We start from the raw sequence: 48,931 nt of genomic DNA, 5'->3' as shown, positions 1-48,931 counted from the left end.
CCGCTCTCCCGACGGCACCATCACCGCATGCGCCCGGTCAACCGATGCCACCACCACCGTCTGCGCCACCACCGCCTGCGCCACCTCGCGCGACCACACCACAGTCGCCGACGCCGCCGTCGGTGATGCCACCGTCCGCGACGCCACCACCGTCAGCGACACCACCTCAGCGCGCGACCGCACCACCCTTGGCGACGCCAGCACCGTCAGCGGCGCCACCTCAGCGCGCGACCACACGACCGTCGCCGACACCAGCACCGCCAGCGGCGACGTCCTCACCTCCTCCCCTGACACCGATGGCGGCGGTGGCACGGCCGTCCGGCGCGGCACCACCACAGGGATCGCCGACACCACGGGCACAGCCGCCACCACCACCGGTGACGCCACTTCGGCGCGCAACGCCACCACTGCCAGCGGCGACGTGCTCACTTCCCCCGCCGGTGACGCCACTTCGGCGCACGACGCCACCACTATCGCCGGCACCAGCGCCGCCAGCGGCGACGTCCTCACCTCCTCCGCTGACACCGGCGGCGGCGGTGGCACCGCCGCCCGGCGTGGCGTCACGGCGGGCGCAGCCGCCACCGAGGCCGCCGGCGCCGGTACCGATGTCAGCGCCGCTTGTCCAGCCGTTACCGCCCGGCCCGGCGCGGCCGGGTGCGCAGCCGGCGTGTGAGTCCTTTGTGCCCAGGGAGGCGTCTTGATCTCTGTCCTGCTCGCCGACGACCAGGATCTGGTGCGGCTCGGGCTGCGGGCGCTGTTCGAGAGCTCCGAGGGCTTCGCCGTCGCCGGCGAGGCGGCCGACGGGCTGGCCGCGGTGGAGCAGGCGCGCCTCACGCGACCCGACGTCGTGCTGATGGACATCCGCATGCCCGGCATCGACGGCCTCGATGCCACCCGCCGCATCGTCGCCGACCCGGCCCTGTCGACCACCCGGGTCATCGTGCTGACCACCTTCGAGCGCGACGAATACGTCTTCGACGCGCTCCGCCACGGCGCCAGCGGCTTCCTGCTCAAGAACACCAAACCGGCCGCCCTGCTCGACGCCATCCGTACGGTCGTCGACGGCGGCGCCCTCCTGGCCCCGTCGGTCACCAAGACCCTGATCCGCGAGTTCACCGGCCGCGCGATCCGCCCCGTGGCCCCGCACCCCCAGCTCGACCGCCTCACCGACCGCGAACGCGAGATCGTCGCCCTAGTCGCCCGCGGCCTCACCAACCACGAGATAGCCGACCACCTGGTGGTCAGCCCCGCCACCGCCCGCACCCACGTCAGCCGCGCCATGACCAAGCTGGGCGCCCGCGACCGTGCCCAGCTCGTCGTCTTCGCCTACCAGTCCGGCCTGGCCTGAGATGCCTGGGATGCGTTCGAGGCTCGATGCCGGCGTGGACATCGACGGGTTCCGGGCGACCCTCGACGGTTCGGTGCGGCGCACGATCCCGTCGAGCGAGGCGAGCGGATCGGGCGGCCACTGGCCCGGCGAGAACTGCCCCAGCGGCGGGTTGTCACTTGCCGGCGGAGCTGATCCACCCGCCCTCGGCATTCGCCGTGATCTCGTAGGAGGCGCGGGCGCCGTCCTCGAAGCGGACCACACACTGGTAGGTGCCCGCGCCGCGCGAGTCCACCGCGACCGCCACGCAGTTCGCGTCCGTCGCCGTGACGAGGTCGCCGTCCTCGTTGGTGACCTCGGCCTGCGCGACGATCGACTTCTCCAGTGACTCCGGCGTCACCTGGGGACCGCGGGCCGCGATGACGAGCAGCACCCCGGTGAGCACGATCCCGAGGATCCAGCCGACGCCCAGCGTCACACCGAAGGCGATCCAGTACTTCCGGCCGGAAACGCCGACGGCGGCCGCCTTCTTGGCCTGCGAGGCAGCGATGAACGCACCAAGCACGCCGATCAGCGCGGTCCCGGCAATCACCCAGCCGACGCCGGGCGCCTCACCCGCGGACATCACCGAGCGGTAGGAGTACGGCGGCGAGTCCTTGTAGCCCGCCCATTCCCCTGGCTGCCTGTGGCCCGCCCACTCCCCCGGCTGCGGAGCGCCCGCCCACTCCCCCGGCCGCGAATAGCTCTGCGAGGGCTGACCGGGATAAACCGGCGACGCATAGGCGGGCTGTGGGAGGGCCGTCTGCGCGTAGCCGTGCCCCGGCGGACCCGACTGCGCGTAGCCGTGCCCCGACACGCCCGACTGCCCGAACTCAGCCCCCGGCACGCCCGGCGGGCCATACCCGGGCTCAGGCACGCTCGACTGACCCGACCCAACCCCCGACAGGCCCGGCTGCCCATACCCCGGCTCAGGCACGTAGGGCGGTGCATACCCCTGCCCAGGAGTGGATGGCTGCGCATATCCGTAGTCGGGCGCGGACGGGTGCACGGACGCCGGCGTGGGTCCGTGAGCGGCCTCGGGCGGGACGTACCCGTAAGTGGGCAGACCGGACGGCGCCTGGTCGTACGGCATGGGCTGGCCCCACGCGTTGCCGGTCGGTGGCTCGGCTGTCATGGTCTCCGTCCCCGGGGGCGAGGTGCTGGGTCGTGCCCCAGATCGGCGGCGGAGGTTCCGGCTTGAGGCTTCGGGGAGGAATCGGCCACGACAGGCGGATTGGCTTGGCCGGGGTCGGCGGTGACGCTCAGGACAGGCGAATCGGCTGAACCAGGTCGGCCGCGATCCTCAGGACACGTGATCGGCTGAACCAAGCCGGCCGCGACGCCCAAGAAAGGCGAATCGGCCGGACCACGTCGGCCGTGACGGTCAGGACAGGTGGATCGGGTTTACCAGGTCGGCGGTGACGGTCAGCAGCATGACGGCGCCGCCGATGAGCACGGCGGCCACCGTCACGGGGAAGAGCCGGGTGTAGTCGACGGGGCCGGCGGCGGCGCGGCCGCGCAGGCGGCGGAGGGTGTTGCGGAGCCGTTCGTACCAGGCGACGGCGATGTGGCCGCCGTCGAGTGGGAGCAGCGGGAGCAGGTTGAAGACGGCCATGAAGAGGTTGAGGCTCGCCATCAGGAAGAGGAAGACCTCCCACAGGCCGCGCTCGACCGCCTCGCCGCCCAGGCGGCTGGCGCCGACCATGCTGATCGGGGTGTCGGGGTGGCGTTCTCCGCCGGCGATCGCCTCGATCACCGACGGGAGGCGCTGGGGGAAGGCGGCGAGCTGACCGGCGGTACGGGCGATCAGGTCGCCGGTGAACGAGAGCGTCGCGCCGGTGGCGGCGAGCGGGTCGTGGCGCAGGTACGCCGGCGGCTGCTGGGCGGTCGCGCCGATCATGCCGGCCTCGCCGGAAGCCGTCGTCACGCGGGCCACGTCGACCGAGAGGGTCACCGTCTCCGAGCCCCGGCGGACGGTCATCGCCGTCGGCCCCTCGGCGGCGCGCACGGCCGTGAGCACGTCGCTCCACGTGGGAGTCGGCGATCCGGCGATCGCCACGATCCGGTCACCGGCCCGCAGCCCGGCGGCCGCCGCGGGACAAAGGGGCGAACCCGCGCCACCCGGGCCAGCGGCGCCGCCGGGAGCAGCCGGCCCGCCCGGAGCAGCTGAACCGCCGGGAGCTGAACCGCCCGGAGAGGCCGGGCCGCCCGGAACCGTCGGGGCGGTGACGCAACTTGTCGAGGCCACGATCGGATCGTCGGTGGGGTGCAGGTTGGGCAGGCCGGTGCTGACGGCCATCACATAAAGGACAGTCAGAGCGAGCAGCACATGCACGACCGAGCCGGAGCCGAGGACGACCGTGCGCTTCCAAGTGGGGAAGCGCCACATCGCCCGGGGACGCTCGTCGCGGGTCAGCTCGTCGAGGGCCGTCAGGCCGGCGATGTCGCAGAAGCCGCCGATCGGCAGGGCCTTCAGGCCGTATTCGACGCCGCCGCGCCGGAAGGAGAAGACCGTGGGGCCGCGGCCCACGAAGAAGCGGCGCACCTTCATGCCGAAGGCGCGGGCCGTCAGCATGTGGCCGGCTTCATGCAGGGCAACCGAAACCGTCAGTGCGAGCAGGAAGAGCGCCACTCCGGCGAGATAAGCCGTCACCCGGCGGATCCTACCGGCGAAGACCAAGCCACCCGACCACCGCAAAGGTCGCAAAAAGCGGCGAGGGACGGGCCGAGGCGCGCCCGACGGGGGGCGAGGCGCGCCTCGGCGGAGAAAGGTCTCAGCCCCCCGCCCGGGCCGTGCTGCCACGCACGACCAACCGCGGCGTCTCCGTGCGCACGCTCTCGCGCCAGGCCGGGTCGGCGATCGCCTGCAGCAGCGTGGTGGCGACCTGGGCGCCCAGCGCGTGGGTGTCGCGGGACAGGCAGGTCAGGGCGGGGTGGACGATGCGGGTCAGCACCGAGTCGTCGAAGGAGACGATCGACAGGGTTCTCGGCACCTCGATGCCCATCTCGAGCGCCACCCCCAGGCCCGCCGCGGCCATCAGGTCGCTGTCGTAGACGATCGCGGTCGGGCGGTCCGCCCGGGACAGCAGGGCGCGGGTGGCGGCCGCGCCCTGGGCGTCACTGAAATCTGTGGGCACGGACTCGCCGGCGTGCAGGCCGCGGGCGGAGACCTGGGAGCGCAGGGCCGCCGCCCGGCGGGCCGTGTGCAGGTAGACGGGCGGGCCGGCCACGTGGGCGATGCGCCGGTGGTCGAGGGCCGCCAGGTAGTCGACGATCGTGGTCATCGCCTCGGCGTCGTCGGCCCAGACGCTGGGCAGCTGGTCGGGTTCGGCGGGCAGGCCCAGGGTGACGGCGGGCAGGCCGAGCTCGCGGACGAGCGCGATGCGCGGGTCGTCGCGCTGGAGGTCGACCAGGACCAGGCCGTCGACGCGGTGTTCCGACGCCCAGTGCCGGTAGAGGTCGATCTCGGCGGCGGTGTCGCGCACCAGCTGCATCTGCACCGCCGACGAACGCGCCGACAGGGTGTCCTGCATGCCGTACAGGATCTGGGTGTAGAACTGCTCGGAGCCGAGCGTGCGCGGGTCGCGGGCCAGCACCAGGCCGACGACGCCGGCCTGCGCGCCGCCCAGGGCCCGCGCGGCCCGGTGGGGGCGCCAGTTCATCTCGCGGGCGACCTCGAGGATGCGCGCGCGGGTCTGCTCGCTGACGCCGGGGCGGCCGTTGAGCGCGAACGAGACCGCGCCCGGCGACACGCCCACGCGCTTGGCGATGTCCGCGATGGTCGGCCTGTTACCCACGTCGCGCACGCTACCGCAGCTATAGCGGTTTAGCCAGTGGCCGGGCAAGAAAACAAAACGAAGACGAAGCGTTGACTATAGCGCTTTAGTTACCCACGATGTTGTTTCGCCGACGTTTCCTGCGACGCCGACCGGCGCAGTGCTGTGTTCGACGCCGAACTATGGGCTCAGGAGCTTCACACCATGCGATTCACCAAAGCAGCCGTCGCCACCGTGGCGGCTCTGTCCCTCGGACTGACCGCCGCCTGCGGTGGCGGCGGCGACGACAGCGCCACGAGCGACGAGATCACCGGCAGCATCACGCTGCAGACCTGGGCCCTGACGCCCAAGTTCACCGACTACCTCAACGAGGTCATCGCCGGCTTCCAGGCGAAGTACCCCGGCACCAGCGTCAAGCTGCTCGACCAGCCCGGCGACGGCTACTCCGAGAAGGTGCTGGCGCAGGCCTCCTCCAACACCCTGCCGGACGTGGTCAACCTGCCGCCGGACTTCGCGCTGCCCCTGGCGCGGCAGGACCTGCTGGTCGACGTCAGCAAGGACAACGACCTCACCAAGACGTACGTGCAGGGCGCCGTCGACGCCTACAAGTTCAAGGGCCTGGACGGCGTCTACGGCTACCCGTGGTACCTCAACACCGACCTGAACTACTGGAACACCAAGCAGTTCAAGGAGTGCGGGCTCGACCCGGCCAAGCCGCCGGCCACCACGCAGGAGCTGTTCACCCAGGCCGCGACCATGAAGGCCAAGTGCGCCGACGACTACCTGATGAGCCGCAAGCCGGACGTCTCCGACTTCGTCCGGGCGGGCGTCCCGATCGTCAGCGACGACGGCAAGAGCTTCGTCTTCAACACCGACCAGGCCGCCGCGCTGGTCGACCAGTACCGCGACGCGTACGCGAAGGGCTACCTGCCGCCGAGCGTGCTCAACAGCGACTACCAGGGCAACTCCAAGCTGTTCACCCAGGGCAAGGTGGCCTGGACGACCGGCGGCGCGACCGGCCTGGCCGACTTCGAGAAGGACAACCCGAGCCTCAAGGGCCAGATCGCCGTCAGCAAGGCGCTGGACACCCCGCCGCTGTACGTGCAGGGCGTCAGCGTCTCGGCGAAGAGCAAGCACCCGGCGACCGCGCGGGCCTTCGCCGAGTGGATCACCAACGCCGACAACCAGAACAAGTTCGGCCACATCGTGAACGTCTTCCCGTCGACCGTCGCCTCGGCGTCGGACAGCTACTTCGGCAAGGACGACGGCACCCCGGCCGGCAAGGCCCGCTCGCTCGCGTTCGGCGAGCTCAAGGACGCCAAGAACCTCATCCCGTACGAGGTCAACTCGGACATGCAGACGCTGCTCGACCAGCAGATCGCGCTCGCGGTCAAGGGCGACGTCACGAGCAAGAAGGCGCTCGACGACGCCGTGGCCAAGATGAACCAGATGCTGGCCCGGCAGTAGTGGCCGGTGGCGGCCGGCGGGTCCCCCCGACGAGCGCCTGCCGCCACCTCCTAGGAGACTCTCAGTGAAGACACACCGTTGGTTCACGCCGTGGGTGCTCACCCTCCCGGCGCTGGCCTGGCTGCTGGTGTTCAGCGTCTGGCCCTCCATCAACACGCTGCGGCTGTCGTTCACCGACGCCAAGCCGCTGGGCGGCAACGCCGACTTCGTCGGTGTCCAGAACTACTCCGACCTGCTGCACGACGGCGACGTCTGGAACGCCCTGCTCAACAGCGCCGTCTACATGGCGATCTGCCTGCCGCTGCTCACGGTCCTGCCGCTGCTGCTCGCCGTGCTGGTGGAGCGGAAGCTGCCGTTCATCGCGTTCTTCCGGACCGCCTTCTACGTGCCCGTCATCGCCAGCGCGGTGGTGGTCGGCCTGATGTGGACCTGGTTGCTCGACGACCGCGGCCTGATCAACAACCTGGCCAAGGCGCTGCACGTCGTCACGGCGCCGGTGCCGTTTCTGACCGACCGCTGGCTGGTGCTGATCAGCGCGATCAGCCTGACCGTCTGGAAGGGCCTCGGCTACTACATGATCGTCTATCTGGCCGCGCTCGGTAACGTGCGCAAGGACCTGCACGAGGCCGCCGCGATCGACGGCGCCGGCCCGGTGCGGCGCTTCCTGACCGTCACGGTCCCGGGCGTGCGTGGCACGATGTTCCTGGTCGCCGTGCTGGTCAGCGTCGCCGCGCTGCGCGTGTTCTCCGAGCTCTACATCCTCACCGGCGGCAAGGGCGGGCCGGGCGGCAAGGACCAGTCCCTGGTCATGCTGATCCAGCAGTACGCGGGCGGCTTCTACGGCAACCTCGGCTACGCGTCCGCGCTGAGCGTGCTGCTGTTCGTCGTCACCGTGGTCCCGATGGCGATCCTCGCGCGCCTCAACAACCGAGGTGAATCGTGAAAAAGATCGGTGAGCCCTCGACCGGCGAGAAGGTCCTGCGCTACCTCCTGCTGCTCCTCGTCCTGATCATCACGGTCGGCCCGTTCCTCTGGCAGCTGTCCACCTCGCTCAAGGGCGCCGGCGAGGACATCTACACGTCCACGCCGCAGTTCATCCCGTCGCAGCCGACGCTGAACAACTACAGCCAGGTGGCCGACGCGATCCCGGTCTGGCGCTACATCGGCAACTCGCTGCTGGTGGCCTTCCTGACGGTCGGCGGCAACATCCTGTTCGCCACCACCGCCGGCTACGCGATCGCCCGCCTGCGCTTTCGCGGCCGCAGGATCGTGCTCGGGCTCTTCCTCGGCACGCTGATCCTGCCGGGCGAGGTGACGATCATTTCCCAGTACGTGACCGTACGGGACCTCGGGCTCGCCGACACGCTCGCCGGTGTCGCGCTGCCCGGCATGGTCGCCGCGCTCAACGTGCTGCTGATGTTCAACGCGTTCCGGGCGCTGCCGCAGGAGGTCGACGAGGCCGCCGTCGTGGACGGCGCGACCGTCGCCCAGCGGCTGCTGCGGGTCTCGCTGCCGGCCGTGCGCGGCACCCTCGCGGTCGTCGCCATCTTCTCGTTCATCCAGGCCTGGGACGACTTCCTGTGGCCGCTGATCGTGCTGACCTCGCCCGAGAAGTACACGCTGACCGTGGGCCTGCAATACCTGTCCGGCACCTTCACCCAGGACCAGCGCCTCATCGCGGCCGGCACGATGATCGCCTTCATCCCGATCGCGATCCTGTTCAGCGCGTTGCAGCGCTCCTTCTTCAAGGGTGTCGAGGAGGGCGGCGTGAAGGGCTGACCCGCTCCCGTCCGGTAAGAAGCGACAAGAAAGCGCACCATGAGATTCGGCGTCAACTACACCCCGTCGGCCGGGTGGTTCCACTCCTGGCTCGACTTCGACCCCCGTGCCGTCCGCGACGATCTGGCGGCGATCGCCGGGCTCGGCGCCGACCACATCCGGCTCATGCCGCTGTGGCCGCACGTGCAGCCCAACCGCGGCCTGATCCGCCCGCGCGCGCTGCGCGACGTGGTCACCGTCGTGGACATCGCCGCCGACTGCGGCCTGGACGTCAACGTCGACGGCCTGCAGGGCCACCTGTCCAGCTTCGACTTCGTGCCCGCCTGGCTGTCGAGCTGGCACCGCCGCAACATGTTCACCGACCCGGACGTGGTCACCTCGACCGCGCACTACCTGCGCAGCCTGGCGGCCGCCGTCGCCGACCGGCCCAACCTGCTCGGCCTGACCGTCGGCAACGAGACCAACCAGTTCGCCGCCGCGCCGCACCCGTTCCCCCACCCGGTCACCGAGGAGGGCGCCGGGGTGTGGCTGGCCCGCCTGACGGCGGCGCTGCGTGAGCAGGTCCCGCCGTCGGCGCTGGTCACCCACGCCATGTACGACGCCGCCTGGTACGACGACACGCAGCCCTTCGGCCCCGCGCACGCGGTGGCGCACGGCGACGAGACGGTCGTGCACTCGTGGGTCTTCAACGGCGCCGCGCAGGCCCACGGCGGCCTGGGCGCCGGCTCGGTGCGCCACGCCGAGTACCTGTGCCGGCTGGCCGCCGCGTGGCACACCGACGCGGCGCGTCCGGTGTGGCTGCAGGAGGTCGGCGCGCCGACCAACGTGGTGGCCGAGCGCGACGCCCCGGACTTCCTCGAGGCCACCCTGCACCACGTCGCCCGCATCCCGGAGCTGTCCGGCATCACCTGGTGGTGCTCGCACGATGTCTCGCGCGAGCTGCTCGACTTCCCGGAGCTCGAATACGACCTGGGCCTGATCGCGAGCGACGGCCGGGTCAAGCCGACCGGCGAGCGCTTCGCCGAGACGATCGCACAGATTCGCAAGGAATCTCACACGGTGGAACAATCGATGGCGCTCGTGCTCGACGACACCGTCCCCGGCTACCGTGCGGCTGCCGGGCCCACCCGCGACTTCTACCGCTCCTGGCTGGAGCTCGCGGGCGACGGCGCCGGCCCGCAGATCGTCCTCGCGTCCCGGGCCGGCGACACCGAACTGCTCCGCGAACGCGGCATCTCCGACCTCCGCCGACCCACCGAAAGGCGCTGACCATGCACGACGACATCCCGCTCACCGTCGGGCGCGCGACCCGCGTCCTGGCCGAGCGCATCCGGCCCGCCGTCCACACCGCGAGCGTGCCGTTCGAGGTCGAGTTCCACGCCCTGCCCGGCGAGCCGATCCCGCCGGCCGAGGGCCTCGCGCTGGCGTACGAGCCGTACAGGGTCGGCACGCCCTGGGGTCCCGCCTGGAACACCACCTGGTTCCGGCTGCGCGGCACCGTGCCCGCCGAGTGGCGCGGCCGCACCGTGGAGGCCGTCGTCGACCTGGGCTTCGACGTCAACATGCCGGGCTTCCAGTGCGAGGCGCTGGTCTACCGGCCCGACGGCAGCCCGGTGAAGTCCATCAACCCGCGCAACCAGTGGATCCCGGTCGGCGACGCCGAGACCGTCGAGCTCTACCTGGAGGCGGCCGCCAACCCGGTGCTGCTCGACTACCACCCCTTCCTGCCGACGCAGGAGGGCGACATCCGCACCTCGTCGCCGCGGCCGCTCTACACCACCCGGCGCATGGACCTGGCCCTGTTCGACGAGCAGACCTACGAGCTCGCCCTCGACATCGAGGTGCTGCTGGACCTGCAGGCCACCCTGCCGGCGACCGCCCCGCGGCGCATGCGGATCCTGCAGGCCCTGGACGACGCGCTCGACGCCCTCGACCTTCAGGACGTCTCCGGTACGGCGGCCGCCGCCCGCGCCGCGCTCGAGGAGGTGCTGGCCGCTCCCGCCGAGCACAGCGCCCACCACGTCTCGGCGATCGGCCACGCGCACATCGACTCGGCCTGGCTGTGGCCGGTGCGCGAGACGATCCGCAAGGTGGCGCGCACCGCGGCCGGCATGACCGAGCTGATCGAGCTGGACCCCGACTTCAAGTACGGCATGTCCAGCGCCCAGCAGTACGCGTGGCTCAAGCAGCACCGCCCCGAGGTGTGGGAGCGCGTCGTCAAGGCGGTGCGGGACGGCCGGTTCATCCCGCTGGGCGGCATGTGGGTCGAGAGCGACACCGTCATGCCCACCGGCGAGGCGCTGGTCCGCCAGTTCACCTACGGGCAGCGGTTCTTCCGCGAGGAGCTCGGCGTCGAGAGCCAGGGCGTGTGGCTGCCGGACAGCTTCGGCTACTCCCCCGCGCTGCCGCAGCTGATCCGCCGCGCCGGGTTCCAGTGGTTCTTCACCCAGAAGATCTCGTGGAACCAGGTGAACAAGTTCCCGCACCACACCTTCCTGTGGGAGGGCATCGACGGCTCGCGGGTCTTCACCCACTTCCCGCCGATGGACACCTACAACTCGCAGCTGTCCGGCGCCGAGCTGGCGAAGGCCACCAACCAGTTCCGCGAGAGCCGGGTCGCGTCGCGCTCGCTGGCACCGACCGGCTGGGGCGACGGCGGCGGCGGCACGACCCGCGAGATGGCGGGCAAGGCGCGGCGGCTGCGCGACCTCGAGGGCAGCGCCACGGTGAGGTGGGAGCACCCCAACGAGTTCTTCGCCCAGGCCCGCGCCGAGCTGGAGCACCCGGCGGTCTGGGTGGGCGAGCTCTACCTGGAGCTGCACCGGGCCACGCTGACCAGCCAGCACAGGACGAAGCAGGGCAACCGGCGCAGCGAGCACCTGCTCATCGAGGCGGAGCTGTGGGCGGCGACCGCGGCCGTGCGCGCGGGTGCCGCGTACCCGTACGAGCGGATCGACGCCCTGTGGAAGGACGTGCTGCTGCACCAGTTCCACGACATCCTGCCCGGCACCTCGATCGCGTGGGTGCACCGCGAGGCCGTGGCCACGTACGAGCGGATCCGCGCCGCGGCCGAGGAGCTGATCGCGGCGTCGCAGGCGGCCCTGGTCGGCGAGGGTGACCGGCGGATCACGCTGAACCCGGCGCCGTTCACCCGCGACGGCGTGCCCGGCCTGTCCGGCTCGGAGGTGCGGCCGGTCGCCGGCGAGGTCACCGTCGACGGCAACGTGCTGTCCAACGGCATCGTGTCGGTGACCGTCTCGGACGAGGGACTGATCACCTCGGCGGTCGACCTGGCGAGCGGCCGCGACGCGATCGCGCCGGGGCAGGAGGCCAACCTGCTCCAGCTGCACCAGGACTTCCCCAACCAGTGGGACGCCTGGGACGTGGACCGCTTCTACCGCAACCGGGTCACCGACCTGCGCCAGGTGTCGTCGCTCGACTTCTTCCAGGACGACAGCGGCGCGCACGTCCGGATCGTGCGCGAGTTCTCGAAGTCGCGGGTGACGCAGACCCTCACGCTGGCGCCGGGCAGCCGCACGCTGCGCGTCGACCAGGAGGCCGACTGGCACGAGACCGAGAAGTTCCTGAAGGTCGCGTTCCCGTTCGCCATCCAGGCCGAGCACGTCGCGGCGGAGACCCAGTTCGGCTACCAGAAGCGGGTCACGCACACGAACACGAGCTGGGAGGCGGCCAAGTTCGAGGCCTCCATGCACCGGTACGTGCTCGTCGAGGAGCCCGGCTTCGGCGCCGTGCTGGTCACCGACTCGACGTACGGCTACGACCAGACCCGCGACTCCACCGAGGAGCACGGCGTCACCACGACCGTGCGGCTGTCGCTGCTGCGCGCGCCGCGCTTCCCCGACCCGGAGACCGATCAGGGCACCCAGACCTGCTCGTACGGCCTGGTCATCGGCGCCGGCGTCGCGGAGGCCACCGAGGCCGGCATCGCGATGAACCTGCCCGCCCGGGTGGTGGCCGGCGCGCACGGCTTCGAGCCGCTGGTCTCGGTCGAGGGCGACGGCATCGTCATCTCCGGCGTGAAGCTGGCCGACGACCGCAGCGGCGACCTGATCGTGCGCGTCTACGAGTCGAGGGGCCGCCGCGCCCGCGGCACCCTGCACGTGCCCAGCGACGTGCGCTCGGTCCAGGAGGCGTCGCTGTTGGAGCGCCCGATCGGCGAGGGCTCGCTCGAGCTCACGCTCACCCCGTTCGAGGTCCGCACGCTGCGCCTGTCCCGCTGAGGCGACCGGGGGCCCGGCCGCGCGGCCGGGCCCCCGGTTCAGCGCAACGACTCGCGCAGCTGCGCCTTGAGGACCTTGCCCGCCGAGTTGCGCGGCAGCCGGTCGCGCACCTCCAGCCGGTCCGGCTGATACCACTCGGTCATCCCGCGCCCGGTGAGGAACTCGCGCAGGCCCGCGAGCGACGGCACCGGCTCGTGGGCGACGACCACGGCGCACGGGCGCTCGTAGCCGGTCTCGTCGAGGTAGCCGACCACCGCGACGTCGTCGATCGAGGGATGCTCCAGCAGCTCGCTCTCGACGTCGTTCACCGGGATCAGCAGGCTGCCGCCGATGCGGTCGGCGACCCGGCCGAGGATCCGGATGCCGCCGTGGCCGTCCGGCCGCGCCAGGTCGCCGGTGTCGTACCAGCCGTCGTCGTGCTCGGCGAGCACCCGCAGCCGGCCGCCGTCACGGCCCAGCGTGGCCAGCGCCACCCCGGCGCCGCGCACGAACAGCCGCGCCGCCCCTTCGCCGTCGAGGGTGCGCAGGCCGACCTCCAGGCCCGGGCCGGGTGAGCCGTCGCTGGCCGTGCCCCGGTCGGCGGGGTCGGTGGCCCGGGTCCAGGTCTGCGCGGCAACCTCGGTCATCCCCCACAGCGTACGCAGCGCGACGCCGAGCACCTCGGGCACCTCGCGGACCAGCCGCGGCGGGACGGTGGTCGCCCCGGTCACCGCCAGCCGCAACGGGGGCAGGGGCGCCGGGTCACGGCGTACGGCTCGCAGGAGATCCTGGAAGAAGACGGGCGCGGCGAACATGACGGTGACGTGGGACTCGCGCAGCAGCCGCAGGCCCGTCTCGCCGTCCCACCTGTCGAGCACCACCGACGCCGCCCCGGCGAGCAGGGGCATCGTGATGCCGTAGAGGATGCCGCCGATGAAGGTCAGCGCGTGCGGGATGAACATGGTGTCGCCCGGCCCGACGCGCTCGGCCGCGGCGATCGCCGAGATGCCGGCGTAGATGGTGTTGAAGCTGTGCACCACGCCCTTGGGCTCGCCGGACGTGCCCGAGGTGAACAGCACGATCGCGGCCCGGTCCGGGTCCTCGTCCGCCGCGCCGAGGCCCATCGGGTGGCGGCGTTCCCAGGCGGTGCGCTCGAAGTACTCCTCGAAGCTGATGTCGCCGCCGGCCGCCCCGCCGAGCAGGACCCGGTGCCGCACACCGGGCGCCGCCGCCGCGAGGACACCGGCGTTGGCGCCGACGGTGACGCAGACCGTCGCGCCGGTGCGGGCGAGCATCTTGGACAGCTCGCGCGGCCCGATCGTGGGCAGGATCGGCGCGGTCACCGCGCCGAGGCGCGCGCAGGCCAGCAGCAGCGCGCTCACCTGCCAGACGTTGGGCAGCCAGACGGCCACCACGTCCCCGGCGCGCACGCCCAGGGAGTGCCGGGCGGCCGCGAACCGCTCCACCCGCAGCGCGTAGTCGGCGTAGGTGAGCGTCTCGCCGGCGGCGCCGTCGCGGTACTGGACGATCGCGGTGGCGCCCGGTTGCTCGCGCCGCCACCGGTCCAGGTCGGCGATCGGCCCGGTGTCGCGCCAGACACCGGCGGCACGGTAGCGGCGGGCGAGGTCGGCGGGCGCGCGGAAGTCGCGCAGAACATCGGTCACACCTCCCCGGGGGTGGCGGGTTCACCGCGGGCGTGGGCCGCTTCAGACGCGGAAGTGGCCGACCAGGGTCTGCAGCCTTCGCGCCGTCTCGGTGAGCTCGGTGACCGCGTCGCGCGACTGGGCGACGCCCTCGTTGGTGACGCGCGACGAGCCGGCCAGGCCGTCGATGTTCGCGGCGATGCCGCCGACGCCCTCGGCGGCCGCCGCGACGCCGCGGTTCATCTCGGAGGTGGTGGCGGTCTGCTCCTCGACCGCGCTGGCGATCGTGGTCTGGAAGTCGTTGATCTGGGTGATGACCGAGGTGATCTCGCTGATCGCCTCGACCGCGCCGGCCGTGTCGGCCTGGATCTGCTGCACCCGGGCCGAGATGTCCTCGGTGGCGCGGGCGGTCTCCTGGGCCAGCTCCTTGACCTCGCCGGCGACCACGGCGAAGCCCTTGCCGCTCTCGCCGGCGCGGGCGGCCTCGATGGTGGCGTTGAGCGCGAGCAGGTTGGTCTGCTCGGCGATCGAGGTGATCACCCGGATCACGGTGGCGATCTCGGCGCTCGAGTCGCCGAGCTTGCCGACCTGCTGCGTGGTGCGCTCGGCGATCGAGACCGCCTGGTTGGCCACCCGGGCGGCCTCGGCGGCGCTGTGCGCGATCTCGGTGATGGCCACGCCCATCTCCTCGGCGCCGGCGGCCACCGTCTGCACGTTGTGCGACACCACCGAGGCGGTCTCGGCGACCAGCTCGCTCTGCCGGGCGGTCTCGGCGATCGCGCCGCTCATCGACTCCGAGGTCGACGACATCCGCTCGGAGGCGCCCGACACCTCGCCGGCCGCGCCGGTCACCTCGCTCACCACGCGCCGCAGGTCGGCCAGCGCGGTGTCGAGGTCGTGGGCCATCAGGCCGACCTCGTCGCGGGTGGTCACGTCGGCCGTGACGGTCAGGTCGCCGCGCGCCAGTCCCTGCAGGGCGCGGCGCACCCGCACGAGCGGCTTGGTGACCGACAGCACCACGATCCAGGCAAGCCCGATGACGACGAGCGCGGCCAGGCCGACCGCCGCCCACATCAGGTGGTTGCCGTTGGCGCGCTGGGCCGCGGAGGACTCCTCGGCGGCGGCGACGACCCGCGCGAACTCGTCGCGCGCGTTCTCCAGCACGGCCGACACGAGGTAGTTGTCGACGCCGATCTGCGCCCAGCCGAGGCGGGCCGTCGACGGGTCGTTCACGGCGCCCGCGACGTACCGGTCGATGACCGCCATGTACTCGGTGTAGACCTCGCTCAGCTTCGCCACGGTCGTGGCCTGCGCCGCGGGCAGGTCGACGGCGGCCAGGTCGGTGAGCAGCGCCTCGGTCTGCTTGATCTGGTCCTCGAGCTTGTCCTGCTCGTCGGCCGGGTTCTCGCGCACGATCGCCTCGAGGCCGCTGGACTTGAGCTCGCTGGCCATGCGGTTGAGCTGCAGCACGTACGTGCCGGCGAGGTTGAGTCGCTGCAGGCGCTCGGCGGTGCTGTTGGCCTGCGACGACGACCAGGTGCTCACGGCGAGACACGTGATCAGGCCGAGAATGCTGATCACCACCAGGCCGGTGAGTTTGACCGCGACGGGTCGGTCGAGGAACGCTGCCGCGATCCTCGTCTGCATGCGGCTCACGCCAGGTCCGATTCCTTGTAGTATCCACCGTCGATCAGGACCGTCTTGAGGTTGGCCTTCTCGACGCTGACGGGCTGGAGCAGGAACGCGGGCACGACCTTGACCCCGTTCGCGTACGTCTTGTTGTCGTTGATCTCGGGGGTCTCGCCGGAGAGCACCCGGTCGGTCATCTGCACGGTCACCTTGGCCAGCTCACGGGTGTCCTTGTAGACCGTCTGGGTCTGCACGCCCGAGTTGATCAGCTTGACCGAGTCGAGCTCGGCGTCCTGCCCGGTGACCACAGGCACCTTCTTGCCGCGTTTCTGGATGGTCTCGATGATGCCGCGCGAGATGCCGTCGTACGGCGAAAGGACCGCGTCGGGGTTGCTGCCGGCGCTCAGCAGCTTCGCCATCCGGGTGGCGGCGATCGCGCCGTCCCACTGGGCCGTGGTCACCTGGGCGAACTGGGTCTGGCCGCTGGGCACCCGCAAAGTGCCCTTCTTGAGGTACGGGTTGAGCACGCTCATCGCGCCGTTGAAGAAGAACCGGGCGTTGTTGTCGTCGGCCGACCCCGCGAACAGCTCGATGTCGTACGTGCGGCTTGCCTTGGCGAGGCCCAGATGCTTGACGATCGTCTGCCCCTGGAGCACACCGACCTTGAAGTTGTCGAAGCTGGCGTAGTAGTCGACGTTCGCCGACTCGCGGATCAGCCGGTCGTACGCGATGACCGGGATGCCCTTGTCGTGCGCGTTCGCCAGCTGCGTCTTGAGCTGTGTGCCGTCGATCGAGCCGATGACCAGCGCGCGGTCGCCCTCGGCGATCATCGCGTCGAGCTGGTCCTGCTGCGTGCCGACGTCGTTGTCCGCGTACTGCATGTTGACCTTGTAGCCGAGGGCCTCGAACTGTTTGACCATGTTGTCGCCGTCGGCGATCCACCGCGCGCTGTCCTTGGTCGGCAGCGCGATCCCGACCGTGCCCGGATCGGGCGCGGCGGCCATCTCGATGTCGTCGCCGGCGCAGGCGGTCACCCCCGCCAGCAGTACGGCGGCGATCGCCGTCGCGCAGCGCCTGAGCATCCCGACCTCCCGTTGTAGGGCTCATTGCCCTGTTCGGCCGCGTTTCTCGGTCCCTGAGCGCCTTCGCCCACCTGACTCAGCCGATTTTTCCGGGGTCGCCGATCTCGCTCGGCCGCCGGGCCGCCCGCCTCAGGCGACCTCGTCGTGCTTCACGGTCGCGAACGACTGGCCCGGGTAGCGCAGCGTCGACAGCCACAGGTTGTTGTGCGCGACGATCTGCGCCGCCCCGATGCGCACGCCGTCGTGCTCCGCGTCCTCGGTGGTGTGGCAGTCGGCGACCAGAGTGACGTCGTAGCCCTCCGCGGCGGCGCGCTGGGTCGTCGCCCGGACGCAGAAGTCGGACTGCGCCCCGGCGACGATGAGGTGGTCGACGCCCAGGCGGGCGAGCGTCTGCTCCAGCGCGGTCGCGGCGAAGGCGTCGCGGAAGGTCTTGGCGACCACCGGCTCGCCCTCGGCCGGGCTGAGCGGCTCCGCGAGACGCCAGGCGTCGCTGTCGCGGTCGAGGCCGGCGCCCTCGTGCTGGATCCAGATGACCGGCTTGCCGGCGGCCCGCGCCCGCTCGACCAGCACCGCGGTGCGCCCGAGCACCGCGTCCCGGTCCTGGCAGTCCCTCAGGACGCCCACCTGCATGTCGATCACCAGGACGCCGTCGCGCCCCTGCCGTCCCAGCGTGCTCATGCCCGCATAGTAACGGGTCGCTTGGTCAGCGCTCCTTACGCTCCCGGATCACGTCGACGCCCGTCTCGCCGGGCGCCTCCGGCTCGCGCTCCACCCGCTCCACCTCGGCGAAGCCCGCCTTGATCGCCACGGCCGCCGAGGCACCGTTCGCCGCGTCGTGCCGGATGGCGACCCGCTCCACCCCGGGCAGGCCCAGCGCCACCTCGGTCACCGCCCGCACGGCCGCGGTCATGTAGCCGCGCCCGGTGAACGGCGTGCCCATCCAATAGCCGATCTCGAGCGTGCCCGGCCCCATCCGGCTCATCAGGCCGATCGACCCGGCCAGATCGCCCTCGGCGGTGAAGACGGCGTAGTTGAACTCCTTGCCCTCGTCCCAGTTCGCCGTCGACCGCACGATGTAGTCGCGGGAGGCGGCGAGGTCGTAGGCCTCGGTCGCCCACGGCATGAACGGGGAGAGCTCCGGAAGCGACTTGCGCACGACGGCGGTGGCCTCTTCGGCGTACGCCGGCACCCAGCGCCTGAGCACCAGGTCACCGGCATCGATCGTCTCGGGTGGCTGCATGGCGCACAGCGTCCTCCGCCGCCCGCCCACCGGCAACCCCGTTTTCCGCATGCACTTTTGGGTATTGGCGTGCGTCAATGCCGCGGTCGGATTGTCGATGATTCTTCCAGAGATTCCGCCGCGGGGAGACGGCCTCCCGCCGCCTCCCCGCACGCCGGCCGGTCAGTACCACTGCTGGTTCGCGCCGCCCCAGCAGTCCCACGTCACCACCTTGGCGCCGTTGTTCGCGTTGAACGCGTAGATCTCCAGACACTTGTGGTTCATGACGCTGCGGATCTGCTTGCCGTCGCGGTACCACTTCTGGTTGGCGCCGCCCCAGCAGTCCCACAGCACGACCTTCGCGCCGTTCGCGCCGTTGAATCCGTAGATCTCCAGGCATTTGTGATTCATCGCGTTGCGGATGTACTGGCCGTCCCAGTACCAGCCCTGGTTCGCCCCGCCCCAGCAATCCCAGGTGACGACATCGGCGCCGTTGGCGTTGTTGAAGGCGTACAGCTCCAGGCACTTGTGGTTGAGCTCGCTGCGGAACGTGATGCTCGTGGCACTGGCCGCCGTCGTCGGCGCCATCACCAGCACGGCCGCCGAGGCCACCACGGCAAGGCGGCGCAGCATGGAATGAGCTTTCATGGCGTTTCCCTGTCTCGTTGTTCCGATGGGTTCGCCGCGGCTTTTCTTTCCCGGGATTTCGCGTTCAACATATTCCCGATCCAGCACCGCCCACCGGCAAACGCCCCCGATGTCAGATGGCGGACAGCGCCCATTCCTCGCCTCTTGCCGCCATGCCTACGGCAGGTGTGGCTCCGGGTGGCCGAACAGGTAGCCCTGGCCGTGGTCGCAGCCGGCCTCGCGCAGCGCCTTCTCCTGCTCGACGGTCTCGATCCCCTCGGCGGTGACGGTCAGGCCGAGCGCGTGGCAGAGCCCCACGACGTGCCGCACCACTGCGATCCGCGCCGCGCTGTCCCGGGTCGCGCCGTGCCGCGTCGCCTCGACGTGGGCCCCACTCTCGCGGGCCGCGCCGTGCGGCACGTCCGAGGCGCGGGGCGCCTCAGGGTCGTCGGCCTGGTCCGTGTGTGCCGTGGCCGGGGCCGTGAGGAACTCGGCTGCCAGCTTCACCTCGGCGAACGGCAGGGTGACCAACTCGGCGAGGCTGGAATAGCCGGTGCCGAAGTCGTCGAGGGCCAGCCGCACGCCGAGGCCCGCGAGTTGCGACAACACCGCGCGGTGCTCGATCACGGCGGCCGTCTCGGTGATCTCCAGCTGGAGGCGCTCCGCCGGCATGCCGGTGCGGTGCAGCACGTCGGCGACCCCGGCGACCAGGCCGGGGACCGCGAGCTGGACCGGCGACATGTTAACGCTCATTCGCAGGTCGGGTCGGGCCGCGCCCGCACGGCATGCCTGTTCGAGCAGGTTCTGGCCGAGCTCGCGGATAACGCCTGTTCGCTCCGCGATGGGAATGAACTGGCGCGGCCCGAGCCGGTCCCAGCGGGCCAGCGCCTCGACGCCGATCACCGCGCGGCCGGCGAGCCGGACCAGCGGTTGGTAGTGCACCGTGAACTCCCCGGCGGCCAGCGCGGCCGGCAGCAGGGCCGCCAGCCGGTGCCGCCGCCGGTCGTCCTCGGCGCGGCCCGGCTCGAAGACCCCCGGGCCGCGCTCGTCCTGCCGCGCCCAGCGCAGCGCCAGCCGGCAGTCGTGCAGCCAGCCGTCCGGGTCCGTGCCCGCCGCCGGGCGTTCCACCACGCCCACGCTCACCGGCACGTCGGGCGCCAGCAGCCGCACCGCCCGATCGGCCAGCTTCATCACGTCGTCCACCCCGGCCGTGCCGGTGACCAGGATCGCGAACTGGTCGTCGGCGAGATGCGCGAGGAGCCCGAGCGGCCGCAACCGGTGTCCCACCTCGGCGAGCAGCTTCGTGCCGTTCTCGTGGCCGAGCGTGTCCGTGAGCTCGTCGTACCGGTCGAGGCTCACCAGGCAGAGCCCGAGCCGCTCCCCCGGCCGCGCGGCGATCACCTCCGCCAGATGCTTGCGCAGATGCTGCTCGTTCGGCAGCCCGGTCCCGGGCCGGTGCAGCAATGCCCGTTGCAGCTGCCGCTGAAGGTCGAGCTGCACCGCCCGCCAGTGGATCTTCTCCGCCCGGTTCATCTCCTCGGCCGCCCGCAGCGCCGCGTCCCGCTGCGCTGTCACAAAGCCGGTGACGAGCGTGTCGAGCAGCGCCAAGACACGCCCTCGCACCCCGTCACCGGCGTCCTCGGGCGCGATGGCGGCCGGGAGGCGACCGGCGAGCAAGTGAACGGTTGCCCCGATGACCGGCGGCGCGGACATGCGCAGGTCGACCAGCTCGGCGCCGATCCGGGCGCCCCGGGACGGGTCGAACGGCTCCGCGCGCACCGCGGCGACGAACTCCTCCAGCAGGTCCCGGAGCGCGGCGCGGGCGCGCGATCGCACCCCCGGAACGAAGCCCGCGGCGACCACCCCGCGCAACCAGTCGGCGGCGATCCCCGCCAGGGGATCATTCGCGGTCATCAGTCACTTTTCCGGGCGACCAGGACGAGCGCGGTCGGCTGCGGCGGGTCGTCCGACTCGTCCGGGTCGGGGTGCCACTCGGTCGCGCTGACCACGCCCGGCTCGACGATCTCGAACTGCTCCCCGACCAGCGCGGCGATCTCCTCCCGGGTGCGGATGACCACCGGCGTCGGTGTCTTCTCGTACAGCTGCCTGGCACGCTCCTGCGCCGCGCGCCCCGCCGGCGTCACCTCCGGCCCGAGGTGCGAGACGACCAGATAACTTCCGGACACCAGCGGCTCACCCAGCCGGCGCAGGATGCCGGCCGGGTCCGCGTCGCCGGGCACGAAGTGCAGCACCGCCACGGTCAGCACCGCGACCGGCTCCGAGAAGTCGAAGAGATCGAGCACCTCGGGGTGGTACAGGATCCCGTCCGGCTTGCGCAGGTCGGCCTCGATCACCCTGGCGTACGGGTTGCCGCTGAGCAGGCTGCGGCTCTGCTGCACCGCGATCGGGTCGATGTCGACGTACATCACCCGCGCCTCGGGGTTCGCCTCCTGGGCGACCTCGTGCACGTTGCCGAGCGTCGGGATGCCCGACCCGATGTCGAGGAACTGCCGGACACCCCGCTCGCTCAGCCAGCGCACCGCCCGGCCCAGGAACGCCCTGTTCGCCCGCGCCACGAGCCGGGCCTCCGGGAACATCGTCTCGACCCGGTGCCAGAACTCTCTGTCCACGGCGAAGTTGTGCACCCCGCCGAGCGTGTAGTCGTACACCCGCGACGCATCCGGCACGGTGACGTCCACACCCTCCGGCACCCACCCGTACGGCTCGCTCATTTCCGCCCCAATGCTCGGCTCCCGGACCACCGATCATTGAAGTACGCGGATGCCCGCAAGGCCAGCATCTATGTCCGATTGAGACAGTTGTGCGCGATCAGCCCAGATGATCGCAGACGTTGTCCCGGCTCCCCCGCACCATGGTGACCGTCCGATAACCATCCGCGGCGATCCGCAGCCGGTACACACCGTCGATCACCCAGAGCCCGCGCGGAATGTTGCCGCCGCCCTCCCGCACGCCGAGAAGCACCGGCCCCACCACGTTCCACGTCTCACTGCCGTCGGCGTGGTGCTCCACCAGCGCACTGCCGCTCACATCGGCGTCGTACGACCGCCCGTTCCCGCTGTTGGTCACCCGCACGACGAGCGCCCCCTTGTAGGCGTCCCAGTGAATCGAACCGTCCGGATAGCGCCGCAGAACCTTGGTCACCACCTCATCGACCACCGGCTCCGCCCGAAACGCGAAGTCACAGGTGAGCCCCGCCGCCTGCGAGAACGGCGGGGTGGGCGCGGGCACCCAGCCACTGCCTTCGTCACCCTCGAACTCGTCGCGACCCACGACCGGATTCGCGGAGACACGGCTCCCCCGATCAGCCCCAGCCGAGACGCGACTCTCCCGCCCGGCCCCAGCCAGGACGTGGCTCCGCTGCCCGGCCCGTGCCGCGACGTGGCTTTCCTGGCCGACCCCAGGCAGGACGTGGCTCCGCTGCCCGGCCCCTGCCGAGACGTGGCTTCCGCGCGCAGCCACGGCCAGGTCGGGACTTTCCAGCTCAGCGCCCGCCGCAGACGCAGGAGAAGCAAGGCCGGCAAGAAAGGTGGCGGCCGCAGCGGCCGCGGTGATTGTTCGTCGCATGCACCCACCCTCACGTGAACCGCTGACCATGCCCTGACCACAGCCGATCACCGCGGGCCCGCGATTCCGGGGCAGCCCGTGGGGGTGGCGCCCGTCCCTTGCAGCGGACTCGCCACACCCCGTCAGGCATCCTAGGAGGCTAGGCTCCTCGTCCTTGCCCGCCGACCGGAGCCGCAGGCCCGCACGGCTACGCCCAGCGTGTTGATTCCTCACGTTCCCCGGATGAACGGCCTCACCGAACGCGGCGACGCCGCCCGGCGCGGTGATCCCTCACGTCCCTGGACGACCGGCCATGCCGGCGCTCACCGGGCGCGGCCGCGAGAACTCCCGCCCACCGGTCGTGCCGCCGGCGGCGAATGGCGGTTCACGGTTATAGGCTTCGATGCGATGGAGTTCCGGCTGCTGGGCGCGTTCGAGGCGAGCGTTCGAGGGCACCCGATCGCGGTGGGCAGGCGCCGGCAGGAGCGGTGCCTGCTGGGCATCCTGCTGCTCGCCCGCGGGCGGGTCGTGACCCCGGAACGCCTGGCCGACCTCCTGTGGAGCGGCGAGCCTCCGGCGGCGGCCCGGTCTGCCGTTCAGACCTACATCGGACGGCTGCGCCGCGCCCTCGCTGACCACGGGCTGACCATCGAGACTCGGCACGACGGCTACCGGGTGGACATCGCCGGGCACTTGCTCGACGTCGACGACTTCGCCGAGCGGAGCAGGGTCGCCGCGGAGGGCACCGACGCCGCGGAACGGGTCCGGCTCTGGGACGAGGCGCTCGCGCTGTGGCGGGGCCCGCTGCTCGCGGACGTGGCCGACGACCGGCTGCGGGAACGCCTCGGCGCCCACCTTCGGCGCGATTGGCTGCGCGCCACCGAGAGCCGGGCCGGCGACCTGCTGGCCATGGGCCGGCACGAGCGGGTCGTGTCCGCCCTCGAAGCGGTCGTCGAGCACCACCCCACCGAGGAACGCCTGGTCGCCCAGCTCATGACGGCGCTGCACCGCCAGGGCCGCACGGCGGAGGCCCTGCACCGGTACGACCTGACGGCCAAGGCGCTGCGCGCCGACCTCGACGTCCCGCCGAGCGAGTCCCTTCGCGACCTCCGTGCCCGGATAGCCCGCCGTGACCCGCGCCTCGAGCGCCCGCCCGCGCCCGCCTACGCGGTCCGCGTACGAGAGGAATGGCTCCCCTGGAACGTCGGGGGACATCCGGCATTGGAGTTCTGCAACACCTACGCGGGCTGGGGCGGCCCACCGCACTCCGCCGGCGAATGGCTGGGAAGTTATCCCGCGCTCGCCGCATGGTCCGAACAGGTCGGCCTGGTCGACGCCACCACCGTGTCGGCCCTGCTGCGCCTCGCCCGCCGCGGCCCGCGAGCCGCCACTGCCGTCCTGAGCGAGGCCAAAAACCTGCGTTCACTTCTGTACGCCGTCCTCACCGAACCACGAAGTGAACGGGCGTTCGCCGCCGTGGCCGCCTACGCCCAGGCCGCCGCCCGAGCGTCCGTCCTCACCCAGGACGCCGCCGGCCTGGCCCGCTGGGAGCTCTCCCCCACCGCCGGCCTGAAGATCCCCTTGCACGCCGCCGCGAACGCCGCCGCCGGCCTGCTGGCCGACCCGCGCCGCTTCACGGTCTGCGCCTGCCCCGCACCGAACTGCGGCTGGCTCTTCCTCGACGAGACCGGCCGCCGCCGCTTCTGCAGCATCGCCACCTGCGCCCGTTGACCAGCGCTCCGGCCGCTCACCCCGGAGAGCCGACGCCTCACGTCCGGGTGATGAACCCGATCCGCGGCACGTCGCGCACCGGTGATCCGTTTCCCGGATGAGCAGGAGCGGGTCGCCCGTTCAGGCAGGGCGGATCTCCACTCATGGAGGCCCGGTGGCATCCGGTCGGCGGGTTATGCGGTGCACGGCCGTTGACAAGGCTCACGCGGGTGAATCCGCCACCCGCGCAGGACCCGTGGTCCGGCCACGGCGCCGTCCCTCCGGACCGGCAGCCGCCCGCCCCACCGGGATACGACCCGGCCGCAGCCCCGCCGGGGCATGATTCGGCAGACTCCCCGTTCCACCCGGGTACGGCACCCGTCCCGCCCGGACACAACTCGGCACCCGTCCCGCCCGGACACAACTCCGCACCCGTCCCGCCCGGATACGGCTCGGCGCCTGTGCCGCCCGGACACAACTCCGCACCCGTCCCGCCCGGACACAACTCGGCACCCGTCCCGCCCGGATACGGCTCGGTGCCCGTCCCGCCCGGACACAACTCCGCACCCGTCCCGCCCGGACATGCCTCGGCGCCAGTCCCGCCCGGGCAGGAGCCGGCGGCTCCTCCGCCGCCCGGATACGTGCCGGCGCCTCCGCCCGGTCAACGGCCGCCGGTCATTCCGCCCGGCGGCGCGGCGTCGCCCCGGCCCTGGCACGGCCGCGCGACGCCCGGGAACGGCGAGCCCGTGCCGCCCGCCGCCGGATATGGCCCCTATGGACACGGCGCGGCCGCGAACGCCTACGGGTCGCACGGCCTCGGCGCGCCCGCGGACGGATACGGCACGCACGGCGGCGCGTACGGCCCTCCTGTCAACGGGTACGGGCCGGGCGCTGCCGCGGCTGGGCCGCCCACGCAGGCGTACGGGACAGTGGGTGGTCTGCCGGTGAAGCCGCCGTCGCGGTGGAAGGCCTGGCACAAGGTGACGCTCGGCGTGGTGGGTGTTCTCGTGCTCTGCCTCTGCGGTGTCGCCGTCTTCGCGCCGGACTCGGACCCGAACGACAAGGACCAGCCCGAGCAGACCGCCGCGGCGCAGGACGTGGCCGAGGTCCCGACGACCCTGCCCGCGGCGCCCACGACGACCGCGCCCACGTCGGCCGCGCCCGCCACGACGCAGGCGGCCAAGGCACCCGCGACGACGAAGCCCACACCGACGCGCAAGCCGACGACCAAGCCCACCACGAAGAAGGCCGTCTACTACGCCACCTGCGCCGAAGCCCCGGGCCCGCTCCGCGTGGGGGACCCGGGCTACCGCAAGGGACTCGACCGCGATGGTGACGGCGTCGCGTGCGAGCGGGGTGGCGGCGACGCCGACGAGCCGGTCGAGGAGCCGACGGCCGAGGACCCGGGCGACAGCGACGGCGGCGGCACCGATCCCCGGTTCTCCACCTGCACCAAGGCCAAGGCCGCCGGCTACGGGCCGTACACCCAGGGCGAGGACCCCGAGTACGACTGGTACGACGACCGCGACAACGACGGCGTCGTCTGCGAGTAGACCCACCGTTGCAACTACTTTGCGATTGCAAGTTGGCGGCGTGATGCTCGCGACAATCGCGGGCGTCACGCCGCGAACGCCATTTAACGTGCGCCGCTGGAGATCACCAAGGGGGCCTTGACGCCCGCCGCGCGGATGCTGGTGGTCTACCAGTTCGGACTCTGCTGGGCTGCTCCATGGTGCTGCCGTTCCTGGCCACCTATCCGCGCGACGACCAACAAGGTCTTTACATCCTGGGCGGTACGGCGGCCGACCGCACCGATCCCCGCACGCTCATCGCGCTCGGCTGCGGCCTACGGGTCGTCTCGTTCGGCCTGCCCGCCACGGTCACCTCACCTCCCGGAAGTTAATCGCTGTTCGCCCCGCACTTCACCTGGAGCCGTCGGCCGGCGGAACGAGGCCGGCCGGCGAGACCGGAACGACTCGCATCGTGGTGGCCCGCGCCGGAGGGCCGACCAGCAACGGCAGGAACCGGGGCTGGTCGCCGTACTTCGCCTCGTAGGCGCGGTCGACGGCGTCCCGCGTGGCGTCGTCCTCGACGAGGCTCACCGTCACCGGCACCGGGCCGTCCGGCGTGACGAAGGACAGACGACCTTCGGCGGACACCCGCCTGTACCAGGCGGATGCCGTGCCGTGTGAGGAGCGGATGTAGCCGGCGCCGTCCGCCTCCACGGCCCAGATCGGCGTGCGGTGGTGGCCCGCCTCGATGAGGACCGTGTCGGTGTCGCGCAGGTATGCGAGCAAGGAAGCCATGCCGCCAGCCTGCCCGCCGCCGCCACGACGGCCATCAGTCACATGACCGATGACCGGGGGCGCTCCCCCGTAACTTTTCCGAAAGATGCCCTATACCCATCGCGGCGTTCCTCTGTTAGCGTTCACACCACCTGAGGTGCGCTCGCCCGCGCGCCGCGTCGTCGTGTGATGTTATCGCTAACAACGCACGCCTCGTGGAGGTGGTTCCCCCGATGTCTGACCAAACGTCGTCCGACCAGCCGCGATACACGGTCGGCGTCGACTTCGGCACGCTCTCCGGCCGGGCGGTCGTCGTGCGCGTGCCGGACGGCGCCGAGCTCGGCTCCGCCGTTCACGAATACAAGCACGCCGTGCTCACCGAGGCGCTTCCGGACGGCACGCCCCTCGGGCCCGACTGGGCGCTGCAGGTGCCCTCCGACTACGTCGACGTGCTCAAACAGGCCGTACCCGCCGCCATCGCCGCCGCCGGTGTCGATCCGGCGCACGTGGTCGGCATCGGCACCGACTTCACCGCCTGCACGATGGTGCCCACGCTCGCCGACGGCACGCCGCTCAACGAGCTGCCCGCGTGGGCGAGCCGCCCGCACGCGTACGTCAAGTTGTGGAAACATCACGCCGCCCAGCCGCAGGCCGACCGCATCAACGCGCTCGCCGCCGAGCGGGGTGAGACCTGGCTTCCCCGGTACGGCGGGCTGATCTCCTCGGAGTGGGAGTTCGCCAAGGGCCTGCAGGTCCTCGAGGAGGACCCCGAGGTGTACGCGGCGACGGCGCGCTGGGTCGAGGCCGCCGACTGGATCGTCTGGCAGCTCACCGGAAGCTACGTGCGCAACGCCTGCACGGCCGGTTACAAGGGCATCCGTCAGGACGGCGCCTACCCGTCGCGCGAGTTCCTCGCCGCGCTCAACGAGGACTTCGCCGGCTTCGTGGCCGACAAGCTCGACCAGCCGATCGGCGAGCTGGGCCAGAAGGCCGGCGTCCTCTCCGCCGAGGCCGCCGCCTGGACCGGCCTGCACCCCGGGATCGCGGTCGCCGTCGGCAATGTGGACGCCCACGTGACCAGCGCGGCCGCGCGGGCGCTCGACCCGGGCCAGATGGTCGCCATCATGGGCACGTCCACCTGCCACGTCATGAACGGCGCCGAGGTCCGCGAGGTGCCCGGCATGTGCGGCGTGGTCGACGGCGGCATCGTGGCCGGGCTCTGGGGATACGAGGCCGGCCAGAGCGGCGTCGGCGACATCTTCGGCCACTACGTCGACCGGCTCGGCGCCGAGTGGACCCACGCGGTGCTCACCGAGCGCGCCGCCCGGCAGCGCCCCGGCCAGCACGGCCTGATCGCGCTGGACTGGCACAACGGCAACCGCTCCGTGCTGGTCGACCACGAGCTGTCCGGCCTGCTGATCGGCGAGACCCTCGCCACCCGGCCCGAGGACGTCTACCGCGCGCTGATCGAGGCCACCGCCTTCGGCACCCGCAAGATCGTCGAGACGTTCAACGAGGCCGGCGTGCCGGTGCGGGAGTTCATCGCGGCGGGCGGACTGCTCAAGAACCAGCTGCTCATGCAGATCTACGCCGACGTGCTGAACATGCCGTTGTCGGTCATCGGGTCCGACCAGGGCCCGGCGCTCGGCTCGGCCATCCACGCGGCCACCGCCGCCGGCTGCTTCCCCGACGTCCGCACGGCCGCCGAGTCGATGGGCCGGGTGGAGCGCGAAATGTATACACCGGATCCAGCCGCAGCGGCTGTATACGACGAGCTGTACGCGGAGTACTCGGCGCTGCACGACTACTTCGGGCGCGGTGGCAGCAAAGTGATGCGCCGTTTGCGCGCGATCCAGCGCAAGGCCCTTGTCTCGGAGGAGAGCCGATGACCGTCACGACGGACGTTCGCGACACCATCGCGGCGCTGCGCCGCCAGGTCGCCGACCTGCACGCGGAGCTGCCCCGCAACCAGCTCGTCGTGTGGACCGCCGGCAACGTCTCGGCCCGCGTGCCGGGGCGGGACCTGCTCGTCATCAAGCCGTCCGGCGTCTCGTACGAGAAGATCACGCCGGACGCGATGGTGGTCACCGACCTCGACGGCGTGCTCGTCGACGGCGAGCTGAGCCCGTCGTCGGACACGGCCGCGCACGCGTACGTCTACAAGCACATGCCCCGGGTCGGCGGCGTCGTGCACACCCATTCCACGTACGCGACCGCGTGGGCCGCCCGGGGCGAGGCGATCCCCTGCGTCCTGACGATGATCGCCGACGAGTTCGGCGGTGAGATCCCGGTCGGGCCGTTCGCGCTGATCGGCGACGACTCGATCGGGCGCGGCATCGTCGAGACGCTGCGCGAGCACCGCTCCCCCGCCGTGCTCATGCGCAACCACGGCGTCTTCACCGTCGGGCGCGACGCCAAGTCGGCCGTGAAGGCCGCGGTGATGTGCGAGGACGTCGCCCGGACCGTGCACATCTCGCGACAGCTCGGCGCCCCCGTGCCGATCGAGCAGCACCACATCGACTCGCTCTACGACCGCTACCAGAACGTCTACGGACAGGAGCCCGCGAAGTGACCACCACGGTGGGGAAGCCCCAGATCTGGTTCCTGACCGGCAGCCAGCACCTGTACGGCCCGGACACGCTCCAGCAGGTCGCCGACCAGTCCGCCGACATCCAGCAGCAGCTGGTGGCGGGCGGGCTCAGCGCCGAGATCGTCGGCAAGCCGGTGCTCACCGACTCGTCCGCGATCCGCCAGGTGATGCTCGAGGCGAACGCGGACCCGTCCTGCCTCGGCGTCATCGCGTGGATGCACACGTTCTCGCCCGCCAAGATGTGGATCACCGGCCTGGACACGCTGCGCAAGCCGCTGCTGCACCTGCACACGCAGCACAACCGGTCGTTGCCGTGGGCCACCATCGACATGGACTTCATGAACCTGAACCAGGCCGCGCACGGCGACCGCGAGTTCGGCTTCATCCAGGCCCGGCTCGGAGTGCCGCGCAAGACGGTCGCGGGGCACGCCGGCGACCCGTCGGTGGTCACCCGGGTGGATGCGTGGATCCGCGCCGCCGCCGGCTACCAGCATCTGCGGACGCTGCGGCTGGCGCGATTCGGCGACAACATGCGCGACGTCGCGGTCACCGAGGGCGACAAGGTCGAGGCCGAGCTGCGCTTCGGGGTCTCGGTCAACACGTACGGGGTGAACGACCTCGTCGCGGTGGTGGACGCCGCGCCGGACGACGCGATCGACGCGCTGCTCGCCGAGTACGCGGACCTCTACGAGCTGGCGCCGGAGCTGGCCCGGGGCGGCGAACGGCACGAGTCCCTGCGGTACGCGGCAAGGATCGAGGCCGGCCTGCGGCAGTTCCTCACCGAGGGCGGCTTCGGGGCGTTCACCACGAACTTCGAGGACCTCGGCGGCCTGCGGCAGCTACCCGGCCTCGCGGTGCAGCGGCTGATGGCCGACGGCTACGGCTTCGGCGGCGAGGGTGACTGGAAGACGTCGGCGCTGCTCGCGGCGGTGAAGGCGATGGGCGGCGCGGCGTCGTTCATGGAGGACTACACCTATCACTTCGGCCCCGGCGACCCGAAGATCCTCGGCGCCCACATGCTGGAGGTCTGCCCGTCGATCGCCGCCGACCGCCCCCGCGTCGAGATCCACCCGCTGGGCATCGGCGACCGCGAGGACCCGGTGCGCCTGGTCTTCGACGCCGCCCCCGGCCCCGGCACGGTGATCGGCCTGGTCGACCTGGGCGACCGCTTCCGCCTGGTGGCCAACAGCGTCGAGGTCACCGCCCCCGACGAGCCGCTCCCGGCGCTGCCGGTGGCCCGGGCCGTCTGGAAGCCCGCGCCGTCGCTCTCCACGTCCGCCGAATGCTGGCTCACCGCGGGCGGCCCGCACCACACCGTCCTGACGAAATCCGCGTCGCCGGAGACCCTGCGCGACTTCGCCACCATGCTCCAGACCGAGCTGCTGCTCATCGACGAGGACACGACCACGCACGACTTCACCGACCGCGTCCGCTGGAACGCGGCCTACTACCGCCTCTCCCGCCCCTTGTAGCCACTCCCCTCGCGGCGGGCCACGCCCACAACCGTCCGTGGCCGTGGCCCGCCGCGCCCCCCCAAACGAGTGCACAGCCCACAGACGAAGGGGCGTTCACTTCAGAGGCCGTAGGTCTTGCCGATGATGTCGCGCTGGATCTCGCTCGTGCCGCCGTAGACCGTGGAGATGAGCGTAGCGCGGACGTGCTTCTCCATGTCGTACTCGGTGGCGTAGCCGTAGCCGCCCATCATCTGCATGCCGGCCAGCGCCGTCTCGCGGGCCACCTCGGTGGTCTTGAGCTTGACCATCGAGCTCTCGCGCGGCAGGACGCGGCCCGGGTCGCGGTCGACCTTCTCGGCGGTGTCGTAGACGAGCAGGCGGCAGCACTCGATCTCGGTGGCCAGGTCGGCGATGCGGTGGCGCATCACCTGGAACGAGCCGATCGGGCGGCCGAACTGCTTGCGCTCGCGGATGTACGCGAGGGTGTCGTCGAAGGCCCGCCGCGCGGTGCCCAGCATCAGGGCCGCCAGAATGAGGCGTTCCAGGTTGAGACCGGCCATCAGCTGTTTCCAGCCCGCGCCGGCCTGGCCGACCACGGCGTCGGCGGGCAGGCGGCAGCCGGTGAAGTAGAGGTCGTTCACCTCCCGGCCGCCCATGGTGTCGATGCCGCTGACACGCAGGCCCTGCGCGCCGGCCGGCACCAGGAACATGGTGAGACCGTCGTGGTCACCGGGGCTGCCGCCCGTGCGGGCGACGAGCAGGATCGCGTCGGCGATGTGCGCGTTGGAGCACCACGTCTTCTGGCCCTCGACGACATATCCGCCGTCCGGGGCCGCGGTGGCACGGCAGGACAGGGCCGCCACGTCGGAGCCGGCGCCGGGCTCGGACATCGCGATGGAGTAGACGCGCCCGCCCGCCGTACCGCCGAGGACGGTCTTCTTCTGGGCGTCCGTGCCGAAGCGCTCGACCGCGCCGGCCACGATGGCCGAGGTCGCGAAGCCGCCGGCCGGGATCATGCCGTGGCCCAGTTGCTCGAGGAACAGGCACATGTCGACCATGCCGCCGCCCGCGCCGCCGTGCTCCTCGGGGATCGCCACGCCGAGCCAGCCCAGGTCGGCCATGCGCTGGTAGAGGTCCTGGTTGTGCGGGCTCGGGCCGCGCTGCTCGCGGGTGCCGGCCGCACGGCGGGCGAATTCCGCCAGGGCCGCCGTGAACGCTCGCTGTTCGTCACTGAGATCCATGGCCATGTCCGGCCTTTCGCAGGTGGTGGCGGGCATTGACAGCGAACGTAGCATATCAAATATCAAATCCGTCGAGACGTGGCGAGCGGTGACAGCGCCGGCGGGCGACAGGTCGACGAAGGTTTGCGAGCGCCTGAGGAGGGCGTCATGACGGCAACGCTCGGCGAGCAGGGGACGGTCGAGGCCGCGGTCCAGCGGGCGCGCGGGGCCGCGGCGTGGTGGGGCGGGCTGGGCTTCCACGGGCGGCGTGAACGGCTGCTGGCCTTCAAGCACGCGATCGCGGCGGGCATCGACGACCTGGCCGCCGTCATCTCGGCGGAGACGGGCAAGCCGAGCGCCGACGCCGTCCTCGAAGTGATGCTCGCCGTCGAGAACCTGGACTGGTCCGCCCGGAACGCGCAGCGGGTCCTTCGCCGGCGCCGGGTGCCGAGCGGGCTGCTCGCCGCCAACCAGGCGTCCACCGTGGAGTACCACCCGCTCGGGGTGGTGGGCGCCATCGGGCCGTGGAACTACCCGGTCTACACGCCGCTCGGGGCGATCGCGTCGGCGCTCGCGGCGGGCAACGCCGTGGTCTTCAAGCCGAGCGAGCTCACTCCCCGCACCGGTGAGTGGCTTGCCGCCGCGTGGCCGGGGCCGCAGCCGGTGCTCCAGGTGGTGACGGGTGACGGCTCGGCCGGAGCGGCGCTGTGCCGGGCCGGGGCCGACAAGGTGACGTTCACCGGGTCGGCCGCCACCGGGCGCAAGGTGATGGCCGCGTGCGCCGAGACGCTCACGCCGATCGTCATCGAGGGTGGCGGCAAGGACGCGATGATCGTCGCGGCCGACGCGGACCTCGAGGCGGCCTGCCGGGCGGCGGCCTTCGGGGGCTTCGGCAACGCGGGGCAGACCTGCGCCGGTGTCGAGCGTGTCTACGTGGTCCGGCAGGTCTACGACGACTTCCTCGCGCGCTTGACCGCGCTCGCCGAGGGGGTGCGCCCGGGCGAGCGGGACGGCCCGTACGGCCGCATGACCACGCCGGCCCAGGTCGAGATCGTGCGGCGGCACGTGAGCGCCGCGATCGAGGCGGGCGCGCGGCCGGTCGTGGGCGGTGTCGAGTCGGTCCAGCCGCCGTACGTCATGCCGGTCGTGCTGGCCGGGGTGCCGGAGGACAACCCGGCCGTGACCGAGGAGACGTTCGGCCCGACGCTCGTCGTGAACGCGGTGGCCGACCTGGACGAGGCGATCGAGCGGGCGAACGCGACCCGCTACGGCCTGGCCGCGTCGGTGTTCTCGCGGGACCGGCGGCGCGCGGTCGCGGTCGCCCGGCGGCTGCGCACCGGTGCGGTGTCCGTCAACTCGGTGCTCGGGTTCGCTGCCGTGCCGGCGCTGCCGTTCGGCGGGATCGGCGACTCCGGCTTCGGCCGGGTGCACGGCGCGGACGGGCTGCGCGAGTTCAGCCGGGCCCAATCGATGACGCGGCAACGCTTCGCCCCGCCGATCGACCTGATGCGGCTCGACCGCAGCGCCACGGCCCTCGCCCGCGCCCGCGCGGCGTTCCGCTTCCGGCACGCGGGCAAGCGACACGGCACGGCCCCCGGCGCATGACGGCCCGCGCGCCCGCCACTCGATGAGGGGTCGTGGCGGGAGGAGGTGACGGGTGCGGGCGCTGTCAGGCCGGCGGGTCCCAGACGCCCAGCTTTTCCAGGTGGGTGACGAGGCGCTCGGCGCCGTCGGTGAAGTGGCGGGTCATCACCGTGCGGGCCTTGTCGGCGTCGTGCGACTCGAAGGCGGCCAGCAGCTCGTCGTGCGCGGTCCGCATGCCCTCGCGCCAGCCCGCGTCGGTGGCGTAGAAGCGGGCCGGGGTGTATCTGGTGGCGGTGTGCAGGAACCAGCTCAGCTTGCGCGCCTCGGCCATGCGGTTGATGGTGCGGTGGAACTCGTACTCGAGCTGCTCGACGTCGGCCGCGCGGCGCGAGCGGGTCAGCTTGCGGTTGGCGGCGATCAGCTGGTCGAGGCCGGCCTCGGTGATGCGGGCCGCGACGCGGGCGGCGAGCTCGCCGGCGATGTCGCCCTGCAACTGGAAGAGGTCGAGGACGTCCTGCCGCTCCAGCGGGGCGACCACGTATCCCTTGCGGGGCTGCAACTCCACCATGTCCTCGCCGCGCAGGGTCAGCAGCGCCTCGCGGACCGGGGTGATGCTGACGCCGAGCCGGCCGGCGACCTCTTCGAGGCGGATGCGCGCACCGGGCCTCAGCTCCCCCGACATGATGCGCGAGCGGAGCTCCGCCGCGACCTCCTCGGCGAGCTGAGGTCTGTTCACCGGCCGAGCCTATCAAATATCAAATAGGAGGTACGCCTGTGAGCCACCGCTACGAGATCGCCCACCGGATCGCCGCGCTGCACCCCGAGCGCGACCACCTGGAGATCTACCAGCTCTCCGCCGGCCTGGACTTCCCGTGGGACTACACGCGGGCGCTGGAGTTCGCGCTCTTGCGCACCTACTGCGTGCCGAGCATCTCGCGGCTGCTGGCCGCCACCGGCGAGTTCCGCGACCGCCCGCAGCGCCGTTACGACGACACCGCCCTGCTGATGGCCGAGATGGCCGCGCACGGCTACGACTCCCCGCGCGGCAAGGAGGCGCTGCGCGTTGTCAACCGCGCGCACGGGCACTACGCCATCAGCAACGACGACATGCTCTACGTGCTCTCCACCTTCGTGTACGACCCGATCGCCTGGCTCGACCGCTTCGGCTGGCGCCGCCTGCACGACAACGAGCGCCTGGCGGCCTTCCACTACTACCGCGAGGTCGGCAGGCGCCTGGGCGTGCGCGACATTCCCGGCGGCTACGAGCAGTTCCAGAGCTTCAAGCAGGCGTACGAGGAGGAGCACTTCGTGCACAGCGCAGCGAACCGGGAGATCGGCGACTACACGGTGAACCTGTTCGCCGCGTGGTTCCCGCCGTTCCTGCGGCCCGCGGCCCGGCTCGGCGTGCGCGGCATGCTCGACGAGCCGATGCTGCGCGCGTTCGGCTTCGACCCGGCGCCCGCCTGGGTGACCCGGCTGGCGTCCACCGGCCTGCGAACCCGCGCCCACGCGCTGCGTTTCTTTCCGCCCCGCCGCCGCTCCGTGCTGGGCGTCGCGCGCCACAACCGCACGTATCCCGGCTATCCCGACGGATACGAGCCGTCGGACCTCGGCGCGCCTCCCCCGCCCGCCGGCCTGCCGCCGGAGTTCCGCCGCCGCCCCTGAGACCCAGCGGTGGCCCGGCCGCCCGGGACCGCGCCACCGCTGCTCGGCCGGCGCCTCAGCGGCTGTCCGCGTACAGCTCCGTGATGGCGCCGGCGTGGCGTTCGGCGACGACGCGGCGGCGCAGCTTCAGGGTGGGTGTCAGCTCGCCGCTCTCCGGGGTCCACGCCGACGGCAGGACGCGGAACGTCTTCACCTGCTCGGGCCGGGACAGCTTGCTGTTCGCCGCCTCCACCGCCGCAGCGATCTGGGCCAGCACGCCGGGGTCGGTGGCCGCCGCCGGCAGCCGCCGCGACGAGAAGGCCGGCAGCGTCTCCTCGTCGAGCACGATCAGGGCCGTGACGTACGGCCGGCGGTCGCCGATCGCCACGGCCTGGGCGATCAGCGGGTGGGCCCGCAGCAGGCTCTCGACGCGCGCCGGCGAGATGTTCTTGCCGCTGGACGTGATGATGAGCTCCTTCTTGCGGTCCGTGATGGTCAGGTAGCCCTCGTCGTCGAGCGTGCCGACGTCGCCGGTGGCCAGCCAGCCGCCGGCGTCGGTCACCGGCTCGACGCCGCCGTCCGGCCTGAGGTAGCCGAGGCACACCAGCGGGCCGCGCACCAGGATCTCGCCGTCGTCCGCGAGCGCGACCTCCATCCCCGGATTGGGGCGCCCGACGGTGCCCGTACGGAAGTGGTCAGGGGTGTTGATCGTCGCCGTGCCCGTCGTCTCGGTCATGCCCCACACCTCGAGCACGTCGACCCCGATGCTTGCCAGGCTGTGCAGGACCTCGACGGGGATGGGCGCCGCCCCGCTGCCCGCCCAGATCATGTTGTCCAGGCCCAGACGCGCCCGGATCGGCTTCAGCACCGCCTCGTCCACGGCGGCCAGGCGGGCGGCGAGGTCCTCCGGCACCGGCTTCTCGGCGGCGCGCAGGTGGTAGGCCTCCAGCGCCACCGCCCGGGCCGCCGCGACGGCCGAGCGCACCGACTCCGGCGCCTGGGACAGCTGCGCCTCGACGCCGGCCGCCATCTTCTCCCAGATGCGCGGGACCCCGAAGAACGAGACCGGCCGCAGCGCCACCAGGCCGGCCAGCAGCTGCGCCGGGTCGGGGCAGATGGTCACGTGCCCGGCGCGGTAGATCGGGTTGTAGACGCCGAGCATCCGTTCGGCGATGTGCGCCAGCGGCAGGTAGGCCAGCGACGGCGAGTGGGGCGGCGTCTCGACGGTCTGCTCCAGCACGACCGACTGGTAGACGACGTTGTGGTGGCTCAGCAGGACGCCCTTCGGGTCGCCCGTGGTGCCCGACGTGTAGAGCAGCGTGACCGGCTGCTCCGGCCGCACGTCCCGCCAGGCCTTCTCGAAGGCCGACGGGTCCTCGCGGTGCAGCGCCGCCCCGCGATCGGCGACGGCGCGCAGCGAGACGTGGGAGGTGCCCTCGACGACCACCACGTGCTGGACGGCCGGCAGCGCGGGCAGGATGGGCTCCCAGCGCTCGAGCTCCTGGGCCCCCTCCAGCACGACGACGGTCGCCTGGCTGTGCCGGGCGAGGTATTCGAGCTGCGCGGGCGGCAGCGTGGCGTACACGGTGGACGGCACCGCGCCGAGATGCGCGGCGGCCAGGTCGACCAGCCAGTGCTCGGGCCGGCTCGACATCATGATGAGCATGCGGTCGCCCGGCCGCAGGCCCAGGTCGGCGAGGCCGCGCGCCAGGGCCGCCACCTCGTCGCGCAGCTGCCGCCAGGTGAGCGTCTCCGGCTTGCCGAGCACGCTGAGCGCCGGCCGGTCCGGGTGTTCGGTCGCGTTGCGGTGCAGCAGGGCGGGGACGGTCAGCCCAGCAGCGATGTCGAGCGGGTCCATGAGTGGCTCCTTAGCCGTTGGCCGCGAGCGGGTGCCGCCGGCGTCCGAGCCGCCGGCGGAGGTCGTGCAGGTAGAGATCCCTCGGGAGCACCCGCAGCCGGGACGGCAGCCGCGGGTAGACCGCCGCGGTGAGCGCGGCGGCGCGGTCGAGCCGGCGCTGGTGCCCGGCCGTCCAGGTGTAGCCGTACCCGGCCCGGATCGCGGCCGGGAGCAGTCCGACGGTGACGAAGCGGAGGACCGGCATCGCCGGGCGCAGCGCGACGGGCAGGTCCCGGGGCCGCAGCAGCGCGGTGGCGATCTGCCGGGCCTCGTCGCCGACGCGCAGCCGCGCGAGGGTGTCGTCGTAGTAGCGCCGGAAGGCCGTCCGCGAGGCGGGCCAGGCACCGGGTGGGCACCCGATCGCGGTGGCCAGCACGCCGTACTGCTCGTAGCAGTCGGCGGCCTCCGCGGGGCGCAGCGGCCCGAAGGCGCGTTCGTAGATCAGGATCGCGGTGTCGTAGAGGGTGGCGTTGACCCAGACCTGGAGGTCCGGGTCGTTGGCCCGGTAGCCGGGGCCGGTGACCCGGGAGTGCAGGGCGTGCACGGCCCGGCTGACCGTCGCGGCCTCGGCCTCGGTGCCGAAGAGCACGGCGTAGACGTAGGTCAGGGTCGCCCGCAACCGGTCGAGCGGCCGCTCGGCGAAGGTGCTGTGCTCGAAGACGCCGCGGGCCACGGCCGGGTGGGCGATCTGGAGCAGCGTGGCGCGCCCGCCGCCGGCGAGCAGGAGTCCCTCGCTCGCCACGCGACGGATCACCGCGTCGTCGCCGAACCGACCGACGTTCATGTCGGCACTGTAAACGGCGATTAACTTCTTACGGTAGACCCGCGTTCATATGGTGCTACTTCGACGTCAGGATGATGCGAATTCCGGCTAACTTTTCAGGACGCCAGGATGGTCAGCATGAGGCCGGTGAGGTGCTCGTCCATGCGCGAGCGGCGGTCGAAGCGCACCCAGCGGCTCAGGTCGGTCACCACGTTGAGCGCGGCGTGCACCAGCACGCGCGCCTCGGGCGGCTGGAGACCCGGGCGCAGCAGCAGCAGGAGCTGCACCCATTCCTCGACGTGCAGGCGCTGCGCCTTGCGGAGCTCGTGCCGGTCGGCGGCGGGCAGGTTGTTGAACTCGGAGAGGTAGACCGAGACCAGGTCGGCGCGCTCGAACGTGAGGTTCACGTACGACTCCGCAAGGCGGCGCAACGCGTCCTCGTCGCCGGCCGCGCCGTTCAGCGCCGTGAGCGTCGCGTCGGCGACCCGCGCCGAGGCTCGGTAGAAGGCGGCCGCGAGGATGTCGGCCTTGCCGGGGAAGTAGCGGTACACACTCGACGCGTTGATGCCCGAGGCGAGGCCGATCTGGTCGAGGCTGACGCCGTGATAGCCGTGCTCGCGGAACAGCCGCACGGACTCGGCCAGGATGATCTCGCGGCGGGTGCCCACCCGCACCTCGTCGAAGGGACTGTCCTGGACGTACGACGGCGTGGGCGGCTGGGCGGACACCACGGCCCAGGCCATGCGGGGAAGCATCTGCTCGGCGCGGCCCTTGGCGATCGGCGCGCGATGGGTGGAGAGGCTGCCGAACACGCTGAGCACGGCCCGGACCAGCGCGTCCACGTCAGCGCCGGTTAGGTCGCGGCGCTTGGCGGCGATGCGGCTGCTCAGCCGCTCGAACAAGGTGCCGAGGTCCCGCCGGAACCCGGCCCGGTCGCGGTGGTCGAGGTAGCGCCACTCCCACTGGTAGAGCCCGCCGACCCGCCGGTGCTCCACTGCCAGCCGGGCGAGGACGCCGAACAGCTCGTCGAGGTGCGCGCCGGGCAGGTCGGTGGCGCTCAGCACCGCGTCCATCAGCTGCCGCGTGGCGTGGACGAGCATCGCGTACTTGCTGTCGAAGTGGCGGTAGATCGCCGGTCCGCTGATGCCGACGGCGGTGGCGATGTCACCGAGCCCGACACCGTGGTAGCCACGCTCGCAGAACAGCTCCGCCGCGGCGGTGGCGAGCTGGGCCTTGCGGTCCTTCGGGCGCTTGCGGGCGGGCTGATCGGGGGCTGCGGTGCGCATCGCCACAGCGTACCGGTGACTCCACATTCACAGCCTGGCGCCAATAATAGTCCTTGACACGATGCGGAAACGTACCAGAAAGTTAACGGCGATTCGCAGAGAGGACGGCCGATGATCATCGACGCTTTCCTGTACGAGGCGATACGCACGCCGCGTGGCCGCGGCAAGAGGACCGGCTCCCTGTACGGCACCAAACCGATCTCGCTCGTCACCGGCCTCATCGACGAGATGCTGCGCCGGCACCCCGGCGTGGACCCCGCCGACATCGAGGACGTCGTGCTCGGCGTCGTCTCGCCGCTCGGCGACCAGGGCTCGGTGATCGCCAAGACGGCGGCGCTCAAGGCCGGCCTGCCGCACACCGTGGCCGGCGTCCAGCTCAACCGCTTCTGCGGCTCCGGGCTCGAGGCGGTCAACAACGCCGCCCAGAAGGTCCGCTCCGGCTGGGGCGACCTAGTCCTGGCCGGCGGGGTCGAGTCGATGTCGCGGGTGCCGATGGGCTCCGACGGCGGGGCCTGGTCGATGGACCCGGAGACCAACCTCGCCATCGACTTCGTGCCGCAGGGCATCGGCGCCGACCTCATCGCCACCCTCGACGGCTTCGGCCGCGAGCGCGTCGACGCCTTCGCGCTGCGCTCGCAGCAGCGCGCCGCGCACGCCTGGGCGAGCGGCTACTTCGACCGTTCCGTGGTGCCGGTGCGCGACCGCAACGGCCTGACGGTCCTCGACCGCGACGAGCACGTGCGCGGCGACTCCACGATGGACGGCCTGGCCGCGCTGAAACCGTCCTTCGGCGACATGGCCTTCTTCGACGCGGTGGCGCTCCAGAAATACCACTGGGTGGAGCAAATCGAGCACGTCCACACCGCCGGCAACTCCTCCGGCATCGTCGACGGCGCCGCGCTCACGCTGATCGGCTCGGCCGCCGCGGGCGACCGCGCCGGCCTGACCCCGCGGGCGCGCATAGCCGGGGCCGCGCTCAGCGGCGCCGACCCGACCATCATGCTGACCGGCCCGGCGCCGGCCAGCCGCAAGGCGCTGGAGCGCGCCGGGATCACCGCCGGCGACCTCGACCTCGTCGAGATCAACGAGGCGTTCGCCGCCGTGGTGCTGCACTACGTCGACGATCTGAAGATCGACCCGGACATCGTGAACGTCAACGGCGGCGCGATCGCCATGGGTCACCCGCTGGGCGCGACCGGCGCCATGATCCTCGGCACCCTCGTCGACGAGCTCGAGCGCCGCGGCGGCCGGTACGGCCTCGCCACGCTCTGCATCGGCGGCGGCATGGGTGTCGCCACCGTCGTCGAGCGAGTCTGAGTCGCCGAGCGAGTCCGAGGAGGCATCCATGGCCACGGCCATCCGCTGGCACCGCGACGGCGACGGCATCGTCGTGCTCACCCTCGACGACCCGGGCCGCGCCGCGAACACCATGAACGAGGCGTACGTGCGGGCGATGGAGGAGACGGTCACCCGGCTCGAACGCGAGCGCGACGACATCACCGGTGTCGTGCTCACCTCGGCGAAGAAGTCGTGGTTCGCCGGCGGCGACCTGGACAGCCTGCGCGCCTTCGACAGCCCCCAGGCGGCCTTCGACCGCGCGAGCCTGGTGAAGGCGCAGCTGCGGCGGCTCGAGCTGCTCGGGCGGCCGGTGGTCGCCGCCATCAACGGGGCCGCGCTCGGCGGCGGCCTGGAGATCGCGCTCGCCTGCCATCGCCGGATCGCGCTGACCGGCGCGGTGGTCGGCTGCCCGGAGGTCACGCTCGGCCTTCTCCCGGCGGGCGGCGGGGTCGTGCGCTCCGTCCGGCTCCTCGGGCTGACGGCCGCGCTCACCCACGTACTGCTGAAGGGAACCCGCCACGAAGCGCGGGCGGCCCGGGAGCTCGGCCTGATCGACGAGGTCGTGGAGACGCCCGAGGAGCTTCTCGCGGCGGCGAGGCGATGGATCCGGGAAAACCCGGACGCGTCCCAGCCGTGGGACACCGTGCGCACCGTGCGCGTCGACCGGGCGGCGCTGCCGGCCCTTCCCGCGATGCTGCGCCACCAGCTCAAGGGGGCGCCCTATCCGGCGCCGCGGCACATCCTCGCCGCCGCGGTCGAGAGCACCCAGGTCGACGTCGACACCGCGTTCGTCATCGAGAGCCGCTACTTCGCCGGCCTCGTCACCGGTCCGGTCGCCAAAAACATGATCAAGGCGTTCTTCTTCGACCGCAACGCCGCCGCCGCACGCGACATCGGCGACGTCCCGCCGATCCGCAAGGCCGCCGTCCTCGGCGCGGGCATGATGGGCGCGGGCATCGCCCAGGTGCTCGCCCGCGCGGGCGTGCCGGTGGTGCTGCGCGACGTCGACGCCGGCCGGGCCGCCGCGTACGCCTCCGATCTGATCACCCCCACGGCCGACGTCGCGGAGCTGGCCGGCGCCGACCTGGTGATCGAGGCGGTCTTCGAGGATCCCGGCCTCAAGCACAAGGTCTTCGCCGAGATCGAGGACCTCGTCGCCCCCGACGCGCTGCTCTGCTCCAACACGTCCACGCTGCCCATCACGTCGCTCGCCGAGGGCGTGCGCCGCCAGGGCGACTTCATCGGTCTGCACTTCTTCTCCCCCGTACCGAAGATGCCGTTGGTCGAGGTGATCCGGGGCGAGAAGACCGGCGACGAGGCACTGCGCCGGGCGCTGGCCGTGGTGCGCCTGCTGCGCAAGACGCCGATCGTCGTCAACGACAGCCGCGGCTTCTTCACCAGCCGGGTCATCGGCACCTTCACCAACGAGGGCGTCGCGATGCTGGCCGAGGGCGTGCCGGCGGCCAGCATCGAGCAGGCGTCGAGCCAGGCCGGCTATCCCGCCCCGGTGCTGGCGCTGGTGGACGAGCTCACCCTCACGCTCCCCCGCAAGATCCGGCAGGAGGCGCTCGCCGCGGGGGCCGGGACACCGCACCCGGCCGACGCGGTCATCGACCGGATGATCGACGAGTTCGGGCGCCCCGGCCGGTCCCCCGGCGCCGGCTTCTACGAGTACGAGGACGGCCGCCGCACCCGCCTCTGGCCGGGCCTGAAGACGCTGGCGCCGCCCGCCGAGGTCCCGTTCGAGGACCTGAAGGAGCGCCTGCTCTTCATCGAGGCCATCGAAGCGGTGAAATGTCTCGACGAGGGCGTGCTCACCTCGGTGGCCGAGGCGAACATCGGCTCGATCCTCGGCATCGGCTATCCCGGCTGGACCGGCGGCGTCCTGCAGTACATCAACCAGTACGAGGGCGGCCTGCCCGGTTTCGCCGAGAGGGCGCGCCAGCTCGCCGGGCGCTACGGCGAGCGCTTCGCTCCGCCGGCCCTCCTGCTGGCCAAGGCGGCGGACGGCACGACCTTCGACTAGGCAGCCTTGCCCTGGGCGACCCCGTTGAAGTAGGTGAGGCCGCTCATCGTCATGGCCGGCTGGAACTCGTTCATCAGCCGCACCCGGACGGGCGACTCGGCGAACGCCGGGTCCAGCTGGAACTCGGCCGCCACCGACCACCACGTCACCGGCACGATGCCCGCCATCGCCATGCGCTGGATCGCCGTGTCGTGCGCCTCCTTGCTCAGCGACGCGGAGGCGTCCGCCACCACGTAGGTCTCGTAGCCGGCCCGCACCGCGCCCAGCGCCGTCTGCAGGACGCAGCCGTCGGTGGCGATGCCGCCGATGAGCAGCCGCCGCCGGCCGGTCGCCTCCACCGCGGCGGCGAAGTCCGGGTCGAGGAACGAGTTGAACGCCGTCGCGCGCTCGATGACCGGCTGGTCGCCGATCGCCGCCAGCAGCTCAGGGTAGAGCGGGCCGGACGGCTTGGCGCTCTCGCCGTTGGTGACGACCAGCCCGGCGCCGTAGAGCTTCGCGGTCTTCGCGAGGCCCACCGCGTTGCTGATGTGCTCGCGCAGGTCGTGCGAGCGGAGCAGGTTGGCGAAGCCGACCGCGTAGTCGACCAGGACGACGGTGCTGTTCGACGGGGACAGGGGCTCGAGGTTCACGGTGCACTCCCAACTAATGAACGTGTGTTCATTACGGTAGCTCGCTAATGAACCCGCGTACAGTTATGGCATGTCTTCTGTCTCACAGCCCCCGCGGCGGACCCGGGACCCCGAGGCGAAGCGGGCCGCGATCCTCGCCGCGGCGCGCGCCGTCTTCGCCGAGCACGGCTTCGAGAAGGCCACGATCCGCGAGATCGCCCGGCGGGCCGGCGTCGCGAACGGGCTCGTGATGCTGCACTTCACCAGCAAGGAGCAGCTGTTCGTGGCCGCCGTGCCGGGACCGCGCGACCTCGCCGAGGCGGTGGCCGGCGACCGCGACGGCCTGCCGGGGCGCATCGCTCAGGCGTACGTCACGAGGATGGAGAACGCCGACCGGGCGGACCCGTTCATCGCGCTGGTCCGTGCCGCGGCGGCCGACCAGGAGGCGGCCAAGGCGCTGCTGGGCGCCATGCGCCTGGAGAGCGTCACCGCGTACAAGAAAGTGCTCGCCGGGCGCGATGTCGGCGAGCGTGTCGACCTCTTGGCCGCGCTGCTGATCGGGGTGACGATGAGCCGCTACGTGCTGGCCGACGGGCCGCTGGCGGCCATGACCCCCGAACGCCTCGCGCGCCACCTCACCGGCGCGCTGGAAGCGATCCTGCTCACGTGAAGCGGCTCAGTCAACCGACGGATGCCTGGGCGGCCGCCGGCACGCACTATCGGTGAGTCATCTCGAAACACGGGATTCACCTGGGGGAACTCATGAGCAAGCCCACCATCGTGCTGGTGCACGGCGCCTTCGCCGAGTCGGCGAGCTGGAACGGCGTCGTCCGCGGCCTGCTCGGCGCCGGCTACCCGGCGGTCGCGCTGGCCAACCCGCTGCGCGGCGTCAGCCACGACGCCGGCTACCTCAAGGCCGCGCTCGCCTCGATCGAGGGCGACGTGGTGCTGGTCGGCCACTCGTACGGCGGCATGGTCATCTCGAACGCGGCCGAAGGCAACCCGGCGGTCAAGGCACTGGTGTACGTGGGCGCGTTCGCCCCCGACGCCGGCGAGAGCGCCGGAGACCTCGCCGGCAAGTACCCCGGCAGCTCGCTCGGCGAGACGCTGAACCCGGTCGCGCTGCCCGGCGGCGGCACCGACCTCTACATCAAGCAGGACAGGTACCACCACCAGTTCGCGGCCGACTCGTCCGCCGAGGAGGCCGCCGTGATGGCGGTGACCCAGCGGCCCATCACCGACGCGGCGCTGAGCGAGAAGTCGGCCGAGGCGGCCTGGAAGACGATCCCGTCGTGGTTCCTGTTCGGCAGCGACGACCTCAACATCCCGGTCGCCGCCCACCGCTTCATGGCCGAGCGGGCGGGCTCGCGCAAGACCGTGGAGCTGGCCGGCGGCTCGCACACCGTCGCCATCCCCGAGGCCGCCCAGCTCGTCGATCTCATCAAGGAGGCCGCGGGCGAGTAGCCCCGCGGCACAGCGGCTGCAACTGGGTTGCGGTCCGGTGCGATCCTCTCGCTGCGGCGCCCCGCAGCCGATCGTGCCGGGCATGTCAGCAGAGCCCATCGTCTTCTCGCGCGGCACGCGGACCGCCTGGTGGCGCGACGCCGTCGTCTACCAGGTCTACCTGCGCTCGTTCGCCGACGGGAACGGCGACGGCGTCGGCGACTTCGCCGGGCTGCGATCGCGGCTGGGCTACCTGAAGTCGCTCGGCGCCGACGCGGTGTGGGTGACCCCGCACTACCCGTCGGGCGGCGCGGACGGCGGCTACGACGTCATCGACTACAAGGCCGTCGACCCCGTGTACGGCGACGTGGAGGAGGTGCGCGGGCTGGTCGAGGACGCGCACGGGCTCGGTCTCAAGGTGCTGCTCGACATCGTCCCCAACCACACCAGCGACCAGCACGCCTGGTTCCAGAAGGCGCTGAGCGACCCGGACAGCCCGGAGGCGGCGCGCTACCACTTCCTCCCGGCGAGCGAGGAGCCGCCGAACAACTGGCAGAGCATGTTCGGCGGCCCGGCCTGGTCGCGCACCCCGGACGGCCGCTGGTACCTGCACCTGTTCACGCCGCGGCAGCCGGACCTCAACTGGGACAACCCCGAGGTGGCCGAGGACTTCGACGAGACGTTGCGGTTCTGGTTCGACCTGGGTGTCGACGGGTTCCGGGTGGACGTCGCGTACGGCCTGTTCAAGGACCCGCAGTACCGCGACAACCCGGGCGTCTACTCCCCCACGCTCTTCGGGCACGGTCCCGAGCAGGTCATGACCACCAACCAGCCCCGCATCCACGAGATCTGGCGGCGGTGGCGGGCGGTCGCCGACTCGTACGAGCCGGGCCGGATGCTCGTCGGTGAGGTCTCCCTCGCCGACCTGCGGCAGGTCGGGCTGTACGCGCGGCCGGACGAGCTTCAGCACGCGTTCCAGTTCCGGCTCCTCAAGAGCAAGTGGGACGCGCCGGCGTTCGCCGAGACCATCGCCGAGGCCCTCGACGTCTTCGAGTCGGCCGGCGCCCCCGCGCCGTGGGTGCTCGGCAACCACGACAAGGCCCGCCAGGTCACCCGCTACGGCTCGCTGCGCCGCGCGCGGGCGGCGGCGCTGCTCATGCTGTCCCTGCCCGGATCCGCCTATCTGTACGCCGGTGAGGAGCTGGGCCTGCCGGAGGCCGAGGTGCCCGACGCCGCGAAGCAGGACCCGATCTTCTTCCGCTCCGGCGGCACGCGCGCGGGCCGCGACGGCTGCCGCGTGCCGATGCCGTGGGACGACCACGACCGGCTCGCCGGCTTCTCCGCCGCGGGCAGCGCCGAGCCGTGGCTGCCGATCCCGGCCGGCTGGCAGTCGTACGCGGTCAACCGGCAGGCCGCCGACCCGCACTCGACGCTGTCGCTGTACCGGCAGGCGATCTCGCTGCGGTCGCTCTACCCGGCGCTGGGCGGCGGGCTGGGCGCGGTGACGCGCATCGGCGACGTGATCCGGATCGACCTCGTGGCCCGCTCCGGCGACCCCGATCCGGTGACCTGCTGGATCAACATGAGCTCGTCGACCGCGTACGTGCCCGCGCGCAAGCTGCTGCTCGCCTCCGATCCGCAGGTCGCGGCGCCGGCCGGCGGGATCCTGGCGCTGCCCGCGGATACGGCGGTCTGGGTGACACCGTCCGGCGTCGATCTGCGGTAGCGTCCTGTCCCATGGCTCAGCGCAGCCTGAGGTTCGACGTCGAGGCCGGGCCCCAGGCACCCGGCGAGGCGCGTCACCGTGTCGTGACGTGCCTGCGCGATTGGGGCTTCGGCGACAAGCGCTGGCTCGACGCGGTCGCGGTCGTCGTCAGCGAGGTCGTGACGAACGCGGTGCAGCACGGCGGCGGGCCGCTCATCGCGGTCGCCCTCGAGGCCCGCACGGCGCCCGTGGTGCTGTCGGTGGCCGACTCGTCGGCGGTGACTCCCCGGCGGCGCGAGCCGGACGACCGGGGCGGGCGCGGGCTGCTGCTGCTCGACGCGCTCTCCGAACGCTGGTACGTGCTCGACGAAAACGGCGGCAAGCGGGTCCACGTGGAGTTCGGTCCCGCCGAGGTCAGCCCGTTCGAGGAGGACGCTCCATGAAGATCGTCCGGGATCGTGACGGCGACGCCGTCCGGGTGGCGCTGACCGGCGAGCTCGACCTGGCCAGCAGCGACGACGTGCGGTCCTGTCTCGAGGAGGCGCTTGCCGAGACGCGGCCCGCCCGTCTCCTGGTCGACATGGACGGCGTGGCGTTCTGCGACTCCACGGGCATCGAGGCGCTGATCCTGGCCCGGCAGGCCGCGGTCGCCCAGGGCACCCGCCTCGAACTGGTGAACGTCCACGGCATCGCCCGGACGACGCTGGAGATCACGGGCGTGCTCCGCCTCTTCTCATGAGGTTCCGCGTCCTCGCGATCGTCGCCGTCGCGTACACCGTGGGGGCACAGCTGGCGTTCGTCGTCTTCGACGCCGACTCGATCGTGGTGCTCTTCCTGCCGGCCGGTGTCACGCTGTCGGCGCTGCTGCTGCGCCCGCGCCGCGACTGGCCGTGGATCCTGCTCACCGTCGCCGTCCTCGAGGTGCTCATCGACGTCGGGCACGGCCTCGCCCCGTTGTCCGCCCTGGGCTTCGCCGCCGCGAACACGGCCGAGCCGCTGACCGGCGCGCTGCTCGTCCGGCGTGCCGTGCCCGGCCCGATCGACCTCGCACAGCGCCGCCACCTGCTGGCGTTCCTGGCCTTCGGCGTGGTCGCCGGCCCCGCCGTCGGCGCCCTCATCGGCGGCACCACGATCGCCCTCGACGCGGACCGCGGCTGGTTCTCGTCGTTCCTGCCGTTCTGGGCCGGCGACGCCACGGGCGCGCTGACGGTGGCCGGCACGGTCCTCACGTGGCGCCGGTCGGCGCTGCCCCGCGCGGCGACGGCCGTCCTGGTCACCGTGGCCGTCACCACCGTCGGTTTCTGGCCGCAGCACCTGCCCCTGTTCTACCTGCCGATCCCGCTGCTGTTCTGGCTCGGCTTCACCCAGCCGCTGGCCGTGACGATGCCGGCCGGCCTCGCCATGACCGTCGCCGCGAACACCCTGACGGGCGCCGGCCGCGGCCCGTGGGCGGCGCTCGACGGCCCGATCGAGCTCAAGACCGCGACCCTGCAGCTCTTCCTGGCGGTCGCGGTCCTCGGCGCCTGCTTCCTCACCGTCGGCGTGACCGAACGCGACCGCGCGGTCGGCGCCGCCCACCAGCTCCAGCAGGCCCTGCTGCCCGCCGTGGGCCCGCAGCTACCCGGCATCCGGGTGAGCGCCGGCTACCGCCCCGCCGACCTGACCCACCACGTCGGCGGCGACTGGTACGACGTCTTCGCCGCCCCCGACGGCCGCATCGGCTTCGCGGTCGGCGACGTGGTCGGCCACAACCTGGCGGCCGCCGCGGCCATGGCCCGCCTCCAGTCGGCCCTGCGCGTGCTGGCGCAGACGGCGGCCGGCCCGGCCGAGGTGCTGGCCGGCCTCGACCGGGCCAGCGCCGTGATCGATGGCGCCCACATGTGCACGGTCGCCTACGCCGACTACCACCCGCCGACCCGCCGCCTGCGCTACGCCTGCGCCGGTCACCCGCCGCCGCTGCTACTGACCCCGCAGGGCCCGGAGTTCCTGTGGGAGGGCCGCTCGATGCCCCTGGCGATCGAGCCGGGCCCGCGCCCCTGCGCCGAACACGAGATCCCCACCGGCGCCCACCTGATCCTCTACACCGACGGCCTCGTCGAGCGCCGCGGCGAGAGCCTGCACGCCGGCCTCAACCGCCTGGCCGGCACGGCGACCACAGCGGCCGGGCAACCCGGCACCGACCTGACCCGATCCCTGCTCAACAGAATCCCGCACGGCGGACCCGCCATAGACGACGCCGTCATCCTGCACCTAATCTTCGAAGGCGCCTCGGCACCTCATTGAAAATGTTCTTGCGAGCTTCCATACCGCACCATACGGGTGAGGACGGGGCTCCGCCCCTCCTCGACGGACACTCAGCCCGGAGGTGCTCGCAGTGAGGACGCCTGCAAGACCATTTCACCTGAACCGTTCCCTGGCCCGATTCTCCTACTGGCTTGTCGGCACACTGGTGACCTCGTTGCTGACATTGATCGTCGGTGTGGGCGCGGCGGCCGTTCTGAGCAAGCAGGGAGCAACGGAGGATTGGAGCCGCTGGAGCAACGTCGGGCAGACGTTCGGCGTCCTCGGCGCCATGATCAGCAGCCTTGCTCTGATCGTCGTGGTGCTCGGCACCCGCATCCAGCAGCGGGAGATGCAGCGCACGTCCGCGGCCAGCTTCAGCATGCTGCACCTCGAGATCCTGAGATTGGGCATCGAGGACTCACAACTCTCCAAAGTATGGCCGGAATTCCGCGCCGGGATATCTGACGAAGAGAACCGCCAATTCCTGTACGCGAACATCATCTACCAATTCCAGCTGACTTCCCTGCACCTCGCCAAGGCAACCGACGAGGAGGTGATCAGCCATATGCGCTACCTGCTCCGAAGCCCGATCTTTCGAGCGTATTGGGAGGCCGCGGCGGACGGAAGAAGCACGCTATCGCCCGGTAGCCTGGAGTACCTGTTCGCCAGAAGGATCGACGATTTGTGCCAGGAAATCGATACAGCCGTCGCCCAATGATCGGC

Annotated in this window: 43 protein-coding genes; 24 read left to right on the top strand and 19 right to left on the bottom strand. The window is 71.9% G+C overall.

Translation table 11 applies throughout. The features are described from left to right. Together Ade02nite_RS30780 and Ade02nite_RS30775 are read left to right on the top strand one after the other, a co-directional pair. Positions 1 to 673, top strand: a 673-nt coding sequence (locus Ade02nite_RS30780) for a hypothetical protein (RefSeq protein ID WP_438871003.1), incomplete at its 5' end; no start/stop codon positions are given. Between the two features lie 24 nt (positions 674 to 697). Further along, positions 698 to 1,348, top strand: coding sequence for a response regulator transcription factor (locus tag Ade02nite_RS30775; protein ID WP_203771561.1), 651 nt, complete (start codon positions 698 to 700; stop codon positions 1,346 to 1,348). Between the two features lie 154 nt (positions 1,349 to 1,502). On the opposite strand, the gene Ade02nite_RS30770 is transcribed toward Ade02nite_RS30775, so the two are convergent. The 3 genes from Ade02nite_RS30770 to Ade02nite_RS30760 form a co-directional block, all read right to left on the bottom strand. Continuing rightward, positions 1,503 to 2,183 (bottom strand): hypothetical protein, encoded by a 681-nt coding sequence (locus Ade02nite_RS30770; protein WP_203771560.1) that lies wholly within the window; start codon positions 2,181 to 2,183, stop codon positions 1,503 to 1,505. 567 nt (positions 2,184 to 2,750) lie between these two features. Further along, on the bottom strand, positions 2,751 to 4,019 hold the full coding sequence (locus Ade02nite_RS30765) for a M50 family metallopeptidase (RefSeq protein ID WP_203771559.1): 1,269 nt from the start codon (positions 4,017 to 4,019) through the stop codon (positions 2,751 to 2,753). A 121-nt stretch (positions 4,020 to 4,140) separates the two neighbouring features. After that, on the bottom strand, positions 4,141 to 5,163 hold the full coding sequence (locus tag Ade02nite_RS30760) for a LacI family DNA-binding transcriptional regulator (protein WP_203771557.1): 1,023 nt from the start codon (positions 5,161 to 5,163) through the stop codon (positions 4,141 to 4,143). A gap of 183 nt (positions 5,164 to 5,346) precedes the next feature. Between Ade02nite_RS30760 and Ade02nite_RS30755 the strand changes: the two genes are divergently transcribed. The 5 genes from Ade02nite_RS30755 (at position 5,347) to Ade02nite_RS30735 (ending at position 12,629) form a co-directional block, all read left to right on the top strand. Beyond that, positions 5,347 to 6,609 carry an ABC transporter substrate-binding protein gene (locus Ade02nite_RS30755; RefSeq protein ID WP_203771555.1) on the top strand — a complete coding sequence of 421 codons (1,263 nt, stop codon included), beginning with the start codon at positions 5,347 to 5,349 and terminating at the stop codon, positions 6,607 to 6,609. A 64-nt stretch (positions 6,610 to 6,673) separates the two neighbouring features. Continuing rightward, entirely contained in the window at positions 6,674 to 7,552 is an 879-nt protein-coding gene (locus Ade02nite_RS30750) for a carbohydrate ABC transporter permease (RefSeq protein WP_203771553.1), read from the top strand. Beyond that, a complete protein-coding gene (locus Ade02nite_RS30745) occupies positions 7,549 to 8,388 on the top strand; it encodes a carbohydrate ABC transporter permease (RefSeq protein ID WP_239169190.1) in 840 nt (279 codons plus the stop codon). The genes Ade02nite_RS30750 and Ade02nite_RS30745 overlap by 4 nt, the downstream gene beginning before the upstream one ends. Positions 8,389 to 8,427: 39 nt before the next feature. Further along, entirely contained in the window at positions 8,428 to 9,657 is a 1,230-nt protein-coding gene (locus Ade02nite_RS30740; RefSeq protein ID WP_203771551.1) for a glycoside hydrolase 5 family protein, read from the top strand. 2 nt (positions 9,658 to 9,659) lie between these two features. Then, the gene (locus Ade02nite_RS30735) at positions 9,660 to 12,629 is read left to right on the top strand and encodes an alpha-mannosidase (protein ID WP_203771549.1); all 2,970 of its coding nucleotides are present in this window, start codon (positions 9,660 to 9,662) and stop codon (positions 12,627 to 12,629) included. Positions 12,630 to 12,667: 38 nt separating this feature from the next. On the opposite strand, the gene Ade02nite_RS30730 is transcribed toward Ade02nite_RS30735, so the two are convergent. The 9 genes from Ade02nite_RS30730 to Ade02nite_RS30690 form a co-directional block, all read right to left on the bottom strand. Then, positions 12,668 to 14,272, bottom strand: coding sequence for an AMP-binding protein (locus tag Ade02nite_RS30730; protein WP_203771547.1), 1,605 nt, complete (start codon positions 14,270 to 14,272; stop codon positions 12,668 to 12,670). A 42-nt stretch (positions 14,273 to 14,314) separates the two neighbouring features. After that, positions 14,315 to 15,898 (bottom strand): methyl-accepting chemotaxis protein, encoded by a 1,584-nt coding sequence (locus tag Ade02nite_RS30725; RefSeq protein WP_203771545.1) that lies wholly within the window; start codon positions 15,896 to 15,898, stop codon positions 14,315 to 14,317. A 5-nt stretch (positions 15,899 to 15,903) separates the two neighbouring features. After that, positions 15,904 to 16,962 (bottom strand): multiple monosaccharide ABC transporter substrate-binding protein, encoded by a 1,059-nt coding sequence (gene chvE, locus Ade02nite_RS30720; RefSeq protein WP_203771543.1) that lies wholly within the window; start codon positions 16,960 to 16,962, stop codon positions 15,904 to 15,906. Positions 16,963 to 17,091: 129 nt separating this feature from the next. Then, positions 17,092 to 17,640: an isochorismatase family protein gene (locus tag Ade02nite_RS30715; RefSeq protein ID WP_203771541.1), complete on the bottom strand. Its 549-nt coding sequence runs from the start codon at positions 17,638 to 17,640 to the stop codon at positions 17,092 to 17,094. A gap of 25 nt (positions 17,641 to 17,665) precedes the next feature. Continuing rightward, positions 17,666 to 18,202, bottom strand: a complete 537-nt coding sequence (locus tag Ade02nite_RS30710; protein WP_203771539.1) for a GNAT family N-acetyltransferase — start codon at positions 18,200 to 18,202, stop codon at positions 17,666 to 17,668. A 162-nt stretch (positions 18,203 to 18,364) separates the two neighbouring features. Next, entirely contained in the window at positions 18,365 to 18,829 is a 465-nt protein-coding gene (locus Ade02nite_RS30705) for an RICIN domain-containing protein (protein ID WP_203771537.1), read from the bottom strand. Between the two features lie 156 nt (positions 18,830 to 18,985). After that, entirely contained in the window at positions 18,986 to 20,722 is a 1,737-nt protein-coding gene (locus Ade02nite_RS30700; protein WP_203771535.1) for a putative bifunctional diguanylate cyclase/phosphodiesterase, read from the bottom strand. Then, a complete protein-coding gene (locus tag Ade02nite_RS30695; RefSeq protein WP_203771533.1) occupies positions 20,722 to 21,540 on the bottom strand; it encodes an SAM-dependent methyltransferase in 819 nt (272 codons plus the stop codon). Before Ade02nite_RS30695 ends, Ade02nite_RS30700 begins: the two co-directional genes overlap by 1 nt. Before the next feature lie 97 nt (positions 21,541 to 21,637). After that, a complete protein-coding gene (locus Ade02nite_RS30690; RefSeq protein ID WP_203771531.1) occupies positions 21,638 to 22,099 on the bottom strand; it encodes a hypothetical protein in 462 nt (153 codons plus the stop codon). A gap of 681 nt (positions 22,100 to 22,780) precedes the next feature. On the opposite strand from Ade02nite_RS30690, the gene Ade02nite_RS30685 reads away from it, so the two are divergent. The 3 genes from Ade02nite_RS30685 to Ade02nite_RS30675 all read left to right on the top strand — a co-directional run bounded on the left by Ade02nite_RS30685 (position 22,781) and on the right by Ade02nite_RS30675 (position 25,985). Then, positions 22,781 to 24,103, top strand: coding sequence for a BTAD domain-containing putative transcriptional regulator (locus Ade02nite_RS30685; protein ID WP_203771529.1), 1,323 nt, complete (start codon positions 22,781 to 22,783; stop codon positions 24,101 to 24,103). Between the two features lie 725 nt (positions 24,104 to 24,828). Next, positions 24,829 to 25,635 (top strand): excalibur calcium-binding domain-containing protein, encoded by an 807-nt coding sequence (locus tag Ade02nite_RS30680; RefSeq protein WP_203771522.1) that lies wholly within the window; start codon positions 24,829 to 24,831, stop codon positions 25,633 to 25,635. A 176-nt stretch (positions 25,636 to 25,811) separates the two neighbouring features. After that, positions 25,812 to 25,985, top strand: coding sequence for a hypothetical protein (locus tag Ade02nite_RS30675; protein WP_203771520.1), 174 nt, complete (start codon positions 25,812 to 25,814; stop codon positions 25,983 to 25,985). 19 nt (positions 25,986 to 26,004) lie between these two features. Here the strand turns inward: Ade02nite_RS30675 and Ade02nite_RS30670 are convergent, their stop codons facing one another. Continuing rightward, on the bottom strand, positions 26,005 to 26,388 hold the full coding sequence (locus Ade02nite_RS30670) for a DUF2255 family protein (protein ID WP_203771518.1): 384 nt from the start codon (positions 26,386 to 26,388) through the stop codon (positions 26,005 to 26,007). Positions 26,389 to 26,600: 212 nt separating this feature from the next. On the opposite strand from Ade02nite_RS30670, the gene araB reads away from it, so the two are divergent. The 3 genes from araB to araA are packed head-to-tail and all read left to right on the top strand — an operon-like array spanning position 26,601 to position 30,429. Then, positions 26,601 to 28,256, top strand: coding sequence for a ribulokinase (gene araB, locus Ade02nite_RS30665; protein ID WP_203771516.1), 1,656 nt, complete (start codon positions 26,601 to 26,603; stop codon positions 28,254 to 28,256). Next, positions 28,253 to 28,939: an L-ribulose-5-phosphate 4-epimerase gene (locus Ade02nite_RS30660; protein ID WP_203771514.1), complete on the top strand. Its 687-nt coding sequence runs from the start codon at positions 28,253 to 28,255 to the stop codon at positions 28,937 to 28,939. Before araB ends, Ade02nite_RS30660 begins: the two co-directional genes overlap by 4 nt. After that, on the top strand, positions 28,936 to 30,429 hold the full coding sequence (gene araA, locus Ade02nite_RS30655; protein WP_379036687.1) for an L-arabinose isomerase: 1,494 nt from the start codon (positions 28,936 to 28,938) through the stop codon (positions 30,427 to 30,429). Before Ade02nite_RS30660 ends, araA begins: the two co-directional genes overlap by 4 nt. 101 nt (positions 30,430 to 30,530) lie before the next feature. Here the strand turns inward: araA and Ade02nite_RS30650 are convergent, their stop codons facing one another. Continuing rightward, a complete protein-coding gene (locus Ade02nite_RS30650) occupies positions 30,531 to 31,652 on the bottom strand; it encodes an acyl-CoA dehydrogenase family protein (RefSeq protein ID WP_239169189.1) in 1,122 nt (373 codons plus the stop codon). A gap of 78 nt (positions 31,653 to 31,730) precedes the next feature. Between Ade02nite_RS30650 and Ade02nite_RS30645 the strand changes: the two genes are divergently transcribed. Further along, complete coding sequence (locus Ade02nite_RS30645) at positions 31,731 to 33,236, top strand: aldehyde dehydrogenase family protein (RefSeq protein ID WP_275409957.1); 1,506 nt, start codon at positions 31,731 to 31,733, stop codon at positions 33,234 to 33,236. A gap of 64 nt (positions 33,237 to 33,300) precedes the next feature. Here the strand turns inward: Ade02nite_RS30645 and Ade02nite_RS30640 are convergent, their stop codons facing one another. After that, positions 33,301 to 33,951 carry a GntR family transcriptional regulator gene (locus Ade02nite_RS30640; protein WP_239169188.1) on the bottom strand — a complete coding sequence of 217 codons (651 nt, stop codon included), beginning with the start codon at positions 33,949 to 33,951 and terminating at the stop codon, positions 33,301 to 33,303. 38 nt (positions 33,952 to 33,989) lie between these two features. On the opposite strand from Ade02nite_RS30640, the gene Ade02nite_RS30635 reads away from it, so the two are divergent. Beyond that, a complete protein-coding gene (locus Ade02nite_RS30635) occupies positions 33,990 to 34,880 on the top strand; it encodes an oxygenase MpaB family protein (protein ID WP_203771493.1) in 891 nt (296 codons plus the stop codon). Positions 34,881 to 34,935: 55 nt separating this feature from the next. Here Ade02nite_RS30635 and Ade02nite_RS30630 read toward each other — a convergent pair whose 3' ends face one another. From Ade02nite_RS30630 to Ade02nite_RS30620, 3 genes are all read right to left on the bottom strand, one after another. Then, positions 34,936 to 36,717, bottom strand: a complete 1,782-nt coding sequence (locus tag Ade02nite_RS30630) for an AMP-dependent synthetase/ligase (protein ID WP_203771490.1) — start codon at positions 36,715 to 36,717, stop codon at positions 34,936 to 34,938. Positions 36,718 to 36,727: 10 nt separating this feature from the next. Further along, positions 36,728 to 37,540, bottom strand: coding sequence for an oxygenase MpaB family protein (locus tag Ade02nite_RS30625; RefSeq protein WP_203771488.1), 813 nt, complete (start codon positions 37,538 to 37,540; stop codon positions 36,728 to 36,730). Positions 37,541 to 37,635: 95 nt separating this feature from the next. Continuing rightward, positions 37,636 to 38,805, bottom strand: a complete 1,170-nt coding sequence (locus Ade02nite_RS30620) for a TetR/AcrR family transcriptional regulator (RefSeq protein ID WP_203771486.1) — start codon at positions 38,803 to 38,805, stop codon at positions 37,636 to 37,638. A 111-nt stretch (positions 38,806 to 38,916) separates the two neighbouring features. On the opposite strand from Ade02nite_RS30620, the gene Ade02nite_RS30615 reads away from it, so the two are divergent. Together Ade02nite_RS30615 and Ade02nite_RS30610 are read left to right on the top strand one after the other, a co-directional pair. Continuing rightward, positions 38,917 to 40,122, top strand: coding sequence for an acetyl-CoA C-acetyltransferase (locus Ade02nite_RS30615; RefSeq protein WP_203771484.1), 1,206 nt, complete (start codon positions 38,917 to 38,919; stop codon positions 40,120 to 40,122). Positions 40,123 to 40,150: 28 nt separating this feature from the next. Beyond that, positions 40,151 to 42,169, top strand: coding sequence for a 3-hydroxyacyl-CoA dehydrogenase NAD-binding domain-containing protein (locus Ade02nite_RS30610; RefSeq protein WP_203771482.1), 2,019 nt, complete (start codon positions 40,151 to 40,153; stop codon positions 42,167 to 42,169). Here Ade02nite_RS30610 and Ade02nite_RS30605 read toward each other — a convergent pair. Beyond that, the gene (locus Ade02nite_RS30605; RefSeq protein ID WP_203771480.1) at positions 42,166 to 42,798 is read right to left on the bottom strand and encodes an isochorismatase family protein; all 633 of its coding nucleotides are present in this window, start codon (positions 42,796 to 42,798) and stop codon (positions 42,166 to 42,168) included. The two genes, Ade02nite_RS30610 and Ade02nite_RS30605, sit on opposite strands and share 4 nt — an antisense overlap. A 70-nt stretch (positions 42,799 to 42,868) precedes the next feature. Here Ade02nite_RS30605 and Ade02nite_RS30600 point away from each other — a divergent pair, with 70 nt between their 5' ends. From Ade02nite_RS30600 to Ade02nite_RS30570, 7 genes are all read left to right on the top strand, one after another. After that, positions 42,869 to 43,447, top strand: coding sequence for a TetR/AcrR family transcriptional regulator (locus tag Ade02nite_RS30600; protein WP_203771478.1), 579 nt, complete (start codon positions 42,869 to 42,871; stop codon positions 43,445 to 43,447). 92 nt (positions 43,448 to 43,539) lie between these two features. Next, a complete protein-coding gene (locus Ade02nite_RS30595) occupies positions 43,540 to 44,241 on the top strand; it encodes an alpha/beta fold hydrolase (RefSeq protein WP_203771476.1) in 702 nt (233 codons plus the stop codon). A gap of 82 nt (positions 44,242 to 44,323) precedes the next feature. Then, positions 44,324 to 45,946, top strand: a complete 1,623-nt coding sequence (locus Ade02nite_RS30590) for a glycoside hydrolase family 13 protein (RefSeq protein ID WP_203771475.1) — start codon at positions 44,324 to 44,326, stop codon at positions 45,944 to 45,946. Between the two features lie 11 nt (positions 45,947 to 45,957). After that, positions 45,958 to 46,368, top strand: coding sequence for an ATP-binding protein (locus Ade02nite_RS30585; RefSeq protein ID WP_203771473.1), 411 nt, complete (start codon positions 45,958 to 45,960; stop codon positions 46,366 to 46,368). After that, positions 46,365 to 46,664, top strand: coding sequence for an STAS domain-containing protein (locus Ade02nite_RS30580; RefSeq protein WP_203771471.1), 300 nt, complete (start codon positions 46,365 to 46,367; stop codon positions 46,662 to 46,664). The genes Ade02nite_RS30585 and Ade02nite_RS30580 overlap by 4 nt, the downstream gene beginning before the upstream one ends. Then, positions 46,661 to 48,208, top strand: coding sequence for a PP2C family protein-serine/threonine phosphatase (locus Ade02nite_RS30575; protein ID WP_203771469.1), 1,548 nt, complete (start codon positions 46,661 to 46,663; stop codon positions 48,206 to 48,208). Before Ade02nite_RS30580 ends, Ade02nite_RS30575 begins: the two co-directional genes overlap by 4 nt. 91 nt (positions 48,209 to 48,299) lie before the next feature. Next, the gene (locus Ade02nite_RS30570) at positions 48,300 to 48,926 is read left to right on the top strand and encodes a DUF6082 family protein (RefSeq protein ID WP_203771467.1); all 627 of its coding nucleotides are present in this window, start codon (positions 48,300 to 48,302) and stop codon (positions 48,924 to 48,926) included. The last annotated feature ends 5 nt before the right edge of the window (positions 48,927 to 48,931 follow it).

The sequence above is a fragment of the Paractinoplanes deccanensis genome (genome assembly GCF_016862115.1).
GTDB classification, from domain to species: domain Bacteria; phylum Actinomycetota; class Actinomycetes; order Mycobacteriales; family Micromonosporaceae; genus Actinoplanes; species Actinoplanes deccanensis.
The sequence above is the reverse complement of the archived record's forward strand: the minus strand, read 5'-3'. Positions and strand labels throughout refer to the sequence as shown.

Excerpts from the sequence above, each read along its gene's own strand:
- Ade02nite_RS30755 (WP_203771555.1), top strand. The coding sequence starts at position 5,347 with ATGCGATTCACCAAAGCAGCCGTCGCCACCGTGGCGGCTCTGTCCCTC.
- Ade02nite_RS30740 (WP_203771551.1), top strand. The coding sequence starts at position 8,428 with ATGAGATTCGGCGTCAACTACACCCCGTCGGCCGGGTGGTTCCACTCC.
- Ade02nite_RS30735 (WP_203771549.1), top strand. The coding sequence starts at position 9,660 with ATGCACGACGACATCCCGCTCACCGTCGGGCGCGCGACCCGCGTCCTG.
- Ade02nite_RS30725 (WP_203771545.1), bottom strand. The coding sequence starts at position 15,898 with ATGCAGACGAGGATCGCGGCAGCGTTCCTCGACCGACCCGTCGCGGTC.
- chvE (WP_203771543.1), bottom strand. The coding sequence starts at position 16,962 with ATGCTCAGGCGCTGCGCGACGGCGATCGCCGCCGTACTGCTGGCGGGG.
- Ade02nite_RS30715 (WP_203771541.1), bottom strand. The coding sequence starts at position 17,640 with ATGAGCACGCTGGGACGGCAGGGGCGCGACGGCGTCCTGGTGATCGAC.
- Ade02nite_RS30710 (WP_203771539.1), bottom strand. The coding sequence starts at position 18,202 with ATGCAGCCACCCGAGACGATCGATGCCGGTGACCTGGTGCTCAGGCGC.
- Ade02nite_RS30705 (WP_203771537.1), bottom strand. The coding sequence starts at position 18,829 with ATGAAAGCTCATTCCATGCTGCGCCGCCTTGCCGTGGTGGCCTCGGCG.
- Ade02nite_RS30700 (WP_203771535.1), bottom strand. The coding sequence starts at position 20,722 with ATGACCGCGAATGATCCCCTGGCGGGGATCGCCGCCGACTGGTTGCGC.
- Ade02nite_RS30695 (WP_203771533.1), bottom strand. The coding sequence starts at position 21,540 with ATGAGCGAGCCGTACGGGTGGGTGCCGGAGGGTGTGGACGTCACCGTG.
- Ade02nite_RS30685 (WP_203771529.1), top strand. The coding sequence starts at position 22,781 with ATGGAGTTCCGGCTGCTGGGCGCGTTCGAGGCGAGCGTTCGAGGGCAC.
- Ade02nite_RS30675 (WP_203771520.1), top strand. The coding sequence starts at position 25,812 with ATGGTGCTGCCGTTCCTGGCCACCTATCCGCGCGACGACCAACAAGGT.
- Ade02nite_RS30670 (WP_203771518.1), bottom strand. The coding sequence starts at position 26,388 with ATGGCTTCCTTGCTCGCATACCTGCGCGACACCGACACGGTCCTCATC.
- araB (WP_203771516.1), top strand. The coding sequence starts at position 26,601 with ATGTCTGACCAAACGTCGTCCGACCAGCCGCGATACACGGTCGGCGTC.
- Ade02nite_RS30660 (WP_203771514.1), top strand. The coding sequence starts at position 28,253 with ATGACCGTCACGACGGACGTTCGCGACACCATCGCGGCGCTGCGCCGC.
- Ade02nite_RS30650 (WP_239169189.1), bottom strand. The coding sequence starts at position 31,652 with ATGGATCTCAGTGACGAACAGCGAGCGTTCACGGCGGCCCTGGCGGAA.
- Ade02nite_RS30630 (WP_203771490.1), bottom strand. The coding sequence starts at position 36,717 with ATGGACCCGCTCGACATCGCTGCTGGGCTGACCGTCCCCGCCCTGCTG.
- Ade02nite_RS30625 (WP_203771488.1), bottom strand. The coding sequence starts at position 37,540 with ATGAACGTCGGTCGGTTCGGCGACGACGCGGTGATCCGTCGCGTGGCG.
- Ade02nite_RS30620 (WP_203771486.1), bottom strand. The coding sequence starts at position 38,805 with ATGCGCACCGCAGCCCCCGATCAGCCCGCCCGCAAGCGCCCGAAGGAC.
- Ade02nite_RS30615 (WP_203771484.1), top strand. The coding sequence starts at position 38,917 with ATGATCATCGACGCTTTCCTGTACGAGGCGATACGCACGCCGCGTGGC.
- Ade02nite_RS30610 (WP_203771482.1), top strand. The coding sequence starts at position 40,151 with ATGGCCACGGCCATCCGCTGGCACCGCGACGGCGACGGCATCGTCGTG.
- Ade02nite_RS30600 (WP_203771478.1), top strand. The coding sequence starts at position 42,869 with ATGTCTTCTGTCTCACAGCCCCCGCGGCGGACCCGGGACCCCGAGGCG.
- Ade02nite_RS30595 (WP_203771476.1), top strand. The coding sequence starts at position 43,540 with ATGAGCAAGCCCACCATCGTGCTGGTGCACGGCGCCTTCGCCGAGTCG.
- Ade02nite_RS30590 (WP_203771475.1), top strand. The coding sequence starts at position 44,324 with ATGTCAGCAGAGCCCATCGTCTTCTCGCGCGGCACGCGGACCGCCTGG.
- Ade02nite_RS30585 (WP_203771473.1), top strand. The coding sequence starts at position 45,958 with ATGGCTCAGCGCAGCCTGAGGTTCGACGTCGAGGCCGGGCCCCAGGCA.
- Ade02nite_RS30580 (WP_203771471.1), top strand. The coding sequence starts at position 46,365 with ATGAAGATCGTCCGGGATCGTGACGGCGACGCCGTCCGGGTGGCGCTG.
- Ade02nite_RS30575 (WP_203771469.1), top strand. The coding sequence starts at position 46,661 with ATGAGGTTCCGCGTCCTCGCGATCGTCGCCGTCGCGTACACCGTGGGG.